55 protein-coding genes and 2 pseudogenes (1 of these 57 running past the window's edge) are annotated in these 55760 nt (G+C 56.9%); 25 read left to right on the forward strand and 32 right to left on the reverse strand.

Annotated features, from left to right (window positions below; genetic code table 11):
• The 3 genes and pseudogenes from CHR62_RS06410 to bcsQ form a co-directional block, all read right to left on the reverse strand.
• Positions 1-134, reverse strand: a pseudogene (locus CHR62_RS06410) (IS5/IS1182 family transposase); the annotation flags it as partial.
• 72 nt (positions 135-206) lie between these two features.
• Positions 207-1688 (reverse strand): annotated as a pseudogene (gene bcsA, locus CHR62_RS06415) (UDP-forming cellulose synthase catalytic subunit); the annotation flags it as partial.
• Complete coding sequence (gene bcsQ, locus CHR62_RS06420) at positions 1685-2503, reverse strand: cellulose biosynthesis protein BcsQ (protein ID WP_123660400.1); 819 nt, start codon at positions 2501-2503, stop codon at positions 1685-1687. The gene bcsQ and the pseudogene bcsA, both read right to left, overlap by 4 nt.
• A 300-nt stretch (positions 2504-2803) precedes the next feature.
• Between bcsQ and CHR62_RS06425 the strand changes: the two genes are divergently transcribed.
• The 3 genes from CHR62_RS06425 to CHR62_RS06435 all read left to right on the forward strand — a co-directional run bounded on the left by CHR62_RS06425 (position 2804) and on the right by CHR62_RS06435 (position 5845).
• Positions 2804-3424, forward strand: coding sequence for a tRNA-uridine aminocarboxypropyltransferase (locus CHR62_RS06425; protein ID WP_233574898.1), 621 nt, complete (start codon positions 2804-2806; stop codon positions 3422-3424).
• A 107-nt stretch (positions 3425-3531) separates the two neighbouring features.
• The gene (locus tag CHR62_RS06430; protein ID WP_093969378.1) at positions 3532-5097 is read left to right on the forward strand and encodes an inorganic phosphate transporter; all 1566 of its coding nucleotides are present in this window, start codon (positions 3532-3534) and stop codon (positions 5095-5097) included.
• Positions 5098-5212: 115 nt separating this feature from the next.
• Entirely contained in the window at positions 5213-5845 is a 633-nt protein-coding gene (locus tag CHR62_RS06435) for a flavin reductase family protein (protein WP_123660402.1), read from the forward strand.
• Positions 5846-5962: 117 nt separating this feature from the next.
• Here the strand turns inward: CHR62_RS06435 and CHR62_RS06440 are convergent, their stop codons facing one another.
• Together CHR62_RS06440 and CHR62_RS06445 are read right to left on the reverse strand one after the other, a co-directional pair.
• The gene (locus CHR62_RS06440; RefSeq protein ID WP_123660403.1) at positions 5963-7138 is read right to left on the reverse strand and encodes an ABC transporter substrate-binding protein; all 1176 of its coding nucleotides are present in this window, start codon (positions 7136-7138) and stop codon (positions 5963-5965) included.
• A gap of 44 nt (positions 7139-7182) precedes the next feature.
• Positions 7183-8448, reverse strand: a complete 1266-nt coding sequence (locus tag CHR62_RS06445) for a flavin-dependent oxidoreductase (RefSeq protein ID WP_093969375.1) — start codon at positions 8446-8448, stop codon at positions 7183-7185.
• A gap of 182 nt (positions 8449-8630) precedes the next feature.
• Between CHR62_RS06445 and CHR62_RS06450 the strand changes: the two genes are divergently transcribed.
• Positions 8631-9677, forward strand: a complete 1047-nt coding sequence (locus tag CHR62_RS06450) for an efflux RND transporter periplasmic adaptor subunit (protein WP_123660404.1) — start codon at positions 8631-8633, stop codon at positions 9675-9677.
• Complete coding sequence (locus CHR62_RS06455; protein WP_123660405.1) at positions 9674-12733, forward strand: efflux RND transporter permease subunit; 3060 nt, start codon at positions 9674-9676, stop codon at positions 12731-12733. The genes CHR62_RS06450 and CHR62_RS06455 overlap by 4 nt, the downstream gene beginning before the upstream one ends.
• Here CHR62_RS06455 and CHR62_RS06460 read toward each other — a convergent pair.
• The 5 genes from CHR62_RS06460 to CHR62_RS06480 form a co-directional block, all read right to left on the reverse strand.
• The gene (locus tag CHR62_RS06460) at positions 12714-13709 is read right to left on the reverse strand and encodes an AraC family transcriptional regulator (RefSeq protein WP_158213995.1); all 996 of its coding nucleotides are present in this window, start codon (positions 13707-13709) and stop codon (positions 12714-12716) included. The genes CHR62_RS06455 and CHR62_RS06460 overlap by 20 nt on opposite strands.
• A 153-nt stretch (positions 13710-13862) precedes the next feature.
• Positions 13863-14360, reverse strand: a complete 498-nt coding sequence (locus CHR62_RS06465) for a flavin reductase family protein (RefSeq protein ID WP_123660406.1) — start codon at positions 14358-14360, stop codon at positions 13863-13865.
• Positions 14357-15457, reverse strand: coding sequence for an LLM class flavin-dependent oxidoreductase (locus CHR62_RS06470; protein WP_123660407.1), 1101 nt, complete (start codon positions 15455-15457; stop codon positions 14357-14359). Before CHR62_RS06470 ends, CHR62_RS06465 begins: the two co-directional genes overlap by 4 nt.
• Before the next feature lie 148 nt (positions 15458-15605).
• Positions 15606-16277: a cysteine hydrolase family protein gene (locus CHR62_RS06475; protein ID WP_123660408.1), complete on the reverse strand. Its 672-nt coding sequence runs from the start codon at positions 16275-16277 to the stop codon at positions 15606-15608.
• 27 nt (positions 16278-16304) lie between these two features.
• Positions 16305-17288 (reverse strand): TerC family protein, encoded by a 984-nt coding sequence (locus CHR62_RS06480; RefSeq protein ID WP_093969368.1) that lies wholly within the window; start codon positions 17286-17288, stop codon positions 16305-16307.
• A gap of 113 nt (positions 17289-17401) precedes the next feature.
• On the opposite strand from CHR62_RS06480, the gene CHR62_RS06485 reads away from it, so the two are divergent.
• Positions 17402-18280 carry a LysR family transcriptional regulator gene (locus CHR62_RS06485; RefSeq protein WP_123660409.1) on the forward strand — a complete coding sequence of 293 codons (879 nt, stop codon included), beginning with the start codon at positions 17402-17404 and terminating at the stop codon, positions 18278-18280.
• On the opposite strand, the gene CHR62_RS06490 is transcribed toward CHR62_RS06485, so the two are convergent.
• Positions 18277-19323: a metal-dependent hydrolase gene (locus CHR62_RS06490; RefSeq protein WP_123660410.1), complete on the reverse strand. Its 1047-nt coding sequence runs from the start codon at positions 19321-19323 to the stop codon at positions 18277-18279. The two genes, CHR62_RS06485 and CHR62_RS06490, sit on opposite strands and share 4 nt — an antisense overlap.
• A gap of 184 nt (positions 19324-19507) precedes the next feature.
• Here CHR62_RS06490 and CHR62_RS06495 point away from each other — a divergent pair, with 184 nt between their 5' ends.
• The 4 genes from CHR62_RS06495 to CHR62_RS06505 all read left to right on the forward strand — a co-directional run bounded on the left by CHR62_RS06495 (position 19508) and on the right by CHR62_RS06505 (position 22875).
• Entirely contained in the window at positions 19508-20698 is a 1191-nt protein-coding gene (locus CHR62_RS06495; RefSeq protein ID WP_123660411.1) for an amino acid aminotransferase, read from the forward strand.
• A gap of 161 nt (positions 20699-20859) precedes the next feature.
• On the forward strand, positions 20860-21018 hold the full coding sequence (locus CHR62_RS15590) for a hypothetical protein (protein ID WP_158213994.1): 159 nt from the start codon (positions 20860-20862) through the stop codon (positions 21016-21018).
• 166 nt (positions 21019-21184) lie between these two features.
• On the forward strand, positions 21185-22186 hold the full coding sequence (locus tag CHR62_RS06500) for a rhodanese-related sulfurtransferase (protein ID WP_123660412.1): 1002 nt from the start codon (positions 21185-21187) through the stop codon (positions 22184-22186).
• A gap of 92 nt (positions 22187-22278) precedes the next feature.
• Positions 22279-22875, forward strand: a complete 597-nt coding sequence (locus tag CHR62_RS06505) for a glutathione S-transferase (RefSeq protein ID WP_199722907.1) — start codon at positions 22279-22281, stop codon at positions 22873-22875.
• 19 nt (positions 22876-22894) lie between these two features.
• Here the strand turns inward: CHR62_RS06505 and fabI are convergent, their stop codons facing one another.
• Genes fabI through gloB form a run of 3 tightly spaced genes read right to left on the reverse strand, consistent with a single transcriptional unit; the run spans position 22895 to position 25771 of the window.
• Entirely contained in the window at positions 22895-23677 is a 783-nt protein-coding gene (gene fabI / locus CHR62_RS06510; RefSeq protein ID WP_123660413.1) for an enoyl-ACP reductase FabI, read from the reverse strand.
• 35 nt (positions 23678-23712) lie between these two features.
• Positions 23713-24954, reverse strand: coding sequence for a transglycosylase SLT domain-containing protein (locus CHR62_RS06515; RefSeq protein WP_123660414.1), 1242 nt, complete (start codon positions 24952-24954; stop codon positions 23713-23715).
• Between the two features lie 10 nt (positions 24955-24964).
• On the reverse strand, positions 24965-25771 hold the full coding sequence (gene gloB / locus CHR62_RS06520) for a hydroxyacylglutathione hydrolase (protein WP_093969361.1): 807 nt from the start codon (positions 25769-25771) through the stop codon (positions 24965-24967).
• A 16-nt stretch (positions 25772-25787) separates the two neighbouring features.
• Here gloB and CHR62_RS06525 point away from each other — a divergent pair, with 16 nt between their 5' ends.
• The 5 genes from CHR62_RS06525 to dnaQ all read left to right on the forward strand — a co-directional run bounded on the left by CHR62_RS06525 (position 25788) and on the right by dnaQ (position 32236).
• Complete coding sequence (locus CHR62_RS06525; RefSeq protein ID WP_233574899.1) at positions 25788-26555, forward strand: methyltransferase domain-containing protein; 768 nt, start codon at positions 25788-25790, stop codon at positions 26553-26555.
• Positions 26556-26577: 22 nt separating this feature from the next.
• A complete protein-coding gene (gene rnhA, locus CHR62_RS06530) occupies positions 26578-27039 on the forward strand; it encodes a ribonuclease HI (protein WP_093969359.1) in 462 nt (153 codons plus the stop codon).
• Positions 27040-27159: 120 nt separating this feature from the next.
• Positions 27160-28323: an efflux RND transporter periplasmic adaptor subunit gene (locus CHR62_RS06535; RefSeq protein ID WP_093969358.1), complete on the forward strand. Its 1164-nt coding sequence runs from the start codon at positions 27160-27162 to the stop codon at positions 28321-28323.
• A gap of 15 nt (positions 28324-28338) precedes the next feature.
• Positions 28339-31377, forward strand: coding sequence for an efflux RND transporter permease subunit (locus tag CHR62_RS06540; RefSeq protein ID WP_123660416.1), 3039 nt, complete (start codon positions 28339-28341; stop codon positions 31375-31377).
• Positions 31378-31495: 118 nt separating this feature from the next.
• Positions 31496-32236 (forward strand): DNA polymerase III subunit epsilon, encoded by a 741-nt coding sequence (gene dnaQ, locus CHR62_RS06545; RefSeq protein ID WP_093969356.1) that lies wholly within the window; start codon positions 31496-31498, stop codon positions 32234-32236.
• Positions 32237-32238: 2 nt separating this feature from the next.
• Here the strand turns inward: dnaQ and CHR62_RS06550 are convergent, their stop codons facing one another.
• Complete coding sequence (locus CHR62_RS06550) at positions 32239-32436, reverse strand: hypothetical protein (RefSeq protein WP_123660417.1); 198 nt, start codon at positions 32434-32436, stop codon at positions 32239-32241.
• A 226-nt stretch (positions 32437-32662) separates the two neighbouring features.
• Here CHR62_RS06550 and serA point away from each other — a divergent pair, with 226 nt between their 5' ends.
• Complete coding sequence (gene serA / locus CHR62_RS06555) at positions 32663-33862, forward strand: phosphoglycerate dehydrogenase (protein WP_123660418.1); 1200 nt, start codon at positions 32663-32665, stop codon at positions 33860-33862.
• On the opposite strand, the gene CHR62_RS06560 is transcribed toward serA, so the two are convergent.
• Genes CHR62_RS06560 through CHR62_RS06570 form a run of 3 tightly spaced genes read right to left on the reverse strand, consistent with a single transcriptional unit; the run spans position 33837 to position 35971 of the window.
• Positions 33837-34295, reverse strand: a complete 459-nt coding sequence (locus CHR62_RS06560; RefSeq protein ID WP_093969353.1) for an Rrf2 family transcriptional regulator — start codon at positions 34293-34295, stop codon at positions 33837-33839. The two genes, serA and CHR62_RS06560, sit on opposite strands and share 26 nt — an antisense overlap.
• A gap of 13 nt (positions 34296-34308) precedes the next feature.
• Entirely contained in the window at positions 34309-35571 is a 1263-nt protein-coding gene (locus CHR62_RS06565) for an NnrS family protein (RefSeq protein WP_199722906.1), read from the reverse strand.
• Positions 35564-35971: a group III truncated hemoglobin gene (locus CHR62_RS06570; protein ID WP_093969352.1), complete on the reverse strand. Its 408-nt coding sequence runs from the start codon at positions 35969-35971 to the stop codon at positions 35564-35566. The genes CHR62_RS06565 and CHR62_RS06570 overlap by 8 nt, the downstream gene beginning before the upstream one ends.
• Positions 35972-36105: 134 nt before the next feature.
• Between CHR62_RS06570 and CHR62_RS06575 the strand changes: the two genes are divergently transcribed.
• A complete protein-coding gene (locus CHR62_RS06575) occupies positions 36106-37101 on the forward strand; it encodes a glycosyltransferase family 2 protein (RefSeq protein ID WP_093969351.1) in 996 nt (331 codons plus the stop codon).
• A gap of 28 nt (positions 37102-37129) precedes the next feature.
• Here CHR62_RS06575 and CHR62_RS06580 read toward each other — a convergent pair whose 3' ends face one another.
• Complete coding sequence (locus tag CHR62_RS06580; protein WP_123660419.1) at positions 37130-37537, reverse strand: GtrA family protein; 408 nt, start codon at positions 37535-37537, stop codon at positions 37130-37132.
• Between CHR62_RS06580 and CHR62_RS06585 the strand changes: the two genes are divergently transcribed.
• The 3 genes from CHR62_RS06585 (at position 37536) to CHR62_RS06595 (ending at position 39332) form a co-directional block, all read left to right on the forward strand.
• Complete coding sequence (locus CHR62_RS06585; RefSeq protein WP_123660420.1) at positions 37536-38369, forward strand: ChbG/HpnK family deacetylase; 834 nt, start codon at positions 37536-37538, stop codon at positions 38367-38369. The two genes, CHR62_RS06580 and CHR62_RS06585, sit on opposite strands and share 2 nt — an antisense overlap.
• A 67-nt stretch (positions 38370-38436) precedes the next feature.
• Positions 38437-38775, forward strand: coding sequence for a TIGR01244 family sulfur transferase (locus CHR62_RS06590; protein WP_093969348.1), 339 nt, complete (start codon positions 38437-38439; stop codon positions 38773-38775).
• 95 nt (positions 38776-38870) lie between these two features.
• Entirely contained in the window at positions 38871-39332 is a 462-nt protein-coding gene (locus tag CHR62_RS06595) for a universal stress protein (RefSeq protein ID WP_123660421.1), read from the forward strand.
• A 116-nt stretch (positions 39333-39448) separates the two neighbouring features.
• On the opposite strand, the gene CHR62_RS06600 is transcribed toward CHR62_RS06595, so the two are convergent.
• The 5 genes from CHR62_RS06600 to CHR62_RS06620 are packed head-to-tail and all read right to left on the reverse strand — an operon-like array spanning position 39449 to position 45522.
• Positions 39449-39712, reverse strand: coding sequence for a formate dehydrogenase subunit delta (locus CHR62_RS06600; protein WP_123660422.1), 264 nt, complete (start codon positions 39710-39712; stop codon positions 39449-39451).
• Positions 39709-40584 carry a formate dehydrogenase accessory sulfurtransferase FdhD gene (gene fdhD, locus CHR62_RS06605; protein WP_123660423.1) on the reverse strand — a complete coding sequence of 292 codons (876 nt, stop codon included), beginning with the start codon at positions 40582-40584 and terminating at the stop codon, positions 39709-39711. The genes CHR62_RS06600 and fdhD overlap by 4 nt, the downstream gene beginning before the upstream one ends.
• A gap of 11 nt (positions 40585-40595) precedes the next feature.
• Complete coding sequence (fdhF, locus tag CHR62_RS06610; RefSeq protein WP_123660424.1) at positions 40596-43466, reverse strand: formate dehydrogenase subunit alpha; 2871 nt, start codon at positions 43464-43466, stop codon at positions 40596-40598.
• A 14-nt stretch (positions 43467-43480) separates the two neighbouring features.
• Positions 43481-45046, reverse strand: a complete 1566-nt coding sequence (locus tag CHR62_RS06615) for an NADH-quinone oxidoreductase subunit NuoF (RefSeq protein WP_123660425.1) — start codon at positions 45044-45046, stop codon at positions 43481-43483.
• Between the two features lie 2 nt (positions 45047-45048).
• A complete protein-coding gene (locus CHR62_RS06620) occupies positions 45049-45522 on the reverse strand; it encodes a formate dehydrogenase subunit gamma (protein WP_123660426.1) in 474 nt (157 codons plus the stop codon).
• A gap of 113 nt (positions 45523-45635) precedes the next feature.
• Here CHR62_RS06620 and CHR62_RS06625 point away from each other — a divergent pair, with 113 nt between their 5' ends.
• The 3 genes from CHR62_RS06625 to mobA are packed head-to-tail and all read left to right on the forward strand — an operon-like array spanning position 45636 to position 48478.
• On the forward strand, positions 45636-46736 hold the full coding sequence (locus tag CHR62_RS06625) for a substrate-binding domain-containing protein (RefSeq protein WP_093969341.1): 1101 nt from the start codon (positions 45636-45638) through the stop codon (positions 46734-46736).
• Positions 46737-46767: 31 nt separating this feature from the next.
• Positions 46768-47865, forward strand: coding sequence for a GTP 3',8-cyclase MoaA (gene moaA / locus CHR62_RS06630; RefSeq protein WP_123660427.1), 1098 nt, complete (start codon positions 46768-46770; stop codon positions 47863-47865).
• Positions 47858-48478, forward strand: a complete 621-nt coding sequence (gene mobA, locus CHR62_RS06635) for a molybdenum cofactor guanylyltransferase MobA (RefSeq protein ID WP_158609099.1) — start codon at positions 47858-47860, stop codon at positions 48476-48478. Before moaA ends, mobA begins: the two co-directional genes overlap by 8 nt.
• Before the next feature lie 5 nt (positions 48479-48483).
• On the opposite strand, the gene glp is transcribed toward mobA, so the two are convergent.
• From glp to CHR62_RS06665, 6 genes are all read right to left on the reverse strand, one after another.
• Positions 48484-49689, reverse strand: coding sequence for a gephyrin-like molybdotransferase Glp (gene glp, locus CHR62_RS06640; RefSeq protein WP_093969573.1), 1206 nt, complete (start codon positions 49687-49689; stop codon positions 48484-48486).
• An 8-nt stretch (positions 49690-49697) separates the two neighbouring features.
• Positions 49698-50231, reverse strand: a complete 534-nt coding sequence (gene moaB, locus CHR62_RS06645; RefSeq protein WP_233574900.1) for a molybdenum cofactor biosynthesis protein B — start codon at positions 50229-50231, stop codon at positions 49698-49700.
• Positions 50228-50713, reverse strand: coding sequence for a molybdenum cofactor biosynthesis protein MoaE (locus CHR62_RS06650; protein WP_123660430.1), 486 nt, complete (start codon positions 50711-50713; stop codon positions 50228-50230). The genes moaB and CHR62_RS06650 overlap by 4 nt, the downstream gene beginning before the upstream one ends.
• 1 nt (position 50714) lies before the next feature.
• Positions 50715-50966 (reverse strand): MoaD/ThiS family protein, encoded by a 252-nt coding sequence (locus tag CHR62_RS06655; protein ID WP_123660431.1) that lies wholly within the window; start codon positions 50964-50966, stop codon positions 50715-50717.
• Positions 50947-51438, reverse strand: a complete 492-nt coding sequence (gene moaC, locus CHR62_RS06660) for a cyclic pyranopterin monophosphate synthase MoaC (RefSeq protein ID WP_093969336.1) — start codon at positions 51436-51438, stop codon at positions 50947-50949. The genes CHR62_RS06655 and moaC overlap by 20 nt, the downstream gene beginning before the upstream one ends.
• A 100-nt stretch (positions 51439-51538) precedes the next feature.
• Entirely contained in the window at positions 51539-51934 is a 396-nt protein-coding gene (locus CHR62_RS06665; RefSeq protein ID WP_093969335.1) for a hypothetical protein, read from the reverse strand.
• 132 nt (positions 51935-52066) lie between these two features.
• On the opposite strand from CHR62_RS06665, the gene CHR62_RS06670 reads away from it, so the two are divergent.
• Entirely contained in the window at positions 52067-52570 is a 504-nt protein-coding gene (locus CHR62_RS06670) for a peroxiredoxin (RefSeq protein ID WP_093969334.1), read from the forward strand.
• 50 nt (positions 52571-52620) lie between these two features.
• Positions 52621-53946, forward strand: a complete 1326-nt coding sequence (locus tag CHR62_RS06675; protein ID WP_093969333.1) for an MFS transporter — start codon at positions 52621-52623, stop codon at positions 53944-53946.
• Here CHR62_RS06675 and CHR62_RS06680 read toward each other — a convergent pair.
• Together CHR62_RS06680 and bioB are read right to left on the reverse strand one after the other, a co-directional pair.
• The gene (locus tag CHR62_RS06680) at positions 53896-54738 is read right to left on the reverse strand and encodes an EamA family transporter (RefSeq protein WP_123660432.1); all 843 of its coding nucleotides are present in this window, start codon (positions 54736-54738) and stop codon (positions 53896-53898) included. The two genes, CHR62_RS06675 and CHR62_RS06680, sit on opposite strands and share 51 nt — an antisense overlap.
• Before the next feature lie 102 nt (positions 54739-54840).
• Positions 54841-55760: the 3' portion of a biotin synthase BioB gene (gene bioB / locus CHR62_RS06685; protein ID WP_093969331.1), read on the reverse strand. The gene runs 88 nt beyond the window's last position; 920 of the gene's 1008 nt are visible here — the last part of the coding sequence; its start codon lies beyond the right edge, outside the window; it ends in the stop codon at positions 54841-54843.

Genomic DNA, 55760 nt, shown 5'->3' on the forward strand with positions numbered 1-55760 from the left:
GGGTAATGCGGATCGACCAGATCGGCAAAGACCTTCCACGGCACCGCACGCTCCATCTTGGCCAGAAACTTCTCACGGCGCGTTTTCTTGCGTTTGCCGACGTACTCGGCTTCGGAAAAACTCAACTGGCTCATCGGGTTCACTCGGATCGGGCTGTTTTCAATAACTTATATTCTGACAGGTTCGTTGGACTTGTTCAGAGGTTCCTTAGGGTTGATGAATGTAGCGATGACCGGTCGCACGATATACCAGGCAAGCACCGATTCGTAGACTTCGTTCCAGAACGAATGCCTGAATTTGCCTTGTAGTTTGGAGTTGGTCAGATTGCTCTGGATGATGTGAGGCAGCGCGTATGCGGCGATCATGAGTGCGGATGCCTGGAAAACCTGTGCCCCGAAAAACAAAAATGCCAATGGAGCGGTCAGGAACACTAAGCGAGGGAGCCCGAAAAAAAAGTGAAGCATTGCATTCAGATAGCAAAGCCTTTGCCCTAGGGTAAGGCCTTTTCCAAGTAGCGGATTGTCGACGCGTGCAATCTGTGCCATGCCGCGAGCCCAACGTATGCGCTGGCCCACATGTGCTGAAAGGCTTTCGGTCGCTAAACCTGCAGCCTGCGGTATCCCCAGATAGGCTGTGTTGTAGCCTTTTCGGTTTAGTTTGAGTGCGGTGTGAGCGTCTTCGGTTACCGTTTCAATGGCAACCCCGCCAATTTCATTCAGCATGCTGCGCCTGAGAATGGCGCAGGAGCCGCAGAAAAACGAGGCATTCCAAAGGTCGTTGCCTTCTTGCACCACGCCATAAAACAGGTTCCCCTCGTTGGGTACCGACTGAAAAGTATTTAGGTTCCGCTCGAAAGGGTCGGGCGAGAAAAAGTGATGAGGGGTCTGAACCATGGAGAGTTTTGAGTCGCGCAGAAACCACCCCATGGTTAATTGGAGGAACGAGCGCGTAGGTATATGGTCGCAATCAAAGATAGCTACGAATTCTCCGTTGGTTTGGGCCAGGGCTGCGTTCAGGTTTCCCGCCTTGGCGTGTCGGTTGTTGTCGCGGGTCATATACCCACATCCTACGTCTTCACAGAGTTCTCGGAAGGTTTCGCGCCTGCCGTCATCTAGCAAGTAGACGTTCAGTTTTTCAGCAGGCCAGTCCATGGCGAGTGCTGCGTAGACGGTTTGCCGCACGACACCTATGGGTTCGTTATATGTTGGGATGAACACATCGACGCTGGGCCAGGCGTCGATGTCGTCGGGCAGCGGCACAGGCTTTCGGTGCAGCGGCCAGGCGGTTTGGAGGTAACCCAGCAATAGCACCAATAGGGCGTATATCTCGGCTAGTAAAAGGCCATAGCCGAATGTGGCATCAAGAAGCGTCTCAAAACCCAGTGTCTCGGTAACGCGCCAATACATGTAACGTAGCGACGCCAATGAAGAAAAAATGATCAATATGTGGGAAGCGATTTTGCTTTCCAGTCTTCTGATGACCATGGCTACTGCCAATATGCAGACCGAAAAGAGGACCTGCGACCAGAAGTCGAGCGGCACTACGATCAGCAGGCCAAAGGTAAATAAAGTAATGGCAAGGGTTATGGCAATGACCCACGGGTTGCGCCAGCGTTTCTCTTCAGAGGCCTGTTGCAGCAGTTTGTTGATGCCGACAACATACTTGTTTGGCAATTTTTTGGTGGTCATGGCCGTTTCGTCGTGTTGGCTTGCAATAGTTGCAAAACCCTGTCTGTACAAATTTTGATGTCGTAAGAAGCTTGCGAGTAGGGCGCAAAGCTGGTGACGTCTTGTCGATTCGCCAACGCTTCACACATAAATTGATCAGCATGTATGCGTCCTATCAATGCAGAGCCCAGCTCGTGGCGGATAACTTCAGCCATGTCGCGTGACAAGGGGTGTGCGCTGTTGACTTGGTTAATGATGTACTTGGCTCCGTCGAACGCTGCGCGTGGCCTGCTGTATTGATTCAGTAAGCGCTCCATGACAGGTATGGCCGCGAATGAAGCCGCATCGGGCAAAGTGAGCACCAGGGCTAGATTTGCGATTTCGAGAACGCGCTGAATGTAAATAGATGGGCCCGGCGGCGTGTCAAAAATGATGATGGTGCCGGGTGTTATCGATAGTTCGCTTAAACGCTCTGAAAGCCAGTGCGGGTTTTGTTCCAGGATGTCTTCGTAGGCGGTTCGTTCGGCCTCTGAGGGAATGCCGTATGGGATCAGGCGTAAGTCGGGAGCAAGCTCTACCACTGTGGTCGACCATTTGTGGTTGTTAAGGCTTGCCAGCGCAGAGCCTTCTCGTGCGTTTGGCGGGATGCCAACATGGTGACAAAGCGAATTTTGAGGATCCAAGTCGAGCATGATGACCGGTCGGTCGGCGCGTGCCATGCAGACGCCAAGGCTGGCCGCGAACGATGTTTTGCCGACGCCCCCTTTCGCTGAAATTATTGCGATGGCGTACGTAGGGCTCAAGGGATGATCAGTCGTAATGTCTTCGTTTTCCATAACCCTTCGAGTTTAGAATGTTTCCGGTACTGCTGTTGCTCAAAAAACGGAAAACGTGAGTTTGGGTGATCATTTTGTTGGTGCGCAACAAGTCTTCTATGCACTACTATTTTTACTTTGGATAATGTTTCTTAAAATTGCATTATAACCAATTGTTTTATTTGTAATTTTCCAGATTTCTCCTGATTTTTTGGGCGTTAAGCTATTTCTCGTTACAGTCGCGACCCTCACGAGGATTGTTCGGTGCAATGGGTGGGCTTGAGTGCTACCGCTTGTTATTGTTTAGATTGAATGTCCAGGGTGAATACAAAGAATCTCGAAAAGAATGGGCGTTCCAGTTGCCCACGATGTCTTCGCCCAGCAACGCATTGCCTGTGCGCTTACGTTTCCGCCGTACCCAGCCGTACGCGTGTACTCATTCTGCAGCATCCTGATGAGTCCCGTCATGCCTTGAATACGGCGCGGCTGGCTGCGTTGGGGTTAACCAACAGCACCCTGTGGGTGGGCGAGCATTTTCCCGATCTGGCGTCATCTATTCGTCAGGCCTCGGCCGCGTTTCTGCTTTTTCCGGGCCCCGAGGCTCAGGCACCTCTGCCGCTTGAGGCACTTGCGGCCGGCGACGCACCGTTGCTGATTGTGCCTGATGGCACGTGGCGTAAGGCGCGCAAACTTGTTCAGCTGAATCCGGTGCTGGCCGACTTGCCCAGGCTGATGCTGGCCGATGGTGTGCCATCGCGTTATCGCGTGCGTAAAGCCGCTGAACCGAATGCCGTTTCAACGATTGAGGCGATTGTCCGGACGTTGACGTGGCTTGAGCCCGGGCAAGATTTTGAGCCGTTGTTACGACCGTTCGACGCCCTGATTGAACAGCAAATTGCCGCGATGGGGGCGGAGGTTTACGCGCGGCATCACGGGGGATAGGTGTTGCGCCATCGCTTCATTGTGATGTAACCGTTCGCATGACAATTCATTGAAATGTCATAATTACGCAATTTTTCGCAAACGGGCTTTTTCTCCCGACTATCTTCATGCAATTCCAGGAACTCTCCGACATCCAGCACGCGACTAAACGCAGTCAGCGTGAATTCTTCCGCTTTGGCATGGGTCTGCTGTTTGTTGTCAGCATCATGATCTATTCGTCTTTAGGTCTGGGGACTTCGGGCACGCAGGGCATTATGTTGGTAGTCGCTTCCATGATTGGCGGCTACATGGCCATGAATATCGGCGCCAACGACGTGGCTAACAATGTTGGACCGGCGGTGGGGTCAAAGTCAATTTCAATGGCAGGGGCCATAGTCATTGCCGCGATCTTCGAAGTTATGGGTGCGCTTATCGCAGGCGGTGATGTGGTTTCGACAGTGCGGGGCGACATTATTGATATGGCGGCTATTCCCAGCCCCGATCACTTCCTGGCCCTGATGACGGCGGCCTTGCTGGCCGGTGCGCTTTGGCTGAACCTGGCGACGGCGCTGGGTGCGCCTGTGTCGACGACTCATTCTATTGTGGGTGCAGTGCTTGGCGCCGGAGTAACGGCGGGTGGTTTTGCTGCGGCCAACTGGGGCGTCATGGTCAAAATTGTGGCCAGTTGGGTGGTTTCGCCGCTTCTGGGCGGGCTGATTGCAGCCGGCTTTTTGCTGTGGATTAAATGGGCCATTACCTACAAAAGCGACATGGTGGCTGCAGCACGCAAGACGGTGCCCATTCTTATCGGCGTCATGGCGTTCTCCTTTTCCACCTATCTTATTCTTAAGGGGTTGAACAAGATCTGGGATGTTGAATTCCTTACAGCGGTTATTGTCGGTGGGCTTATTGGTGCGTTGGTTTGGTTGCTTACGCGTGCGGTCATGGCACGTCGTGTGGCGACATTGTCCAATACCAAAAAGTCCATTAACTCCTTGTTCACCATTCCGCTGATTTTTGCGGCAGCTTTGCTTAGTTTTGCGCATGGCGCCAATGATGTCGCCAATGCGATTGGGCCGCTGGCTGCTATTGCCGACACAGTCCTTCATGGTGGTGTTTCCGACAAGGCGGGTATCCCGTTGTGGGTCATGTTGATCGGTGCGTTGGGCATAGCCATTGGCTTGGCCTTGTATGGTCCCAAGCTGATTCGTACGGTAGGCGGCGAAATTACCGACCTTGACCAGATGCGGGCATTTTCTATTGCCATGGCTGCGGCGGTAACCGTGATTGTTGCGTCGCAATTGGGTTTGCCGGTCAGCTCAACACATATTGCTATTGGCGGGATTTTTGGTGTCGGCTTTTTGCGCGAGCACCTGAAGTCAAACTATTCGCAAATGCTCGAGTGGATCAAACACCGGCATACCGGGGCCGATAAGGCGCAGGTCGAGGCGTTTCTTGATAAGTTTGCCGCTGCCGATGTGCAAGCCAAGCAAGCCATGCTGCAGCAGCTTAAAGATCACACGGTAGACGTCGAGTTGACCAAAAAAGAATACAAAAAAATGCGTCGTGTTTATCGTGGTGAGCTGGTCAAGCGTACTGCAGTGACCAAAATTGTGGCGGCCTGGATCATCACGGTGCCGGCTTCGGCGCTGATGGCAGCAGGTATTTACTGGCTGATCGCGTCGTTGCTGTAGGCCCATCCCAAGGCCGGTCAGTCCAAGCCCCGGCTGACGACGTTCGCATTGTCTAAAGGCGTCCGAAGCTGTTAAATTCGGACGCTTCTCTTTGGCTATTCAAGTGTTTATTTAAATGAAAGTTTTTCAGAACGATGACATGACGACGCTGCTGGCGTCGGAAATCGACCCTAGCATGGGGTACAAGATGGTATCTGGGCTGGTGGTGCCACGGCCAGTGGCTTGGGTCAGTTCGCAAAGTGCCGAGGGTGTCGTCAATGTGGCGCCGTTCAGTTCCTTTAATTATGTGGCGCATAGCCCACCCATGCTGGCGGTAAACATTGCGCTGCAAGACGATGGCACGCTCAAGGATTCGGCGCGTAATATTCGCGATACCGGCGAGTTCGTCGTCAATATCACCCCCACCGCAGCGCTCGACATGATGAACCAAAGCAGTGCCGAGTACCCGGCCAACGTTAGCGAAGCCGAGGTGCTTGAGATTCCGTTGCTTCCCAGCCAGTTGGTCAAGCCGCCACGTGTAGCGGTGTCGCCTGCGCAAATGGAGTGCCGTTTGTCGCAAGTGGTGCCCTTGGGTACCGGCATTAATACGTTGTATATCGCCGAAATTGTGGCCTTCCACGTCGACAAAAACGTATTCGACGGTCGTCACATTGATAGTGTCGCGATGGATCCTGTGGCCCGTCTGGGCGGTCCGTTCTATGCGTCGCTGGGCCAAATTCACAAGCGGCCGCGTCCCAAGGCGGTGTAGAAACCCTCGCGCGTAAGCGTGATGAGTATTGCGGCAGCGCGTTGGGTGGCTTGCCGTGGACCACAAAAAAGCCTGCAACGTTGCCGTATGCAGGCTTTTTTATATTTGAACGCGTAATCAGGGTTGTTTGCCTGGATCTTTGAAATTCGGGATAACGTCGAACTCTACGTTCTGTAGCAGACCGTCGACCTTCTTGACTTCGCGAATGTAAACATTCTGGATGATGTCGCGCGTTTCAGGGTCGATGGAGATCGGGCCGCGAGGGCTTTCCCAAGCCATGCCCTTGGCGCTGGCCAGGAAGGTATCGCCGTCTGATTTGCCACCGGTTTTCTTCAGTGTTTCGTAGATCAGGTGCATGCCGTCGTAGCCGCCAACCGTCAGGAATGTGGGGCGCTGGTTCGGATACATGGCTTTGTACTTCTGTTTGAATTCTCGGTTGACGTCGGAGTCGTGTGCCTCGGAGTAGGTGAAGGACGTTTTTAACCCAATCGCGGCGTCGCCGGTCGCGGCAATCAGGTCTTCGGTGGTGATGTCGCCGGTTGATAGCAGTTCGATGCCTTCTTTATCTAGACCGCGTTCGCGGTAGCCCTTGATAAATGCAACGCCTTGTTCACCCGCAGGCACAAACAGAAAGACGGCGTCCGGCTTGGCATCTTTGACACGCTGAAGGAAGGGGGAAAAGTCGGGGCTTTGCACGGGCATGCGAATTTGCGCCGCAATATTGCCGCCGTTTTCGGTAAAGGTTTTGACAAACTGCTTTTCAGCGTCGTGCCCTGGGCCGTAGTCGGAGACCAGGGTAATGACATTCTTCATACCGTTCTTGGCGGCCCACATGGCATTGGGCGCTGTAAATTGGCCCATGGTGGATGAGGTGCGCAAAATGTAGGGCGACTTGGTTGTGATGGACGACGTTGCCGCGTTCATGACCACCATGGGCGTTTTTGTGCTTTCTGACAGCGGAGCCACAGCAAACGCTGCAGGCGTAAAGCCAAAGCCAGCCAAAATATTGACTTTTTCGTTAACCAACAGCTCTTGTGCTGCCCGCTGGCTGACAGCTGGCGCAATGCCGGTGTCGTCGCGCAATAGAAGCTCGACTTTGCGGCCGGCGACGGTGTCGCCGTGTACGTTCATATACAGTTTGACGCCGTCGAGAATTTGCTTGCCTATCGTTGAAAATGGACCCGATAAAGGTAGGATCAGGCCGATTTTCAGGTTTTCGGCATGTACTTGCCCCGCGCCGATGAGGCCGCAGGCCAGGGCCAGGGTGCTCAGTGCTTTCTTGAAAGGTTTCATGGTTTGTCTCCTTGGTTTATTTTGATTTGGTAATGCTTGCGGGCTTATGCTGCTGAACTGGTTGCAGGTTTCTTTTGCAGGTCTTCGACTTTGAAGCCAGCGACGCTTTTGTAGCGGTTCGAGATGGCCTGCAGCTCTTCACGGCTGATTACGTCGTTGATGTCGTTAAAGGGTTTGCCACCGGTGCGTTCATGAACTTCTTTAAGAATAGTGTCGGGCGGCGCGCTGCGATTGAACAAGACCACATCGGTGGTGGCCTTGTTGCGAATGCGGTCGTAGACCGTTAGTGCGCCTTCGTTAATGCCGTATTTTCTGAACTGTTCGATCAGGCACGGGGCGTCAAGAATGGCTTGCCCGGCGCCGTTCGACCCCCGAGGCAGCATGGGGTGTGCGGCATCGCCCAGCAGCGTAATACGCCCAAAACTCCAACGCGGCAGCGGGTCTTGGTCGACCATGGGGTATTCAAGAATGGTCTCGGTTTTGGCAATCATGCCCGATATATCCAACCAGTCGTGGTGGCGGTTTTCGAAGTACGAGAAGAAGTCTTCGAGGCGTCCGGCACGCGTCCAGTCTCGCACGACCGGGCGGTCGGACAAGGTTTCCGCCACCCAGTTGATCAGTTGGTTGCCTTCGGCGTCGATATTGTTGCGAATGGGGTAGATCACCATCTTGCCTACGTCGAGCCAGCCGGCGCGCACCATGCTGGCTTCGCTTAAAAAGGGCTTCATGGGCGTGACGCCGCGCCACATATTAATTCCGGAAAACCGGGGCTCGCGTTCATTGGGATACAACTGTTTGCGGATGACGGAGTGAATGCCGTCGCAGCCGACAAGAATGGACGCCCTGACCTCTGAAGGTTTACCGTCGCTGTCGACAAAAGTAGCGGTAACGCCGTTGTCGTCCTGGGTCACTCCTGTGCAGCGCCGATCGAGCACAATCGCGTCATCGCCCAGGCGTTGTTTTACGGCATTGATCAAGACAAATTGCAGGTCGCCGCGATGAATCGAAAACTGTGGCCAGGCATAGCCGGCATCCAGACCCGCCGGTTCGCTGTATACAAATGAACCGTGGTGATCAAAGAAAATAGATTCTTTGGTCTTGACGCCTACTTTTTCCAGTTCGGGTACCAGGCCCAGGCGGTCGAGCACACTGACGGCGTGAGGCAGGACATTGATACCCGCACCCAGCGGCTTGATGTCAGGAACCGCCTCGTACAGGCGGCATGAAATACCGGCCGCGTGTAAATTGAGGGCAAGATTCAGGCCACCAATACCGGCGCCGACAATCAGGATTTCACATTCTTTGGACATGGTTTTGCAAGGTTCCTTTGGGGCTGAAGCAGATATGCGTCTATTTAAAGTCAAGCCGAGTCATTATGGAAATTTGAATATCTAATGAATTAATTAATATTGTTTATCTATTCAAAAATCTGCCCTGCATCGGGTGGCATACATACGGTACGATGCGATTCAGTTCAAATTTGGGGTAGTTCATGCGTTTTCTGGCTGTTGGCTTGGCGGTGGCGGCGTTGTTCTTGTCTGGTTGTGGCGAGGGTCGTGATACGGTCGCGGCAACGCCTGCACCGTATGTAAAGACCTGGATATTGCAGGCTGCCGAGGGGTCTGCGTTCAGCCTGTCGGGTGTGGTGCGTGCGCGTGTCGAATCGCCCCTGGCGTTTCAAGTGCCGGGCCGAATACTGGCACGTGCCGTTGACGCCGGGCAGGTTGTCAAGAAAGGGGCGTCACTGTTCCAGCTGGACACTCGCGACCTGGATGAGCAATTTCGCGAAGCTCAGGCGGGCGTGGTCGCTGCGCGCGCGGCTCAACGCATTGCACAAGACGACCTGACGCGCCATCGGCAATTGCTGGCCGGCAACGCCGTCAGCCGTCAGGCAGCCGATCAGGCCGAACTTGTGCTGCAAGAAGCACAGGCCAGACTGCAAGGGGCGCTGGCGCGCCAGACGCAGGCGAAAAATGCACTTGAATATGCGCGCTTGCTGGCGCCGGCCGACGGCGTATTGATTGATGTGACTGGCGATGTGGGGCAAGTTGTTGCGGCCGGCCAAACGGTCGCTTTGCTGGCTCATGCGGGTGAGCGCGAGATCGAGGTTTACTTTCCGCAAGGTGATCAGCCGCCCGCCAAGGGGCAATTGAAGTCCGACGGGGAAGCTATTGTGTTGCAGTTGCGCGAAGCGGCCGGTGCCGTCGATGCGCAAAGCCGTACGCTGCGCGCCCGTTATGCATTGCCCGAACAAGCGCCGGCGCTGCAATTGGGGAGCGTGCAGCGGTTAGTGTTTTCGTTGGAAGAGACAGATGGCAAACTTTTCAGGGTACCTGTTGGGGCGCTGAACGAACGGGGTGAGGGCCCTAATGTCTGGCTACTTAAAGATGGCACAGTCAGGCCTGTTCCGGTGACCTTGTTAAGGCTGGACACAGAAACAGCCTTGATACATGCAGATCTTCAGGCCGGCGAAACGGTCGTCGCGCTGGGTACCCATTTGTTGGCCGATGGCATGGCCGTGCAGGAACTCAGCAAATGAGCTTTCCCAATCTGTCGGCGCTGGCGGTCAAAGAGCGCGCCATTACTCTGTTTTTTTTGATTCTGGCGGTTATTGCGGGCATTTACGCTTTCATGGCCCTTGGGCGCGCCGAAGATCCGCCGTTTACGGTGCGCGCGCTGGTGGTGTCAGCCTACTGGCCCGGGGCCACGCCCGAAGAAATGCAGCAGCAGGTGGCCGACCGGCTTGAAAAACGGCTGCAAGAAGTCCCCAGTCTGTACAAAATCGAGACCTCGGTACGCCCGGGGCAAGTAAGCTTGCAGGTCGAGTTTTTTGATCACACGCCCAAAGCGCAGGTGCCCGATCTGTTCTACGAAGTACGAAAGCGCATGCAGGAAGAGGCAATCAGTTTGCCGGCCGGCGTTATGGGGCCTGTGGTCAATGATGATTTTGCCGATGTTTACTTCAGTCTTGTGGCGCTGACGGCGCCAGGCCTGCCCATGCGCGAACTGACGCGCGATGCCGAAGCGCTGCGTGACCGGATCCGTCTGGTGCCGGGTGTACGTAAGGCGCTTGTGCTGGGCGAGCGGTCCGAGCGCGTGTTTGTCGAGTTCGATACTGCGCGTCTGAATAACTTGGGCATTTCGCCGCAGGCGGTGTTTCAAGCCATCGATGCGCACAACCGCTTGGTGCCCGCTGGCCACCTTGAAACCGAAGGACCGCGGGTTTATTTACGGCTGGACACTGACTTGTCTGATCTGGACGAACTGTCAGCCGTGCCGTTGCGCATAGGCGACCGTCTCATTCGCCTGTCTGATATTGCAACCGTGACGCCGGGATATGAAGACCCGCCAGGCTATTTGGTTCGGTCGCGCGGCAAAGACGCCATGCTGGTGGGCGTGGTCATGGAAAGTGGGGTGAATGGCCTTGAACTGGGTGAGCGGTTGGCTCAGTTCGTCGTTAAAGAGCGTGAGACGCTGCCTTTGGGGATGACTCTCGAGGTTCTGACCAATCAGGCCGAGGCTATTGCCGGTGCGGTGAGCTTGTTTCAGGTCAAATTTTTTGTCGCGATTGCGGTAGTGGTGGCCGTCAGTATGTTGGCTATCGGCGTTAAGGCGGGGCTGATTGTCGGTGTTGCCGTGCCGCTGACGTTGGGCATTACGTTTCTGGTCATGCTGCTAATGAACATCAATCTTGATCGGGTGACGTTGGGCGCGCTGATATTGGCTTTGGGGCTACTGGTCGATGACGCGATTATTGCGGTCGAGATGATGTTGGTAAAAATGGAGGCGGGTTGGGACCGCGTGCGTGCGGCGGCACATGCCTGGAATGTGACCGCAGCCCCTATGCTGTTTGGCACGCTGGTCACCGTAGCCGGCTTTATTCCTGTGGGTTTTGCACAGTCGGCCGTAGGAGAGTACACCGGCAATATCTTCTGGGTATTGGGTATTGCGTTGATCGTATCGTGGCTGGTGGCGGTGGTATTTGTGCCGTATCTGGGCGTAAAGCTGTTGCCCGACATGCCGGCGCATCATGGCGGCACTGCGGCGTATCAAACGCCGGGCTATCGTCGTTTGCGCACCTGGGTCACCTGGTGCGTAGTCCACAGAAAGACGGTGGTTTTTACGACGGTGGGGCTACTGGTAGTGGCTATTGTGGGCATGGCTACGGTCGTGCAAAAGCAGTTTTTTCCGGCTTCCGATCGGCCCGAAGTGCTGGTCAGTGTCTATTTGCCGCAAGGCTCCAGTATTGCCGCAACCGATGCAACGGTTCGCAAAATCGAAAGTTTGTTGGCCCCCGACGAGGATATTCGCAGCTTGTCAGCGTATATCGGCGCTGGAGCACCGCGGTTTTTTATTTCTGCCAGCCCTGAAATGCCCAACCCGGCTTTTGCCAAACTGATCGCCGTTACGCACGACGCCAAAGCTCGTGACCGGGTGATCGCCCGTTTGCAACAGGCGATTGCCGATGGGGCGTTCCCCGAGGCGCGCGTGCGAGTGATCGGTTTGTTGTACGGCCCGCCTGTGGTGTGGCCGGTGGCGTTCCGGCTTGTGGGGCCCGACCCGCATGTGTTGCGTGATGTCGGCCATGAGGTGCGTCAACGCATGCAGGCCAATCCGCACATTCTCGATGCCCATCTTGAGTGGGACGAGCGCGCGCCGCAATTGCATTTGTCGATGGACAATGCGCGCTTGCGGCTGTTGGGGCTGACGCCGCTTGAGGTGTCGCAACAGCTGCAGTTTCAGCTCGATGGCTTGGTCATTAGTCAGTTACGCCAGAATATCCGCACCGTTGATGTGGTGGCCCGCATGCAGCGCCCCTGGTTAGACGACGAGACCTCGCATGCTGATCTACTGGGGCAAATTGAAATTCTGACCCCCGAGGGACGTAAAGTACCCTTTGCTCATTTGGGTCAGGTCGAAACCCGTTTCGAAGAGCCTTTAATCAAGCGTTATAACCGGCAACGTTCGTTGATGGTGCAGGCCGACGTGCAGGGTGCACAACCCAATGATGTAAGTGTCGCGATATGGCAGACTCTGGCGTCGGTACGCGAGCAATTGCCGCAGGGCTATGACCTGCAGATGGCCGGAACGATTGAGGAATCAGGTAAGGGCGAGTCGTCGATTCAAAAGTTGCAGCCTGTCATGTTTGCCGCCATGCTGGTCTTCATCATGCTGCAAATGCGTTCGTTTTCGGGCACCTTTATGGTCGTGGCGACGGCCCCGTTAGGGCTTATCGGGGCGGTGCTGGCCCTGTTATTGTTCAATCAGCCGTTTGGCTTTGTTGCCTTGCTGGGCCTGACTGGCCTGGCGGGCATCTTGATGCGCAACACTTTGATCCTGACTCAGCAGGTGGCCGACAATTTTGATGCCGGCATGACGGCTTTGGAGGGTGTGGTTGAAGCGGCAGTGCAGCGCGCGCGGCCGGTGGTGCTGACGGCCCTGGCCGCTGTGCTGGCGTTTGTGCCGTTGACCCTGGACACTTTTTGGGGACCGCTGGCGTTTGTATTGATTGGCGGCGTGGCCGTGGGAACAGCCATTACCCTGTTGTTTGTGCCGGCGCTTTACGGCTTATGGTTCAGGATACGTGCCGCTTGAGCGTGGCCGATGGCAGCTCGCCAAACCGTTGCTGGTAGTCGGCCGAGAACTGCCCCAGGTGTGTAAACCCCCAGCGCAGAGCGACTTGGGTCACGTTGGTATGGGCCGCAGGGCGTTCGAGGTCGGAGCGTACACGCTCGAGCCGAACTTCTTTGAGCAGCTTTATGGGTGATGTATTGCGATATTTTCGGAACCCGGCAAACAGGCTGCGGATACTGACCCCGACATGTTCGGCGATGTCGCCGGCAGTAAGCGGCAGGTGAGCGTGATGCTGAATGTAATCTTCGGCGCGCTTGATAAACCCCGGAGCGACCGTGGTCGGGTCGATGGTATGTTGCTGGTTGTGCGACAAACTACATAGCAACGACACCATCAGAGTTTCTTCGAAGCGCGCAGCAATAAGCGGCTGATTGAAGAGCTCGCCTTCAGAGGCTTCGAGCAATTGCCAGTCGAGCAAACGCTTGAGCGATTGCGTGACCGGGGTATTTAGGGGGATAGCCGGATCAAAATTTAATGCCCCGCGTACCCCTTGCCCATAATATTGGGCACATTGCTGCTCGAAGGCGTTGCGCTCGACCCGAATGAACAGCTTTTCGGCATGGCGTTCGTGCCGCATGCGGAATTCGAGGTCGGGGCTAATGATGGTGGCAATGCTGGGGTTTGAGTGCACCGATTGCCGGTTGCATTCGATGGTTTCTTGCCCGGCAACCGGGATTTGTATCAGGTAAAAATCGTCGAGCTTGCCTGGCTCGATGTCGACAGTGGCGCCATAAAGCATTCGGCCATAGCTGACGCGCTTGCCAGGGCGAAAGTGTATTTGTGTATTAAGCGCCTGCGATTTGCCTACGACTTTCAGGTCGTGATCGCAAAAAATACGGCTGACCTGATGCCTGACTTCTTCGGCATCATGCGATGTGAACTTTGGGAAACGACTAAACAAATGGCTGCGCGGTTGCGCGTTGAGTGCCGCCTGCATGTGCATTTTCCTTCGGCGCCCGGGCCGGCCTGAAGCCGGAGAATGCGGCTGGTGAACCGGGGGAAACGCCCCAATGACATAAAGCTAACAGTTTATACCTAAACTGTTTTTTTGCCTCTGGGGGTTTCCCCGGGGGACCATTTCACATGTGGGCTATTGGCTCGAAAATGACCCGTAATTGCCTTGCCAGTACGCAAGTGGCTTAGGCCCAGGATTAATGTCGATCCGGGTGACTTTGCCAGCGATAAGTGCATGTTGCCGGTGCAGCCAGACTTTTTCGACGTCGCAGGCAAAAGCAGCCAGCGACCGGCGCGACAGCCAGACGCCGTCCGGGGTCTGGTACCAGTCGTCGTCGGCGTATCGGTCGTCACCTTTGCGTCCGCCTTTCCCCGAAAAGTGCTCGGCCACAATTTGTTGGCCATGCTGCAGCACATTGATGCCGAACTTGCCGGCTTTCTCGATGACAGGCCACGACGATGAGCTTTGGTTTACCGAAATGAACAGCTCGGGTGGGTCCATCGAAATGGACACCACCGATGTGGCTGTCAGGCCGGTTCGCTCGTTGCCGTTGGCGGCGGTAATGACCGAGACGCCGCCGGCCAGCTGGCGCATGGCGGCCCGGAATTCCTGGTTGAGTAATGCGTCGTTCATACAAATTTTTTGCGAATGCCACGTGATTCAAGGATGGGCAGCACGTTATCACGGAAATAGGGGAATTCTTCCGCGTAGTCAAAGAATGATAGCGTGGTACCGCCGAAACCGGCTTCGTGCAGTTGGGTAATGCCGTCTGCAACCTGTTCGGGCGTACCTACCAGCGGGAAGCCACCATGGCCAGCTGCGAAGCGCTCGCGAATCAGGGCCAGAAGGTCGTGCGGGAATGAATGGGCGTGTGCGAACTGAAGACGGATCAGGTTGTCGACGGCGGCCCAGTCGGCGTTGTCTTGCAGCGATTGCCATACCGCTTTGGCTTCGGCTTCGGTGGGGCGGCAAATGACATGCGAGAACGTCAGTACGCCCACTTTACGGCCTTCCTGGTCAAGGGCTTGTTGCTTGAGCTCTGCAACTTCGGTCTTTGAGCGCTCCAGGTCGATGGCGGGGGTAAACAGGAAGTCAGCGTTGCGTGCTGCAAATTCGCGGCCAAGGCCCGAACCGGCGGCGTTATAGATCGGGGGCATGGTTTGCGGCTTGGGATTGCCATAGACGCCCTTGAGTTGGAAGTATTTGCCGTTCCAGTCAAAGCGGCCGTCGTGTTTCCAGACCTTTTTGATGACGTCGAACCATTCCTGCGCATAGCCATAACGGGTTTCGTGGTCATCGGGCAGGCTCAGACCCAGGGCTTCGTATTCAGGTTTGTTCCAGCCGGCCACAATGTTCAGGCCAACGCGCTCGCCACTAATTTGGGCCATAGTCGCAATTTGCTTGGCAATCACGACCGGGTGATTGGCACTGGTGTGAATGGTTGCAAAGACAGTCAGCTGCTTCGTGTTGGCCAGCATGGCGGTGGCCCAGGTCACGGTTTCAAGTACATAACCATGAAAGTCGGTTTCGCCGCCGTAACCAATCCAGCGAGCGATGGGCAGCATGAAGTCCATGCCGGCGTCGTCCAGGAGCTTGCCGATTTTCAGGTTGCTTTCCCAGTCGGCTTTCCAGCGATTGGGCAATTTCGAGACGGTCATGCCGCCCGAGCAATTGGTTGAAAAGGTACCCAGCAGGAAGTGGTCCCTGTTCAGGAAGTTATTGGTTTTCATGAGGTCTCCGATGCACTATAAGTTGTGTTCAACAAGTTTGGCCGCAGCGGGGCAATGCCCGCCGGGCTGTAACCGAACAGTAATGTGCAGCGGAGGGGGGCGACTATCGGATTTGTGCACGCCTTGTCAGTATCGTGCACAAAAATGATTAGTCGGCGCGTAGCCGGGCAATGACCTCTTCAGTGCCCAGAACGTCGCCAAAGAATAGCAGCCAGCCTTCAAGCGAAGCCTGATGTTCTTGCGGGGTGACGGCCGATAGCGTGTCGTGCACCATGACGGTGACGTAGTCGAGCATCATGGCGCTACGGGCGGTCGATTCGCAGCAGACATTGGTGACGGTACCGCCTACAAGTACGTTTTTGACGCCTTTGGCTTGCAAGACATCATGCAGGTTGGACGAACCGGGGCTTAGCGCGCTGTAGTAGCGTTTGATGATGCGCGTGTCAGACGGGGCGACGTCAAGCGCGTCGGGTATTTGAAACCCGTCGTGCGATTCGGATAACTCGGCCAGGCGTCGGGCGCTGTTTTTGGGCGCAAGCATGTTGTGCTGGAAGTGCGACCAGAATTTTTCGGCGCCGTCGGCACTGGTTTGTATCCAGATGACGTGCCCGCCTGCCTGGCGTAATGCAGCGGCCAGGGCGTTGACGGCAGGGAAGGTGGCTCGGGCTGTCTTGCATTCGCCCAGGTAACCAGGTTGCGTAAAGAAGTTTTGCAGGTCGACCACTACAAACGCCGTTTCTGCGGCGTTGAAGTGGTCGTACGGGTGAAGGCAGCCCTGGCGGGCGACGACGCGGTCAATGACGGACTGAGGGAATTCCATGATGTCTCCGGTGGCCGCCCGGCCCCCTTAGTGGGTGTCTTTAGGGGCGGCTGTTTTCTTCAAGCTTACGATAATACCGCCGACAATCAGCGTCATGGTCACACCCAGTGATACCCAGGCCGGGATCTTGCCAATAATGTTGACCAGGAAGATCTTCGAGCCAATAAAGACCAGAATGAGCGATAGCGCGTACTTCAGGTAATGGAAGCGGTGAATCATTGCGGATAGCGCGAAGTACAGGGCGCGTAAACCCAGAATGGCAAAAATATTACTGGTGTAAACAATAAACGGGTCGGTGGTGATGGCGAAAATGGCCGGGATTGAGTCGACGGCGAACACCAGGTCGGTCAGTTCGACCATGACCAGGGCCAGGAACAGCGGGGTACCCATGCGCATCAGTCGACCGGTTTTCGGGTCGGTTTTTTTGACCCAGAATGCGTTGCCGTGCAGCTCGTTCGTTAGCGGCATGTGCTTCTTCACGAAGTTCAGCACGGGGTTCTTGGCCAGGTCGGGCTCGGCGTCGGCCATGATCCACATTTTGACGCCCGTAAACACAAGGAACGCGCCGAAGATGTACAAGACCCAGTCAAACTCGTTGATGAGCGCGGCACCCAGGCCAATCATGATGGCGCGCAGCACAATGACGCCCAAAATACCCCAGAACAGCACGCGGTGCTGATACTTTGGCGGGATGGCGAAGTAGCTGAAAATAAGCGCAATGACAAAAATATTGTCCATTGACAGCGATTTTTCGATCAGGAAGCCGGTGTAGTAATCAAGGCCCTGCTGGGCACCCATATACCACCAGACCCAACCGCCAAAAATCAAGGCCGCCGTAATGTACCCCGCCGATAGCAGCAGGCTTTCGCGGATACCGATTTCGCGCTGTTCTTTATGCAGCACGCCCAGGTCGAGCACCAGAAGGGTGATAACAATTAGAAAGAAGAACAGCCAGGCCCAGAGCGGCATGCTGGCCATGGGGGTCGACAGGAACGAAATGAGTTCAGTCATGATGAGGTTGCCATTTAAATTGGACGAGGTTAGAAAACAGGGCCAATTGTGCCTGTCTGTTTATTTCTAATAAATCATCATAAAATTGAATTTAACTTCGGTTTTTTCGAAATATGATCAATTACCGTCATCTGTACTATTTTTGGGTTGTGGGTAAAGAGGGCGGTTTTTCGCGGGCGGCCGATCGTTTGGGTGTGGCCGTCCAGACCGTATCGGCGCAGGTGCGCGCACTCGAAGAGTCATTGGGTTGTCAGTTGCTCAAGCCCGCAGGGCGCGGCGTGGCGTTAACCGATGCCGGAAAGACCGCATTTACACGTGCAGAAGAAATCTTTCAGTTGGGCCAGCGTTTGCCCCAAGAGGTCTTGCAGACGGCGTCCAGACCAGTGGTGCGTTTGGCGGTGGGCTTGTCTGACGGCATCTCCAAGCTTGCCGCTCATGCGTTGTTAAAGCCTGTCCTGACGACGCCTAATCTGCACTTGGTGTGTCACGAAGGCGAGTTCGATCCGTTGCTGGGCGAATTGACCCTGCACCATATCGACCTGGTGCTGGCGGGCCAAGCGGCTCCAGTAAACGCCAATTTACGGGTCAAGAGTGAACTGCTGGTGTCGTCGCCCATCGACTGGTTCGGGCCTTCGGCATGGGTCAGCAAAAAACAGGTTCAGACGTTTCCTGCGTGCCTGGCTCAAATCCCCGTTCTGTTGCCCACCGGGCATTCTGAATTACGTGCGTCGCTCGATCGTTGGTTTGCCGAAATTCGCGTGCAACCCAACGTGGTGGGTGAGTTTGAAGACAGCGCCCTGATGGCGGTGTTTGCGGCTCAGGGGTTGGGCGTTTTTCCGGTCAGCCGCTTCGGTGCCTTGCAAACCAGGTTGCTCAAGGGCTTGCGACGTTTAGGTGGCGACGACCGGGTTCGCGAAGAGGTTTTTGCGATCAGAAACCGGCGCGGAGAGCAGCACCCCCTAGTGTCGGACGTGTTGGCCCATGCGCTTTAGGGCGTTGCGCGCATACGGGCTTCCCATTGTTGCAGCGGCAATGCTGGGCTGGCACTGATAGTGCGTGCAATCACCGCAGTCAATGCTTCCAGGCCACGGTCTGACGGCCAGCGAGACGGTTCGACAACGGCCCAGCTGCCGTCTGGGTTTTGCTGTGCGACACGGAATCGGAACGAGTAATAGCCCGTAGCCAGACCCATGCGCAGGTCGGTGGCTACCAGCTGCTTGTCGATCACGTCGTAGCGGATCCAGTCCCCCGAAAACCAGCGCAGCCCGTTAAGCATGTCGGCGTTGCTGAGCTGGTCGGCTAGTGCGGTATTAAGCGGCGCCTTGATGTATTCGAGGGGTTGGTCGTCTAGAACGCTGGTAACGTACTCAAAGTAGTGGTCGTCATCGGTGCGTGCCACCACCCGCCACAGCAGAATATTGAACGGAGCCGGCGTTGAGAACACGGCGTCAACACTAACGCCGCTTTGCGCCAGGGTCGTGCGCACACGCGATTCGACCAGATTTTTGGCCAGCAGCGAAGCGCACAGATACACCACACACCAGCCTAACGCCCAGGCATTCATTTTTTGCACGGCTGGACGCGCACCCCAGGCAAAGGCCGCCATTGCGGCCAGCAGCATGGGCAGGGTGAAGAGCGGGTCGATGATGAAAATGCTTGACCAACTGGTCGGTGTTGGCATGAAGGGCCAGAACAGCTGCGTGCCATAACTGGTAAAGGCGTCGGCCAGTACATGTGTGATGAAGATCAGCCACAACGTGGCAAATAGCCGTTTCCAGTCGTACTGCGTGGCCGGGGGCCATTTGCGTATCAGCCAGGTCAGCAAAAGCGACAACCCGGTCAGAACAAACACCGAATGCGAGAACCCGCGATGGTTGATCATGTCGGCAATAGGGTTGCCGTACCGAATGATGACATCGAGATCTGGCAGCGTGCCCAATACGGCGCCTGCAATATAGGCTTTGCGACCGTGGTATCGGCCCAGCATGACGCCAGAGACGCTGGCGCCCAGTACGGCTTGAGTGACGGAATCCATAGTTGATGATCACCAATATAGGCGTTTGATCATACCACCCGGGCCATGTCGTGCAGCCCGGCACAATGTGGCGCAACGGGTCGCGACATGACACGGCTGTTGCATTTTGTAGGTATAAAATGGCCTTCCTTTTAACTGCTTTCAGCGGCGATGCTTTTGAGTATCGCAGCAACAGGACGACACCGTGTTCAACGTGCTTTCTGCCTATGCAGGCGACCCTATCTTGTCTCTTCAGTTGGCCTATCGCGACGATGCTCGCGCCGACAAAACTAATTTAAGTATTGGTTTGTATTACGACGACCAGGGTAATGTGCCCCGTCTGAAGTCCGTCATCGAGGCACAGGCCCGGGTGGCACAGTCGACTCAGCCCAGCATGTACCTGCCCATGAGCGGTGACCCGACCTATTGCAAGGCCAGTCAGGCGCTGTTGTTTGGTCAAGATGCCGATGTCATCAAGCAGGGGCGCGTGGCCACCATTCAAACAGTTGGGGGTTCGGGTGCGCTTAAGGTGGGCAGCGATGTCATCCGCCGGTTTTTTCCGGCCATCGAAGCTCGTATCAGCAACCCGACCTGGGACAACCACCGCGCCATTCTCGAGGGCGCCGGGTTCAAGGTAGACACGTACCCTTATTTCAATCGCGATACCCAACGCCTCGATTTTGATGCCATGGCGGCTGCGCTGCGTCAGTTGCCGGCGCAAACATTGGTGCTGTTGCACCCTTGCTGCCATAACCCCACCGGGGCCGACCTGAGTCCGGCGCAATGGGATGAAGTCGTCGAAATCATCGCGTCGCGCGAGCTCATAGCGTTTCTTGATACGGCGTATCAAGGGTTGGGCGAAGGGCTTGAACAGGATGCCTATTTGATCCGTGCGTTGGTCAAGGCTAACCAGTCTTTCCTGGTCGCCAATTCGTACTCGAAGATTTTTTCTTTGTATGGCGAACGCTGCGGGAGCCTGAGCATGGTCTGCGCCAATGCTGACGAAGCCGGCCGTGCGCTGGGACAAATGCAGCAGGCCGTGCGTCGCAATTACTCCAGTCCGCCTGCTTATGGCGCCAGCCTTGTGCAAACGGTGCTGAACGATGCCGAGCTGAACGCGCTTTGGCGTAGCGAAGTAGACGAGATGCGTGTGCGTATTCAGTCGATGCGTGAGCGGCTGCATCAGGGGCTGTGCACAGCCCAACCCAATGTCGATTGGGACTTTTTATTGGCGCAGCGCGGCATGTTTGGCTATGCACCAGTACTGGCGGCGCAAATGAACCGTCTGCGCGACGAGTTCGGTGTTTACATCATCGAGTCTGGCCGCATTTGCGTGGCGGGTTTAAATACCGGCAACGTCGATCGTGTCGCTCGGGCGTTTGCTGCTGTGCTATAGACCGGCCAGTTCAGGCGCTGTTGTTTTTAAAAGCCGTTATTTTCCTAGGAATAACCCTGAAAATGACGGCTTTGTCATCAAATTGTCTATAAACAGGGGTAACCTAGGGGTCGCAGTTCTAAACCATTCCGAATAATCGTAATATTTTCGAGAGGTTCCTGATGTTGGTTAAACCGCGCACTCCCACCCCGTTCCGCCCGTTCAAGTCCAGCGTTAAATTGTCGGCCAACCACGAACGCGCCAAACAGGCTTCCGCCCCACGCATCATCAGCATGGGCAGTATTGGTAACGATCGTTACGGGCGCAAGCGAGACAGCTAACATCTGCGTGCCCGCAAGAATTGCACCCCAAGCGCCGGACAACTGTCGGACTTTTGGGGTGCTTTTCATTTGTACTGTCAGTTTTGGCGAGCAAAGCCGGGGGTAATAACCCTGGGGTGAACAGGGTAAAATGGCGTTTTTGACGTTACGCTAATGTGTTACCCCTATGGCTCAATTTCTGGTCGCTGCCCTATATAAATTCGTTCGCCTCGATAACTACCGCGATATGCAGGCGCCGTTGCTTGAGGTTTGCCAAAACAACGACGTTACCGGCACATTGTTGTTGGCACAAGAAGGCATTAACGGCACCATCGCCGGCCCCGAGGCGGGAATTCGTGCTGTGCTCGCTTATTTGCATGCCGACCCGCGCCTGGCAACGCTCACGCATAAAGAGTCGTGGGCCGACAAGCAGCCGTTCTACCGCATGAAGGTCAAGCTCAAGCGCGAAATCGTGACCATGGGCATTCCTAATGTCGAAGCCGAGACCCGCGCTGGAAAATATGTAAAGCCCGAAGACTGGAATCAATTGATTACCGACCCCGATGTGGTCGTTGTTGATACGCGCAACGACTACGAAGTCGCCATTGGCACTTTCAAAGGTGCGGTCAACCCTGAAACCGTCAGCTTTACGCAGTTCCCCGACTGGGTTAAGCAAGAGTCAACCGACGGTGGGGTGCTGCGGCAAAAGAAAAAAGTGGCCATGTTCTGCACTGGCGGCATTCGCTGCGAGAAATCAACGGCTTATCTTAGGTCGCAAGGCTTTGACGAGGTCTACCACCTGGAAGGCGGGATTCTGAAGTACCTTGAAACTGTGCCCGCAGAGCAGAGCTTGTGGGATGGCGAGTGCTTTGTGTTCGACGAACGTGTTTCGGTGGTGCATGGCCTTGATCAAGGCAGCTACGAACTCTGTCGTGCTTGTCGTTATCCATTATCCGACGCCGACAAGCAGTCACCTCAATTTGAGTCAGGTGTTAGTTGCCCGCATTGTCACGATAAACACACCGAGGCCCAAAAGCAGCGGTTTCGCGAGCGTCAAAAGCAAACTGAACTGGCGGCCCAACGCCGCGAACGTCATATCGGCGCCCGTCTGGAAGCGCAAAAAGCTGCCAAGGCTGCCGCTAAAGAAAAGGCCCGACTGGCGGCGCTGGCGGGCCAGAAGGGCAAGTAGCCGTGACCGAGGCCATTCTTGGCGGGCAAGGTGCGGGGCCGATCGAAGGGCGGCTCCCTATTTTGTATTCGTTTCGTCGGTGCCCTTACGCCATGCGCGCCCGCCTGGCCATTGCCGCGAGCGTTACACGTTGCGAGCTGCGTGAAATCGTCTTGCGAGACAAGCCGGCCGCGATGTTGATGGCCTCGCCCAAAGGTACCGTACCTGTCCTGGTCGATACCGACGGTACGGTGATCGACCAAAGTCTTGACATCATGCTGTGGGCCTTGAGCCAGCGCGATCCACAAGGGTGGTTGAACCCGCAGCACCGGGTAGCTATGTTGGCCCTGATCGAAGAGTGCGATACGCAATTCAAGTTCCACCTGGATCGCTACAAGTACCCGCAGCGCTACGAAAATACCCAGCCCGAACCGCATCGTGATGCCGGTATGGCCTGGTTGCAGGGGCTGGAAGCTCGCCTGGAACAAACGCCCTACCTTTTTGGGGCGGAACCTATGCTGGCCGATATGGCGATTGCGCCTTTTGTACGGCAGTTTGTCCATACCAACGCCGATTGGTTTGAACGCCAACCTTTGCCCCAAACAAAACGCTGGCTCAAGGTGTTTCTTGAGTCAGCGTTGTTTGCTTCGGTGATGCACAAATACCCGGTATGGCGTACAGGCGAACCGGGGGTTGTGTTCCCCGATTAATACTGTAGGTCGGGGCGGTTTACTCCATGCCCGGTACAACCGTAGAGAACCCGGCGTCGACGTGGGTGATTTCGCCGGTAACGCCTGCGGCCAGTTCAGACAGCAGAAATGCCGCTACATTACCGACGTCTTCGGTGGTGACGTTACGGCGCAGCGGGGCGTGTGCCTCGACGTACTTCAGAATCGAACCAAAATCTTTGATGCCGCTAGCGGCCAATGTTTTGATGGGGCCGGCTGAAATACCGTTGGCGCGAATGCCCATGGGGCCTAACGAATTGGCCAGGTAACGCACGCTGGCTTCGAGCGAGGCTTTGGCCAGGCCCATGGTGTTGTAGTTGGGGACGACTTTTTCAGCGCCCAGGTAGGTCAGCGTCAATACCGAGCTGTTCCGGCCTTTAAGCAGCGGCAGGGCGGCTTTGGCCAGCGCCGGAAAGCTGTAGGCCGAAATGTCGTGAGCAATCCGGAAGCCCTCGCGCGACAGGCCGTCGAGGAAATCGCCGGCGATGGCTTCGCGTGGCGCAAATCCGATAGCGTGAACCAGGCCGTCAAGACCGTCCCAGCGCTTACCAATTTCGGCAATGGTCGATTCGATTTGCGCATCATCACCTACATCGCAGGGCAACACGATGTCGCTGCCAAATTCGGCGGCGTATTCGGTAATGCGGTCTTTGAAGCGATCGCCGACGTAGGTGAAGGCCAGTTCTGCGCCTTGCTGGTGGCAGGCCTTGGCGATGCCATAGGCGATAGAGCGGTTGGAGATAACGCCGGTGATCAGGATGCGTTTGTTTTTAAGAAAACCCATGATTGAGCCTTTTGTATTGGTAATGATTGGTTGTGTCAGCCGCGAACATTGGTGCCAGGTACCCGTAGGCGCGTGCCCAGCCCCAAGTTGTTGCTTTTTAAGTTGTTAAGCCGCCGTAGCTCTTGTACCGACGTGTTGTAGCGTTTGGCCAATGTATAAAGGGTCTCACCCTTTTTGACGGTATGGGTGCGCGCGCTGGGGCCCCGTTTGACAGTCTTGTTAGCCGGCTTGCCCGCCGAGGGTAGGCGGTTGATGGGTGCCGGTATGGGTAGTGCCGCACCACCGGTTGTGTCCAGAGACGCCAGTTGAACACCGCCTTCGGTTGCGGCAGTCAGTTGTTGATTTTTGTAGGCTTCGAGGTTGGCCTTGAAAATGTCTACCCGATGTGTCGGCAGCAAGATTTCGGGTGCGTCGTCTGCCACGATAATCGACCGATGGAATGAGGCATTCAGAGCCTTGAATTCGTCAAGGGGCATTTCGGCCAGCCGGGCCACATCTTCGACCGCCATCGTTTGGGTTTTGCGAACAGCGGTGAAATATGGGGTATTGCCAACAGGCGGCAGTGTCATGCCGTATTTTTTCGGGTCGGCAATGATGTTTTTAATGGCCTGCAATTTGGGTACGTAGTTACGTGTTTCGTCGGGCATTTTCAGCGACAGGTAATCAGTACCGTCGCCCGCCGCCTCGGCCTTTTCAATGGCGCGGCGCACCGAGCCTTCGCCCCAGTTGTAAGACGCTAGCGCCAGATACCAGTCGCCTTGGAATTCGTACAGATAGGTGAGGTATTCGAGGGCAGCGTGGGTGGAGGCCACAGGGTCGCGGCGCTCGTCGCGCCAGTTGTCTTGTTTTAAATTGAAGTGCAAGCCCGTGCTGGGAATAAATTGCCACAGCCCGGATGCTTTGGCCCGCGAGTAGGCCTCGGGGTTGTAGGCGCTTTCGACAAAGGGTAGCAGGGCCAGCTCGGTGGGCAGGCCGCGTCGTTCGAGCTCGTCGACAATAAAGTAAATGTAGCGCTTCGCACGCTCGCTCATGCGGTAAACCGATTGCGGATGCGAGGCGTAGTAGTTTGTCCAGTGGTCGACCAGCGGGTCGTTAAGATTGGGGATGGCGAAACCGCGACGGACGCGGTCCCAGATATCGGCGGGTGGGTTGGTCAGGTCGATGGTGCGCGATGTGTCGACGGCAGCATAGGGCGAGCGGTCGGATTTTTGCGCACCTTGGTGGGCACAGCCCGCCAGAAGCACCACCAGTAATAACGTAAATAGTCGTGAAAGCATGGGTACTGCGTTAAAAATTGTTCTTCCATTCGCGCAGGCATGCAAACACAGCGACCGCAGAATTCAGCGGTTTGCCTGCATGATTCTGGGCGGCTTCGATAACTGCACTTTGCAGCGGCCGCAGGAATGGGTTGGTTTCGAGCTCGAGGCTGATGGTGGATGGCAGTGTAGGCAAACCTTGCGACCTGGTTTGCTGTGCCGATTCCCAGCGCTTTTTTAACACGGGGTTTGCCGGTTCGACGGCAAGTGCCCAGCGCAGGTTAGACAGGGTGTATTCATGGGCACAGCACACAAGCGTGTTTAGCGGTAATGCTTGCAGTTTCCCCAGGGAGTTCACCATGTCGGCAGGGGTGCCCTCGAAAAGGCGCCCGCAACCTGCGGCAAATAGTGTATCACCACAAAAAACGACAGGCTGGTCGTCGTCGAGATAGCCAAAATAAGCAATGTGGCCCGCAGTGTGCCCTGGGATGTCGAGTACCGAAAGGGTAAGCCCCAGGTGGTCGAGCCCGACTTCGTCGGTTTCTTTCAGGCCGTGATCGCATACCGGGAGCTTTTCGCCGATAGGGCCGTACACTGTGGCGCCGGTTTTTTCTTTGAGCTCGAGTACGCCGCCGACATGGTCGGGGTGGTGATGGGTAACAAGAATGGCATCCAGCGTCAGGTTATGTGCGTTTAATTGTTCGAGCACCGGGGCGGCATCGCCCGGATCGACCACGACCGCGTGGTTGCCTTTGCGAATTAACCAGATATAGTTGTCGGAAAATGCCGGAACCGGAACCAGACGGGTTGTTTTCGGGTCTTGAGTAGTATTAACCATGGCGCAAGGAGCTTGTGTGTTTGAGTTGGACCAACCGCTGATCACCGAACTGGCCGGATGGCTGGAAACGCCGGCCGGCCAGTACGTGCGCAACTGGGAACAGAAAAAAACCAATGGTATGGTGACCAACGCGTTTGGCTACCACGCGGTACAGGTGGGGTTGCCGCACTGGGACTTACTGGCTGCAAACCGCATACCGCACAAGATACACACCCATTCGGGTTTCAGTGAAGACAGCCTGATAGGCGCCAGCCCGGCACTGTATGCCCAGCCCGAGCAGCTGCCCTTCGAAAGTCAGTCCGTCGACTTGCTGATATTACCCCATGTTCTCGAGTGTTCCAATCACCCGCATCAGGTGCTGCGCGAAGCCGAGCGTGTACTGGTCCCTGAGGGGCGGTTGGTGATCTCTGGTTTTAACCCCTGGAGTCTTTGGGGGGCGCAAGCGCGTATTCCGGGCGTCGACCCCCTGGTGCCAGTGCCTGCCCATATGCAGGTGTCTTTGCCTCGTCTGAAAGACTGGTTCAAGTTGTTGTCCCTTGAAATTGACCGGGGGCACTTTGGTTGCTACGCTGCGCCCTGCTTTACTCAGCGCTGGCTGCAACGCTGGTCTTTCATGGACGCCGCAGGCGACCGCTGGTGGCCGGTATGTGGCGCGGTTTATGTGGTGGCAGCCGTCAAACGCGTTGCCTCTGTGCGCCTGGTGGGGCCGGCCTGGAAGGGCAAAAAGAAACGCCGTATGCGCCGGGCCGCCGTTGTGGCCAGCCAGCGTCAGGCAGGCAGTTAGGTTAAGTCAATACAAGGAAAGCATGAGTTTGCAACACATTGCACCGGTCAATATCTGGACCGACGGTGCTTGTAAGGGAAACCCCGGATGGGGGGGGTGGGGCGCATATTTGCGCCAGGGGCGTCACGAAAAAAGCCTGTGTGGCGGTGAGCCCGAAACCACCAACAATCGTATGGAACTGATGGCCGTCATTCAGGCGCTGCGGGCCCTGAAGCGCCCGTGCAAGGTTGTGATTCATACCGACTCGCAGTATGTGCAAAAGGGCATGACGGAATGGCTCGAGAACTGGAAGCGTCGGGGTTGGCGCACGGCAGATAAAAAGCCGGTCAAGAACGCCGACCTCTGGCAGATGCTGGATGAACTTACTCACGAGCACGAGTTGACTTGGCGATGGGTGCGCGGACATGCCGGTGACCCGGGAAATGAAAAAGCCGATGCGCTGGCCAACGAAGGGGTGGAGGTCGCGCGACGCGCCGCGGCTTAAGCGGCTAACCCTGGCCCTGTGACGGTTTTGGGGCCGCACGCTACGCCAGCATGCGCTATTATCGACGTCGGTCTTTTCAGGGCCGGTTTCCACAACCCGCTTATAGATGAACACGCTTTCATGAACAAGAACGTTGCAGGATTTCTGGTCGTATTGGGTTTAGGCGCTGCACTGGGTGTGGCCGGATCGCGGTGGTGGGGGCCGGGTGCAGGTCAACCTGCCCAACCTTCCAGTGCCCCTGCTGCGACGCAGGCGGCAAAATCTACGCCTGCGCCGGCTGCCGGACCTCGGCAGGTGGGGGTCGAAGTGACGCCGGTGGTTCAGGTCAGCATGCCCCGGGAGGTCTCCGCGGTGGGCACCTTGCGTTCTGAAAATGCGGTTATTTTGCGCCCGGAAATTGCCGGCCGAATTGCTGAGATCAAGTTTGCCGAGGGGCAGCCGGTCAAGCGCGGCGAGTTGTTGGTGCGACTGGACGATAGCGTCGTTAAGGCTCAGTTGCAGCAGGCCCAGGCCAACCTCAGCCTGGCCAATACCCAGTATCAACGGTCTCAAACCCTGACTCAGCAAGGGTTTATCAGTAAGCAGGCGCGCGATGAAGCGTTCAACCAGCTTAAAGTGCAGCAGGCGGCCGTGGCGCTGGCGCAAGCGCAACTCGATAAAACTGCAATTTTGGCGCCATTCAATGGCGTGATTGGTCTGCGTCAGGTGTCGGTTGGGGACTACGTCAGTGCCGGTACCGATATTGCGCCCATCGAGTCTATCGATCCTTTGCAGGTCGATTTTCGTGTTCCTGAAGGTTATGTGGATCAGATTACGGTCGGGCTTGGGCTTACCGTACGCTTCGACGCGTTGCCCGGCGAGTCGCGCCAAGGTGTTGTGAAGGCCGTGAATCCGCAAGTTGATGTGGGCGGGCGTTCCGTTTTGGTCCGAGCCGATGTACCCAATAAGGACGGTCGATTGCGTCCGGGCATCTTTGCCCGGGTGCAACTGATGTTCGAGAACACGCAGGTGACTGTCGTGCCCGAAACCGCCCTGCAGTCGGCCGGCCCGGAGCGTTTTGTCTTCCGTGTTGAAGACGGCGTCGCGCGACGGGTTGTGGTCGAGATCGGTCAGAGACGATCGGGGCAGGTCGAAATTTTGAGTGGCTTGCAGCAGGGTGACCAGGTTGTGGTGGCCGGCTTGCAGAAAATTGCCGATGGCACGCCCGTACGTATTCTGACCTTGCCGGCAGCGGCGGGTGCTTCAACTCCTGCGCCGGCTGCCGCCGGTACGCCGACTTCCTGATCCGGGGAACGCACCATGGTCTTGTCCGAAGTTTGCATCAAGCGCCCAGTATTTGCCACCGTGCTTTCCTTGCTGGTGGTGCTGGTTGGGCTGATTTCATACGACCGCCTGACGGTGCGTGAGTATCCGGCCATCGATGAACCGGTGGTGTCGGTCATGACCGACTATAAGGGAGCGTCACCCGAGGTGGTTGAGTCGCAGGTGACCAAGCCGCTTGAAGATCAGTTGTCGGGCATGGAAGGCGTTGACGTGATGACGTCGCGCAGTCGCTCCGAGCGCAGCTGGATCAACATCAAGTTCAACATGGATCGCGACCCGGATGCGGCCGCCGCCGACGTACGCGACAAGGTCTCACGCGCGCGCCGTTTCTTGCCCGACGAAATCGACGAACCGGTCATCAGTAAGGTCGAGGCCGATTCAACCCCGATTGTGTACATTGCCGTCGACGCCGGTAGTTTGAATACGATGGAGGCGTCCGACTACCTTAATCGCTATATCAAAACCCGTTTATCGGTTCTGCCCGGGGCAGCCGAGGTTCGTATTTTCGGTGAGCGCCAGCCGGCCATGCGCATTTACATCGATCGGGCCAAACTGGCGGGCTATAACCTGACTGTACAAGATGTCGAGTCGGCGCTGCGTCAACAGAACGTGCTGATTCCGGCCGGTCGCATCGAGTCGGCCATGCGCGAATTTTCTGTGGTGTCGACCACCGACTTGCAAACCGTGCAGCAGTTTAAAGATGTCATTGTGGCCACCGTCAGTGGCTATCCCGTGCGCCTAGGCGATTTGGCCAATGTCGAGATCGGCCCGGCCGAAGAGCGTATTTTGTCGCGTTTTAATGGTAATGACGGCCTTAATATTGGCATTACCAAGCAATCTACGGCCAACCCGCTCGACCTGTCACGGGCGGTGCGCGCCGAGGTCGAGGAAATCAATCAAAATCTGCCCGACGGCATGCGTTTGAACATTGCGTACGACAGTTCGGTGTTCATTCAAGAGTCCATCAACTCGGTGTACATGACCATCCTCGAGGCCGTGGTGCTGGTGGTGCTGGTCATTTTCTTTTTCTTGCGCAGTGTGCGCGCCAGTCTTATTCCCATTGTCACCATTCCGGTGTCGCTCATCGGTGCATTTGGCATCATGTATTTGTTCGGTTTCTCGATCAATACACTGACTTTGCTGGCTATGGTGCTGGCCATTGGTTTGGTGGTCGATGACGCCATTGTGGTGCTCGAAAACGTATATCGACACATCGAAGAAGGGAAGTCGCGGCTTGAAGCGTCTTTCCTGGGGATTAAAGAAATTGCCTTCGCGGTCATTGCCATGACGTTAACGCTGGTGGCTGTTTATGCACCGCTGGCCTTTGCGACCGGTCGTACCGGTCGCCTGTTCATCGAGTTTGCCCTGACCCTGGCCGGTGCGGTATTGGTGTCGGGTTTTGTGGCACTGACTTTAACCCCCATGATGTGCTCCACCTTGCTCAAGCATCAACCTTCTCACGGCAAGGTATACATGTTTATCGAGCGCTTGCTTGAAGGCATGACCCGCGCTTATCGAAACAGTCTGGGTTTTGCGTTGCGCCATCGCATGGCCGTTGTGGTGCTGGGCCTGGTGGTGGCCGCGGCTAGCGGCGTGTTGTTTAAAACCATAAAAAGCGAACTGGCGCCTCTGGAAGACCGTGGTGTGGTGTTTGGCGTGGTGAGCGCCCCAGATGGTTCCACGCTCGATTACACGCTCGATAGTGTGAAACGTATCGAACAAATGTATGCCGGTATTTCCGAGGCATCGGGCAACCAGTCTATTGTCGGGTTCCCGACGGTGACCGAGGCGTTTGCCATTTTGCGGCTCAAGCCTTGGGGTGACCGCGAACGTTCGCAGCAAGAAATTGCCGCCGGTTTGTTGCCGCAGTTTATGGGGCTGCCCGGCGTGCGGGCGTTTCCAAGCAATCCGCCGTCTTTTGGTCAACGGGCCACGTCAAAGCCGATTGAATTTGTCATCATGAGCCAGGCCCCATACGAAGAGATCGGTCGCCTGGTCGATGGTTTCGTCGAGAAGCTTTCTGACTACCCCGGGTTGCAAAATATTGATACTGACCTGCGTCTGAACACCCCAGAGCTGACGGTGGCGGTCAACCGCGAAAAATTGGCCGACGTCGGCGTTGATGTCGGCACGGTAGGCCGTACGCTCGAGTCCATGCTGGGCGGCCGGCAGGTAACGCGCTTTCGCGATAGTGGCGAGCAGTACGACGTGATTGTGCAGGTCAGCAAACAAGACCGTGCCGATCCGCGCGATATTTCGGATATTTACGTGCGTACTGCCCAAGGGGGCATGGTGCAGTTGTCCAACTTCTTGGACGTGACCGAAAGCGTTTCACCGCAGTCGCTCAATCACTTCAATCGTTTGCGCGCCGTTAAGGTACAGGCGTCTGTGGCGCCTGGGTACGCGCTGGGCGAGGTGCTTGACCACATGTTTGCCGTTGCACGCGATACGTTGCCGGCCACGGTGCAAATCGACCTCGACGGTCAGTCGCGCGAGTTCCGCGATTCGTCAGGTAGTATTTACCTGGTGTTTGTTATGGCGTTGGCGTTTATTTATCTGGTGCTGGCCGCCCAATTCGAAAGCTGGCGCAATCCGTTCATTATTATGCTGTCGGTGCCGCTGGCCATGACGGGCGCTTTGTTGGCCCTGTGGCTTACTGGCGGGACATTGTCTATTTATAGTCAGATTGGTCTGATTACGCTGGTGGGGCTAATTACCAAGCACGGTATTCTTATTGTCGAGTTTGCAACCCAATTGCGTCAGGAAGGCCGTGATGTGCTTGATGCGGTAACTGAAGCCAGTGTGTTGCGACTGCGCCCCATTTTGATGACGACAGGGGCGATGGTATTGGGTACGGTGCCGTTGGCACTGGCAACCGGCGCTGGTGCCGAATCGCGCGAGCAGATTGGCTGGGTGCTTGTGGGTGGCCTTTCTTTTGGTACATTGCTGACCCTGTATGTGGTGCCTGTGGCCTATTCGCTTATTGCTGGTCGGCAGGCGGTCAGGGCCGCTTAAAGCCCTATAGGCGTCGCCCAATGTTGTATTCTGCGCGGCGTCCGTTCTGCCTTTGCCTTGCGTCGGCCCGCTTTCAGGGCCCTCGGCATTGTTAATGTTTTTTATTGTTTAAATTGTCATGCGCCAAATTATTCTCGACACCGAAACGACAGGTCTGGACCCAGCTCAAGGGCATCGTGTGGTTGAGCTAGCCTGTGTCGAGATGGTCAATCGCAGCCTGACGGGCCGTCATTTACATTTATATCTGAACCCTGACCGCGACAGCGACCCCGAAGCATTGAACGTGCACGGGTTGACCACCGAATTTCTGTCTGCGCACCCGCGTTTTCACGAGGTGGCTTCCCAGCTAGTCGACTATGTCGCCGGTGCCGAGGTCATCATTCATAATGCGGCGTTCGACGTCAAGTTTCTAGACGCCGAGCTTGAGCGCGCCGGGCTGGGGCCGTTTCGTTCGCTCTGCGATTCGGTGACCGATTCTTTGTTGTATGCCCGTGAATTGCACCCGGGTAAACGTAATTCGCTAGATGCCTTGTGCGAGCGCTACGGCATTTCTAATGCGCATCGTACCTTGCACGGCGCGCTGCTCGACTCCGAGTTGCTGGCTGAAGTCTGGCTGGCCATGACGCGCGGGCAAGACACCTTGCTGATGGATTTCGACGCGCAAGACGGTCAGGGGGGCGGCGGCTCGGGGCTGACGGCTTTCGACGCGTCGGTGCTTAAGGTTTTGCGGGCTTCCGACGCCGAACTGGTCGAGCATCAGAAATATTTGAAGGTGCTTGACGATGCCGTCGGCAAGCCTTGTCTTTGGCGATCTCTCGACCCCTTGTCCGAACCCTCGGGCACTGCAGTCGAATCCTGACTTTAATTCGTGGTTTTCAATTTTTGCCCGGTGCGGCTTAGCCATGCACTAAGTCGTCGTGCCAGCGTTTCTCCGGTACTCGGTGGCATATAGCATTTCATGAGTGATGGCAGCACGTAAGCGGCTTGGGCCGCTTCGCGTCTGTAACGCGCGTTGTCAGCCAGGGTAGGGCTGCGGTGGTTTGCGGGGATGATTTTCATGTTGAACCTCCGTTCGGAACCTTGAACACGTTTCCAGACCGAGATGCGGCCGGATAATCAAGGGTACTCAAGCAAGATTCGTGCCACGAACATTGCCACAGGCTAGTGGTTTGCACTAATACGACACATTAAGCATACTTACCCCTGATTGCGGTAGGGGTGAGCAGGCCATGGTCGCCCGGATGGTCCACAATGAGTTTTGGGTATTTTGTTACTGGAAGGCATCATGACGCGAATTGTTCTATTCGAAAATATTCACCCCAGCGCCCTGGAAGTGTTCAACGAAGCGGGTTTGACCGATGTGTTTACCTATGCTGCGGCCTTGCCGCCAGCCGAACTGCGCAGCGCGCTGCAGGGGGCCGAACTGGTGGGTATCCGGTCGCGCACGCATCTTGATGCCGAGCTTTTTTCTGCGTTGCCCCAGCTGCGCGCGGTGGGTTGTTTTTGCATCGGTACCAACCAGGTCGATTTGAATACTGCCATGCTTAAGGGCATACCGGTGTTCAACGCACCATTTTCGAACACGCGTTCTGTAGCTGAACTGGTTTTGGGCGAAACTATTTTGTTGTTGCGTCGCATCCCCGAGAAGAATGACCGTGTACATCATGGCCACTGGGACAAAACCGCCGATGGCGCCTTTGAAGCGCGTGGTAAAACGCTGGGCATTGTCGGGTACGGCAATATCGGATCGCAAGTGGGCATTTTGGCCGAGGCGGCCGGCATGCGCGTGGTGTTCTACGATGTTGAAGCCAAGCTGCCGTTGGGTAACGCCCGTGCGTGTACCTCGCTGAATCAGTTGCTTGAGCAGGCCGACGTTGTAACGCTGCATGTACCAGGTGGCAGCGGTACCAAAAACCTTATTAATGCCAAAGCATTGCAGGTCATGAAGCCGGGCAGCATTTTAATTAATGCGTCGCGTGGCACAGTGGTTGATATTGATGCCTTGCATCAGGCGTTGCAAAGCGGGCATTTGTCGGGTGCGGCCATCGACGTCTTCCCGGTCGAGCCCAAAGGGCGCGACGAGGCGCTGCAAAGCCCGCTTATTGGTATGCGTAACGTCATTCTTACACCGCATATCGGCGGCAGCACGCAAGAGTCCCAAGAAAATATCGGTCGTGAAGTGGCCGAAAAACTGGTGCGCTTCATTAAAAGTGGCACGACCAAAGGCGCGGTCAATTTTCCCGAGATTCCTTACCAGGATGCCGGGGGGGCGACGCGTATCTTGCACGTTCACAGAAATGTGCCGGGTGCCTTGGGCACGCTCAGCAGCCTGATGGCTTCGCACGGATTGAACATCGTTCGCCAACAATTGCAAACGCTTGGCGAGGTTGGTTATGTGGTGTCCGATGTCGAGGGCGAAGTTAGCGATGCTGTAATGGCCGAACTGCGCGCCAGCGCCATCACGATTCGATGCGATCGAATTTAACCGGGTGTTCGCCGGCCAATGCATGCGCTGCGGCCGGCGGCGGCAATATATCGGCTAGTGTGTAGCCGTCGAGGTGGTGTAAAAATTGTTCGAGCGCGCCGGCAAAAATGCCGGTCAGCCCGCATTGTCCTGTCAGTGTGCAGGCGTTGCCTGCGTTAAAGCACTCGACCAGGGCAAAATCGTTTTCGGTGTCGCGCACTACTTTGCCCAAGTTGATGTCGTTGGGCGGCATGGCCAGGCGCATGCCGCCGTTTTTGCCCCGTATCGTGTCTATCCACCCGTTTTGTGCCAGGCGATGAGTCACCTTCATGAGGTGGGTTTCTGAAATGCCGTAGGCGCTGGCGATTTCGGCAATGGTACAGAGGCGGTTGGGGTGCTGGCCTACATACATGAGCAGGCGTAACGCGTAGTCGGTCAGGGTCGTGAGGCGCATATCAAATTATGTTTTAGCTGGGCCGTCGTGGGCTGGCTGCTGCACGTAAATTTACCGTTGTTGCGGCCATGGGTTCGGCATTAAAGCGTGGCCGGATCAGCCAGGGTACAAACCGCCAAAGGTACAACGCCAACGATACTACCCAGCACGCCGCTGCTAAATGCAACAAGCCAGGGGCAAGCGACGACGGCCATAATGCGGCAAGCCGCAAGCATACCGCAGCCAGCATGAAACCGTAACTGGCCACCATGCTGCGATCGAGCAGCAGTGGCCGTCCGAGGTGCCCTAGGGCAGTACGCGTGACCATGCCGATAATGAGCACCGAAAAGCCGCCCATACCAATGATGTGTGCCGGCACTGCCGCGCGGGTCAATGCGCCGGGGGTTAAGTCGAGCAACCAGGCACCAGCGGTAATCAGTCCCAGTCCCATGAAGGCATACCCGATGTACAGAATCCATAAAATGGGTTTGCTGCGCACTGCGACTGGTTTCCAGGAGAACAATTGGTACAGGCTGATGAGCCCGGTCAGGGCCAGTGCGATGGCCATGATGCGGGGTAGCCCAACCAGCCCGGCGGCAATAGCGAATAAACCCAGGCCCAGTTGTAGTTGGCCCGTGCCAATGTGCATGGGCAGTTCGAGCCCATTAATGGCCCGCATGGCGAAAAAAGGGATCACCCGGCGTGCGACCAGCAGCGCAATAACCGCCATGTCGACGAGCCCGATATTGAATGCGGTCATCAGGGCGTTGTAGTCGCCTAACCAGGCCGCGTGAATGTACAGCAGGTTGGCGATAGCCAGCCCCATTGCCAACCAGGGTACGCCGTAGTTGCGTCGGCTTTGTGTTTTGCCTATAACCCGCCATAGCGCCAGGGCAGCAATGGCAAAGAATAAGGTTTCGGCCACCACGGCAATGGCCAGCCAAATGGTAGTGCTGCCCAAATAAGCCAGCCGCGCCACCAGCCATAGCCCGAACAGTAGAGCCAGGGGTTTGCCCTTTAGCGGGTTGATGCCTGTCCAGGTGGCCGCTGCGGTTAACAGAAAGCCGACCGCGATGGTGGCGATGAAACCCCAAAGCATTTCGTGGGCATGCCAGGCCAATACACCTATGCGAGGCGACAGCAGGCCCGGTGCATATACCCACAACGCCACCGAAACCAGGGCCCAGAGCACACCGGCCGGGTACAAGGGACGAAAGCCCATTTCGAGGAGGGCATCCCATGATGGTCGGCCGCGCCCTTTTTGTGCGGGTTCGGCAATGTTAAAAATTTCAGGCACGCGCAACCTCACGCAAGGGCGCGTTGGGGGTGTTGTGCAGTTGGTAACCGTACCACAGGCTGCGTGCGATACGTTCGGCAAGGGTTTCGGCCTTTTCGGCCATCGCCCGGTTGGGCAGCGTGGCCAGCGTGCTGTGGAACAGGTCGAGCCAGTGGCCAAACAGTTTCCCGGTCAGGTTGGGCAGGGCAATGTGTTTGGGCATAGGCGTGCCCTCGTAGGTGCCCGTGCCTCGTAGCATCGATGACCAAAATTGCACCATGCGTTCAAGGTGGGTGTCCCAGTCGTGGATGTGATGATTGAAAATAGGCCCCAGCTGTTCATCTTGCCGGATTCGGTCATAAAAAAGATGAACCATTTGCCGTATTTCGTCTTCGGTGCAAAGCGTGTCTCGGGTCGACATGATCGGGCCTTTCAATAAGATAACTATTAAATAAATCTTAGCGGCGGGTCGGTTCAAACGTCAATAGTTTTTTCCGGAATCAATAAACTGTAAACTGGCCGTTTGACCAGCGCAGTATTGTCATTTTTCAGATTATGTCGAGCCTCGAGTCCATTAGTTGTGTTGTACCCTGCCTGAATGAACACGCCAACCTTGGGGTGCTGCTTCCCGGCCTGATCACTGTACTTAAAAAGATGGCGCCGCGCTACGAGATTATTGTGGTCGACGATGGCAGCACCGACGCAACGCCTGAGCTGGTCAACCGGCTGGCGGCGGCACACCCCGAAATCGTTTACCTTCAGCTGTCGCGCAACTTTGGTAAAGAAAACGCGCTTAGTGCCGGGCTCGAGGCGGCGCAAGGTCAAGTAGTGGTCAGTATGGATGCCGACCTGCAACATCCGCCGGCACTCATCCCCGAAATGCTGGCGCGCTGGGAGGCCGGTGCCGATATGGTTTATGGTGTGCGTGCCAGCCGCCACGACGAATCGGCCTTTAAACGTATCGGCACCAAATTGTTTTATCAGCTGATGCGCACGCCCGGTGGCGTGCGTGTGCCCGAGAACGCGGGAGACTTTCGGCTGATGGATCGTTCGGTGGTCGATGCCTTGTTGATGCTGCCTGAACGTAATCGTTTCATGAAAGGGCTGTTTGCCTGGGTGGGTTTCAAGGCCGAGCCTTTTTACTATCACCCGCCCGAACGCCTGCACGGCACAAGCACTTTTAAACCTTTCAAGTTGTTCGGGTTCGCCATCGATGGCCTGACGGCATTCACAACCTGGCCGCTACGCGTGTTAAGCGTTGCGGGCTTTGTCATTTCTTTACTGGCGTTTGCCTTTGGCGCTTTCACGGTGATCAAGCATTTGTTGTTTGGAGACCCGGTGCAAGGGTTTACGACGCTGGCGACGGTTATCTTGTTTTTTGCTGGCATTAATTTGGTGTCGGTGGGCGTGCTGGGCGAATATATCGGGCGTATTTTTGGCGAGGTCAAGAATCGCCCTGTGTATATTGTGCGCAAGCGTCATGGTCATGGGCTCGCGTCTTCGGGTGTCGAACCTGTCAACGAAGTTAAGCGTGGGGCTCGCGAGTCTTGACGACGGCAACGACGATTGTCGCGGGGGCTTAAGCTGTATTTTTTTTCTGGGGCGCTTGTCTGAAAGCCCAGAACCGGCCGGCAACAAAGGTCAAGACGGCGATTGCAATCAATATCAGGGCCAGCAGTACGTCGTAACGTATTGGTGTGGTGTGCAGCAGCAGGGCATAAGCTGCTTCGTTAACACCAAAGCCAACCGCCGATACCGCAAAGAAACGGCGCAGTGCCTGGCCAAGCGGTGCCCCCTGGTGCTTGAAAGTCAGGGTATAGTGCCCGGCAAACGATACACAAAATGCAATCAGCCAACCTGCTACGTTGGCTAGCAACGGGGCCAGCCCCAGTAACGATACCGTGGCCACGACGACCAGCCAATGGGTTGCCGCGGCAGTACAGCCCACTAATACAAACCAGGCCACCTGGCCCATTAATTTTTGCATGACAAGTTCGCAAGACAAGCAGGCCGGCAAGTGCGACCTGAAACCGCTCATTGTATGCGCCGACGACTTCGGCATGAACCCCGCGGCCAATCGCGCCATATTGGCTTTGGCTGATGCGGGGCGTTTGAGTGCAACCAGTTGTCTGGTTGATGGCCCTTACTTCGTGCAAGGCGCGGCGGCTTTGCTTGCCCAACGGGTACAAAAAGGGCTGCACCTTAATTTCACCGACGACTTGGGGCAGCCTGGCCTGCATCAACCGCTAAAGGCGCTTATTCGCGATGCGTATCTGTATCGTCTTGATGTGGCTGCTGTGCGGGCGCAAATCGTACGCCAGCTTGATCGCTTTGAAGCGGTGATGGGGCAGGCGCCAGATTACGCTGATGGCCATTTACATGTGCACCAACTACCGCAAATTCGCGACGAACTGGTGTTCGAGTTATCGCGAAGGTACGCAAACATACCTGGGTTTTGGCTGCGCAGCACCCAAATGCGATCGCAACCCGCTATACCGGCTCGCTTGCGTTTTAAGGCACGCGTCATTCAGGCCTTGGGCGCGGGTGCACTGGTCAGGCTGGCTCACGAAAGCGGTTTTGACACCAACGTGCGTTTCCTGGGTGCCTACGACTTTCAGGGCGGGGAGGCCGCTTACGGGCGTTGGCTCGAGGCGTGGGTGTCGGTAGCCCAGTCGGGCGATGTCATGATGTGTCACCCCGAACAGGCCGATGCAGGTGATACGCGCACTGACCCGCAACGCAATGCCGAATTCAAGTTGTTGAGCGGTCCGGTATTTGCCGATGCGTTGACGCGTTACGGCGTGCGTGTGCAGGTGTAAACTGGAAGGCAAATATTCATTTTTTAGCGGCGTGGGTACGCTGCTGCTGTCAGACGGAGCAAACAAAATGGCTGTACCTGTTAACCCCCTTACCAACAATTTTTCGGTCGCTCCGCAGTTGGCGCCCGAAGACATGGCGGCTGTTGCTGCAGCCGGCTACAAAAGCGTCATTATCAATCGTCCCGATTTCGAAGGCGGCCCCGATCAACCCACCTCGGCCGACGTTATCGCTGCGGCAAAAGCGGCGGGTTTGCAGGTAGAGTATCAACCTGTCGTTAGTGGCGCCATTACAGTCGACGATGTTTCCCGCTTCGCCGAACTGCTTAATACATTGCCCGGCCCTGTATTGGCTTATTGTCGTAGTGGTGCCCGCTGCACCAATCTGTTTCGCGCCGCGAACTCTTGATTCAACGCAAATTACGGCAGAATCCCGACTTTATTTTTTTTACGTCCGTTCGTACCATGGTGTACCTACATTAACCCCTGTAAAAGGCTCAACCCATGTTCAAGAAAATTCTTATCCCCACCGACGGCTCTGCACTTTCGGCACAGGCGGCCAACAAGGGTGTATGTTTCGCCAAAGAAATTGGTGCTGAAGTGGTGGCATTGCATGTATCGCAACCTTTCGCGGCGACGGTCGGGTTTGATGGCATGGCTGCAGCCTATGCCATTACCGACGAAGATTACGACAAAACGATAGCTGAACAGGCTGAAAAATACTTGCAGGCGGTCGCCGATCGCGCTGACACTGCTGGTGTAAAAGTCAGTAAAGTGGCTACGACCAATTTCAATGTGGCCGACGGCGTGGTCCAGGCTGCCGAAGAAAATGGTTGCGATCTAATTTTTATTGGCAGTCACGGCCGTAGTGGATTGTCGCGTTTGCTACTGGGTAGCGTGACGGCCAAGGTGCTCAGTCTGGCTAAAACAGCCGTGCTGGTGTATCGCGTCAAAGAAGATAAATAACCCATCGGCTTGCCGGTACCGCTTGTATCAGGGGCCGGCACTTAGGGTGTTGCCGCTTGTGTGTTCCGTGTTGTACGGGCACAAGCGGCATTTTTATATCTGTTGTCGGGTGGGTGTCAGGCCGTTGTGGCTGTCTTGGGCATCAAGCGGTCGCGATGCTGAGTCAGGGCCTCAAGCGCAATGGCGTTCAGTTCGATGTTCGGGGTTTTGCCATCGGGGTGGGCTGCCAGATAGTCGAGCAATGCTCTACGCATGCGCGGTTCCCAGAATTTCTGGATATGGTTGGTTACCCCTTCAATGCCCTCGGCGCGGTCGGGCATGGCATTGAAGAAGTCGCCAATCCGGTTGGCCAGTTTGATCAAGTGGTCGATATTGTTCACGAGGGGCTTCCTTCGCTGGAAAGATATTCGGGGTGGGCGTATACGGTAAAGCTATTTTGCCGGGTAAAGCCCAGGAGTAAAACATTCAGGTTGTGCGCCATTTGAGTGGCGTAGTGTGTGGGCGCCGATACCGCCACAACGGTGCCGATGCCGGCTGCGGCAGCTTTCTGAACCATTTCGAAGCTGGCACGGCTTGAAATGACGGCAAAACCGTCGGTTGTCTCTTGGCCTTGCTTGGCCAGATGACCGATGAGTTTGTCGAACGCATTATGACGGCCAACGTCTTCTCGGACAGATAGCAGTTGCCCTTGCGCGTCGGCCCAGGCGGCGGCGTGTGTGGCGCCGGTTTGAGCGTGGACAGGCTGGCTGTCGCGCAGGCGGCCCGCAGCAGCCAACACAGCCCTGGGGCTGATGCGTGTACTGGGGTTGGGTAGGGCGGGCAGCTTTCTTTCGACATCGCCCAGGCTTTCCAGGCCGCACAGGCCGCAGCCGGTGCGCCCAGCCAGGTTGCGGCGTCTTTGCTTAAGCTCGTTGATGCAAGCCGATGCAATGGTGACCTGAATGACGATGCCGTTGTCTTGTTCGCGTGTTTCGATGTCGTAGATGTCTGCTGGCCGACGGATAATGCCTTCGGTCAGCGAAAACCCATAGGCCAGGTCTTCGAGGTTTAGCGGTGTGGCCAGCACGGTGGCATGGCTGATACCGTTGTATTCCAGCGCAATAGCCATTTCGTTGGCGAGGACATCGGTTTCGGCGTGCAGTTCGGCTGCGCCGGCGCTGTATCGCCATACGGTAGACGACACCCCACCGCCCGTCGCCGGTGCGGGGGCACCGGTGATGGGGGATGCGGGTGTCGAGGCCGGATGGGTCATGCGGGAGACGATCAGTTTGAAGGCGCAGGTTCTTTGATACGCTTTTCAAGCAGGTCGTGCTGCATGTCGGTAAAGCGCGTCCAGTGGGTCTGCCAGTCGGACGGTTGGGTTACCCGGCGCACTTGCACTGCGGTAACCTTGTACTCGGGGCAATCGGTGGCCCAGTCAGAGCTGTCGGTGGTAACAACGTTGGCGCCCGACTCGGGGTGGTGGAAAGTGGTGTAAACCACACCAGGCTGCACCCGGTCGGTGATTTCGGCGCGCAAGGCCGTTTCGCCCGACCGGCTTTGAACGGCAACCCAGTCGCCCACATTAATGCCGCGTTCTTCCGCATCGTGGGGGTGAATTTCGAGCACGTCTTCGTGGTGCCACATGACGTTATCGGTGCGTCGGGTTTGGGCGCCCACGTTGTACTGAGACAAAATACGCCCTGTCGTGAGCAGCAGCGGGAACTTGCGCGTACTACGCTCGTCGCTGGGTACATACTGGGTAATGACGAATTTGCCCTTGCCGCGCACGAACTGGTCGATGTGCATGATGGGGGTGCCCTCGGGGGCGTCTTCGTTGCAGGGCCATTGAACACTGCCGCCCAGCTCGTCGATCCGTTTGAACGAAACGCCCGTAAATGTCGGCGTCAGGCTGGCGATTTCGTCCATGATTTCGCTGGGGTGTTTGTAGTTCATGGGGTAGCCCAGCGCATTGGACAATGCGCAGGTGGCTTCCCAGTCGGCCAGGCCGGCCTGGGGTTCCATGACCTGACGTACCCGTGAAATACGACGCTCGGCATTGGTGAACGTGCCGTCTTTCTCCAGGAATGACGAACCCGGCAGGAACACATGGGCGTACTTGGCAGTTTCATTCAGGAAAATATCCTGGACGATGATGCATTCCATCGCGCTAAGGGCCGCAGTCACGTGCTGGGTGTTGGGGTCTGACTGGACGATGTCTTCACCCTGACAATACAGTGCCTTGAATGACCCGCTGAGGGCGGCATCGAACATGTTGGGAATGCGCAGACCGGGTTCGGGCTGAATGGTAACGCCCCAGGCCTGTTCGAACTGGCGCCGTACTGTGTCGTCGGACACATGGCGGTAGCCCGGCAGCTCGTGAGGGAATGAGCCCATATCACACGAGCCCTGCACGTTGTTTTGTCCGCGCAGCGGGTTGACGCCCACGCCTTCGCGGCCGATATTGCCGGTGGCCATGGCCAGGTTGGCAATGGCCATGACGGTAGTGGAGCCCTGGCTGTGTTCTGTCACGCCCAGACCATAGTAAATGGAACCGTTACCGTGCGTGGCGAACAGGCGGGCCGCGCCGCGCAAGTCGTCGGCATTGACCCCAGTGATCTCGGCCATAGCCTCGGGCGAGTTTTCGGGGCGCGACACAAACTCACGCCATTCGTTGAAGGCCTTGGTCTCGCAACGCTCGGCAACAAAGGCTTCGTCGATGAGGTTTTCGGTGGCAATAACGTGTGCCATTGACGTGAGCAGGGCGGTGTTGGTGCCCGGCCGAACCGGCAGGTGGTAGTCGGCCTTGATGTGCGGCGAGCTGACCAGCTCGATGGTGCGTGGGTCGATGACAATAAGTTTGGCGCCCTGACGCAGACGGCTTTTCAGGCGCGAGGCAAACACTGGGTGCGCCGCGCTGGGGTTGGCGCCCATTACGATGACGACGTCCGTGTGCATGACCGAGTCGAAGGTTTGTGTGCCGGCCGATTCGCCCAGCGTGGTCTTAAGGCCATAACCGGTGGGCGAGTGGCAGACGCGCGCGCACGTGTCGACGTTGTTGGTGCCAAAGGCGGCTCGCACCAGTTTTTGGACCAGGTAGGTTTCTTCGTTGGTGCAGCGCGACGATGTAATGCCGCCGACCGAGTCGCGGCCGTACTGGTTCTGGATGCGGCGAATTTGCGATGCCGCGTAGTCAATGGCCTCTTCCCAGCTGACTTCGCGCCAGGGGTCGGTGATCTTCTCGCGAATCATGGGCTTGAGAACGCGGTCTTTGTGCGTTGCGTAACCCCACGCGAAACGGCCTTTAACGCATGAGTGGCCGCGATTGGCTTTGCCGTCTTTCCAGGGCACCATCCGAACGACTTCCTGACCTTTCATGTCGGCCTTGAAGGCACAGCCTACGCCGCAGTAGGCGCAGGTTGTTACTACCGAGTGCTCGGGTTGCCCCATCATGATCACGGTTTTTTCCATGAGCGAAGACGTTGGGCAGGCTTGTACACAGGCCCCGCAAGACACGCAGTCGGATTCCAAGAAAGTGTCCTTCTGGCCGGCAGTAATGCGTGATTCGAACCCTTTGCTATCGATAGTGAGCGCAAACGTGCCCTGGATGTCTTCGCACGCGCGTACGCAGCGGCTGCAGACAATGCACTTCGAGGGGTCGTAGGCAAAATACGGGTTGGAGGCGTCGGTTGCGTCGTTTAAGTGATTGGCGCCGTCGTAGCCGTAACGGACATTACGCAGGCCCACAACGCCGGCCATGTCTTGCAGTTCGCAGTCGCCGTTGGCGGGGCAGGTCAGGCAGTCGAGCGGGTGATCTGAAATGTACAGCTCCATGACGTTGCGACGCATGTCGTTGAGCTTTTTGTTTTCGGTGATGACCACCATGCCTTCTTCGACGGGCGTGGTACACGACGCGGGGAAGCCGCGTCGGCCTTCGATGTGTACCAGACACAAGCGGCATGAGCCAAAGGCTTCGAGCGAATCAGTGGCGCACAGTTTGGGGATGTTGATGCCCATTTCGGCGGCGGCACGCATGACTGAGGTGCCTTCGGGTACCTGAATGGTCTGGCCGTCGATAGTGAGGTTGACCAGTTGGGTGCTGACCCGGGCGGGTGTGCCGAAGTCACGGTCGCGTTTGGCAATGGTTTCTAGCATGATTGGCTCCGGTATCAGGGGTTGGCAGGCGCAGTTGCGTCGAGGCCAAAGTCTTCCGGGAAATGGTTTAGCGCCGAAAGGACTGGGTAGGGTGTCATGCCGCCCAGGGCACAGAGTGACCCGCCCAGCATGGTGTCGCACAGGTCGCGTAGCAGGTGTACTTGCTGTTCGCGCTGGTGGTTGGCCCGGATTTTTTGTATGACCTCGGTGCCGCGTACGGCGCCAATACGGCACGGGGTGCATTTGCCGCACGATTCGACAGCACAGAATTCCATGGCGTATTCGGCCAGTTGAGACATATTGGCCGTATCGTCGAAGGCGACCAGGCCGCCGTGGCCGACCATGGCCGATATGCCGATGTAGGCTTCGTAATCGAGGGGGACGTCCCATTGCGATTCGGGCAGGTAGGCACCCAGCGGGCCTCCGACCTGAACGGCTTTGAGCGGCCGCCCACTGGCGCTGCCGCCACCGAAGTCGTAAAGCAGTTCGCGCAAAGTAATGCCAAATGCGCGCTCGACCAAGCCGCCTTGCTTGAGGTTGCCTGCCAGCTGGAAGGGCAACGTGCCCATGGAGCGGCCCATGCCGAAGTCGCGATAGTAGTTGGCGCCTTTGGCCAGAATGATGGGTACCGTGGCCAACGAAATAACGTTGTTGATGACGGTGGGTTTGCCGAAAAGGCCCTTGATGGCGGGTAGAGGCGGCTTGGCGCGAACTAGCCCACGCTTGCCTTCAAGGCTTTCAAGCATGGAAGTCTCTTCGCCGCAAATGTAGGCGCCGGCACCGATGCGCACTTCGAGGTCGAAGTGGCGACCGCTGCCGCCAATATCGTGGCCCAGCCAGCCGACGGCGCGCGCGTTGTCGATGGCGCTGTTCAGTGCTGCCGCCGCGTGGGGGTATTCGGAACGCAGGTAGATATAGCCCCGGGTTGCCCCGACCGCCAGGCCGGCAATAGTCATGCCCTCGATAAGGGTATAGGGGTCTCCTTCCATGATCATGCGATCGGAGAACGTGCCCGAATCGCCTTCGTCGGCGTTACAGGCAATGTATTTTTGGTCAGCCGGTGTGTTGAGCACCGTTTTCCATTTGATGCCGGTAGGGAAGGCCGCACCGCCACGGCCGCGAAGACCTGATTGCGTGACTTCTTCGACAATTTCAGCCGGTGTCATGGTTATGGCGCGCTTGAGGCCTTCGAAGCCGCCGTGCGCCTGGTAGTCTGACAAGCTGAGCGGGTCGGTGATGCCCACGCGTGCAAAAGTAAGACGCTGCTGGTTTTTGAGGTAGGGGATGTCTTCTGTCAGGCCATGACAAAGGGCATGATCGCGCTGGCCCAGGTGCCAGCCGGCGTCAAACAGCCCGGCGACATCGTCGGCTTCGACAGGGCCGAATGCAACGCGGCCTTGCGGGGTCTCGACTTCGGCCAGGGTTTCGAGCCAGAGCAGGCCACGCGAGCCGTTGCGCACCAGTTCGATGTTGATGCCACGGCGGTCAGCCTCGGCCTGGATGGTGTTGGCGACGGCGTCGGCGCCAACGGCAAGTGCAGCGGCATCTTTTGGGACGAAAATTTTTACGATAGTTGTCATGATCAGGCCCCCTGTTCGGCCAGCAGGCGATCGAGCTTGGCGGGCGTCATGCGGGCGTGCGGCTTGCCATTAACCATGACGGCCGGCGATTGGGCGCACAGACCAAGACAATATACCGGTTCAAGTGTGACCTTGCCGTTGGCGCTGTTTTCGTGGAAGTCGCAGCCCAGTTGTTCACGGGCGTGGTCGATGAGCGATTGTGCGCCCATGGCCTGACAGGACTCTGCCCGACACATTTCGAGGACGACACCGGCCGGCGCTTGAGTGCGGAAGTGCGGGTAAAAACTGATAACGCCATGGATCTCGGCCCGCGACAATTGCAGTGCCTGAGACAGCACCGGAACGGCTTCGTCGGGAATGCAGCCCAGATCGTGCTGGATGGCGTGAAGAATGGGCAGCAGGTTACCGGGTTGGCCGGCGTGGGCGTCGAGTGCGCGTTGCGTGGCAAGACGGACCGGATCTTCTGGGGATGACATGGGGTGTGTCCTTTGCAAGGGGCAGATGCTTTATTATGTTTATTGGTGCATAATAAAAAACGTTTATTTGCAATAATCTACCGCGTTAGTCCCCCTGATTCAATATGAAATAAATGACATATAAATTTCAAGCGCGTCTGAACTCGGAATGGACGCTCGAGTCGCCCGACGGCGCCCGGTTTCCACTGGGCGACATTTTGCGCTTGCTGGCCGCCATCGAGGCTACCGGCAACATCGCCGGCGCGTGCCGCGAATGCGGTGTGTCGTATCGTCATGCGTGGGGGTTATTGCGGCGTGCCGAAGGGGTCTTCGAGGCCGGGTTGCTGGAAACCAGTCGGCGGCTGGGGACGAAGCTGACCCCGTTTGCACACCATTTGTTATGGGCCAACCGGCGCATGGAGGCCCGGCTGGCGCCAACGTTGCAAAGCATGGCGTCCGAACTGCAAGAGGCGCTGGAAAGTCTGCATCCGGAAATCCGCCCGCGCTTACGTTTGCATGCCAGTCATGGCTTCGCCGTCGAGGGTCTGATTCAGCAGGCCGGTGCACACGAAATGTTGTCTATCGAGTTGCGTTACCGTACCGCAACCGAAGCGTTGGCCTCATTGACGCGTAACGAATGTGATCTGGCCGGGTTTCAGGTACCTGTGGGTGAGTTCGAGCACGCTATTCTGGAGCACTACAGCCCGTGGCTGGACGCCGACCGGCATTGCCTTATTTATCTGGCGCAGCGTGATACCGGCATGTTCGTGCAGCCCGACAACCCTAAAAACATTCATAGCATTGCCGACCTGATCAAACCCGATGTTCGGTTCGTCAATCGCCAGATTGGTTCCAGTACGCGTTTGTTGGTGGGTTTGATGCTGCGTCGGCTTGGCATTGACCCGCGACAGGTCAACGGATACGACAGCAGCGAATTTACCCATATGGCCATTGCAGCGCATATCGCCAGCGGTATGGCCGATGTCGGTATTGGGGTCGAGACGGCAGCCTGGCGATGCGGCCTGTCGTTTATCCCCTTGGCCAAAGAGCGTTACTTTTTTGCCGTCAACCGCGACAGCCTGACGTCGTCTTCCATGCGTCAGTTGCTGGCATTACTGAACGGCGCGGGGTATCGTAAATTCGTGTCGGGTCTGGTGGGTTACGACGCGAGACATATGGGCCAGGTCATGACCTTGAAAGAGGCGTTTCCTGAATTGGCAGGAAAGGCGGCCTAAGATCATGAATAACAACCACAAAGACAAAGCAATGAGTAAAGTCATTTTTATGGCCAAAGGCGTGCCCGACGTGCAGGGCGAACTGCCGTATATCGACTGGCAGCCGGGGCAGGCCCTGGTCGATACCCGGCAACGGCCCCTGCGCGACTTGCGTATTTCGGTTACCGATCGCTGCAACTTCCGGTGCACGTACTGCATGCCGCGCGAGGTGTTCGACACCGACTACCCGTTCATGCCGCATTCGTCGCTGCTCAGCTTCGAGGAAATTACCCGGGTGGCGCGTGTGGCTGTGGGGCTGGGTGTACAAAAAATCCGGCTGACCGGCGGCGAGCCTTTGCTGCGCAAAGACATCGAAAAGCTAGTGGCGATGCTGGCTCAGCTGAAAACGCCCGAGGGCAAGGCCCTGGAGCTGACATTAACGACCAACGGTACGCTGTTGCGCAAGAAGGCCCAGGCGTTGAAAGACGCGGGCTTGCGACGCGTCACTGTCAGTCTCGATGCGCTCGATCCGACATTGTTCGAGCGCATGAGTGATAGTCAGGTGTCCGTCGACACGGTACTCGATGGCATCGAAGCTGCTGCCGAGGCCGGCCTGGCGCCAGTCAAGGTCAATATGGTCGTGCGCAAGGGCCTGAACGATGATCAGATCATGCCGATGGTCCGTCACTTCCGTCATAGCGGACATACCTTGCGGTTTATCGAGTACATGGACGTCGGCTCAACCAACGGTTGGGACTTGTCCGAAGTCTTGACCGGGCGGGAAATGCTCGATCGCATTGGCGCCGAATTTCCATTAGCGCCTGTTCAGGCCGATTACGTTGGCGAAGTCGCCGAACGCTGGCGGTATCTCGACGGTGCGGGCGAAATTGGTGTCATTACCAGCGTGTCTCATCCGTTCTGTGGCGACTGCTCTCGCGCCCGCATGTCGCCCGAAGGCAAGTTGTTCTTGTGTCTGTTTGCCGATCAGGGCTACGACTTGCGTACGCTTGTGCGCAGTGGTGGGTCCGATGCCGAGCTGGCCGGGCATATCGCCGGCATCTGGACGGGGCGGACAGACCGCTATTCAGAGGTGCGCGGCAAAGCCGGTACGACGCGTGCCAAAATCGAGATGAGCTATATCGGTGGCTGACACTGCACCGCCTGTATTGGCCAATATCACCGGCCTGATTCTGGCCGGCGGGCAGGCTTCGCGTTTTCAGCGCCCAGGCGAACCCTGGGTAGACAAGGGTCTGGCTCTGTTGAAGGGGCGGCCGCTGGCGTCTTACGTGTACGACTACCTTGCCCCCAGGGTGTCGCAGGTGTGGGTCAGCGCCAATCGCAATGTCGAGGTTTACGCGGCCTATGGCGATGTGGTGGCCGACGACCCCGTGTATGGCACAGATGCGGGCCCGCTGGCCGGGGTGTCCAGCGCGCTGGCAGCCTTGCAAACGCCCTGGATGCTGGTGCTGCCGGCCGATACGCCGTGTGTGCCCGAACAGTTGGCAGCCGTGTTGGCCGATGCGGCAACCCGGCATGCTGTGCCGTTAGTTAGCGCACGTACGCCTTTGCAATCTTTTCCGTTGTGTATGCTGGTGCATCGGTCGTTGGCTGCGTCGTTGCATGCCTACTTGCTGGGTGGCGATCGCAAGGTGCGGTTATGGCAGCAGCAGGCCGGCGGGCGCGAAGTGTGCTTCGACGCTCAGGCGTACGAATTTTTGAATATCAATACCCCCGAGTCGCTGGCGCAGGCTGACCCGGGGTAAAAGGCTCAAGACAACCAGTGGGCAAAGTCGTAGTAGGCCACGATGTCGTCATCGCCTACAACCGTATTGACCGGGATACGCGCCAACCCCGAAGCCCAGGGCAGGGCGCTGATAATGGCCGAGCCTTGCAGCGCGTAAGGTACCAAGACCGGCATGCCTTTGGCGTTGGGTTTGCATTGCACACGTAAAAATTCTTCGCGGGTTTCGTGAAACTGGCTGTGTGTGCGCAGCCGCCCATAGCCTACAGGCGGCAAGACATTGGCGCGCCCTTGCAGGCGACGAACCAGCGGCGATACCAGTAAGGCAAACACCACAAAAGCCGACACAGGGTTGCCGGGCAGGCAGACCACCGGCTTGTTTCGCGCCGTGGCCAGTGCGACAGGTTTGCCGGGTTTCATGCAGACCTTCCAGAGGTCGAGCTTGCCGCCCAGCAGTTCTAGTGTGGGCTTGACGAGGTCTTTTTCGCCGACCGAGACGCCGCCCACCGTTAATACCAGGTCGCAGTCTTCAAGCAAGGTCTGAAATGCGGCTTCGATGGCCTCGTGGGTGTCGGCCGCATGCAGGGTATGAACGACATCGGCGCCCATTTGCTGCACCAGGCCGGACAGCATGGCGCCGTTCGAGTTGTAGATTTGTGCAGGGCCCAACGGTTTGCCGGGGGCGACGAGTTCGTCGCCCGTGGTGAGAATGCCGACACGCAGGCGTGGCCAGACCTGAACTTCATGGATGCCCTGAGAGGCCAGCATGGCCATTTCGGGAGCGCGCACCACAGTCCCCGCAGACAGTACGACCTGATCTTGCTCGACATCTTCGCCGCGCAGACGGACGTGGGCGCCCTGGGCCGGCGCGGTCGTGATGGTCAGGGTATTGTCTTGTTCCAGCGTGTCTTCTTGCATGACTACGGTGTCGGCCCCTTCGGGCATGACACAGCCGGTAAACAGGCGAATGGTTTGCCCAGGTTTGAGCGCTTGCGGCGATTCGCCGGCAAAGCAGCGCTGTTGTACAGGGAATGCTTTGCCGGGAGCGTAGTCGGCGTAACGAATGGCGTAGCCGTCCATCGCGCTGTTGTCGGCAGGGGGCAAGTCGACGCGGGCAACGATGTCTTGGGCGAGTATGCGGCCAAATGCGGCAGGCAATGGGCAAGTTTCGGCCGATGCAGGCGCACTGCCAGCTTCAGAAAGGCGGCGCTGGGCTTCGTCGAAGTCAAGCATGGCGTTATTCATGACTTGTTTCCGGGCTTAAGGTAATGAGTGGCAAAGTTGCAGGGGCGGTGCGTGCTGTCGAGCTGTTCTTTGATGATGCGCTCCCAGGCGGTGTGGCAGGCGCTGGTCGACCCCGGCATACAAAAGATAAGGGTATTGTTGGCGGCTCCGGCAAAGGCGTCTGACTGCAGCGTAGATGTGCCGATGTCAAGATACGACAAATGGCGGAACAGTTCGCCAAACCCGGCAATGGTCATGTCGAGCAACGGCGTAATGGCCGCACCGGTTGATTTTTGATGAGAAAACCCCGTGCCGCCGTTGGTAAGAATAATGTTGATGTCGGGATCGGCGACCCAGTCGCTGATAATTTTGCGGATATGGTAAATGTTGCCGCTGCTGATGTCGCGGCGCACACAATGGTGGCCAGCTTCAGTCAGGGCATGGTTAAGGTAGTCGCCCGACGTGTCGTTGTCTGGTGTACGCGTGTCGGAAATGGTCAGCACCGCGCAGTTCAGGGCCACCTTCGGGGCTTGGGTATCGGTTTTACTCACGATGACTCCTTGGTGTTGTGTGGTGTGTCGTGCGCCCATTGGGCAGTTTTGTCGGCGTCGGACTCGCGCTGTTGCACCCAGAAACGTTCTCCTGAGGCAAGTGTTTCACGCTTCCAGAATGGCGCGCGGGTTTTCAGGGCGTCGATAATGAATTCGCAAGCCCGAAACGCATCGCCGCGGTGTGCGCTGGCAACGCCCACGTACACAATCTGTTCGCTGTTGTGCAATTCGCCAACGCGATGTACGACAGTGGGTTCGGGAACCTGCCAGCGTTCGACGGCCTGTTGGCATATGTCGGCAATTTCGCGCTCGCACATGCCCGGGTAGTGCTCAAGAAACAGCGCGCGCGTGCCTTGGTCTTCGGCGTAGTCGCGTACATAGCCGGTAAACGTTACCAACGCGCCGGCCTGGCCGGCGTTGCGGGCGCGCAGCGCTGCTGTGAGTTCGGCTGCGTTGAAATCTTCGGTCTGGACAATAACCATATCAGCCCCCTGTAACGGGTTCGAACACCGCGACCTCGTCACCTGGATTGATGATGACCGAATGCTTGACATGAAACTGGTTGACGGCCAGTTTGAGGCGTTGGGTCGGTGCCAATTGAGGGTATCGGGCTTCGAGTTGTTCGAGCCATTGGGTGCCCGAAATCGCTTCTGCCAAGGGCCAGGACTCGAGGCGGGTGCCAGTTAGTTCGGCGACCTGAGCGAAATAAAGAACGTTAATTGCTGTGCCACTCACCGCTTTTTCCTCCGGATTTATGAATCAGTCTGATGGTTTCCAGAATGATGCCTTTGTCGGCGGCTTTGCACATATCGTACACCGTTAGTGCCGCAATGCTGCAGGCCGTCATGGCCTCCATTTCGACGCCGGTTTTAGCGTCGGTACGGCAGGTGGCCGAAATGGTAATAGTGTGCGTTGCATCGTCTAGCGAGAAGTCGACACCGGCAAAACTGAGGGGCAGGCTGTGGCAAAGCGGGATAAGCTCGGCGCAGCGTTTTGCCGCCAGGATACCTGCAACCCGCGCCGTGTTCAGGACTTCGCCCTTGGCGTTGTCTTTGGCGGTGAGCAGGGCATACGCCTGTGCGCTCATTTTGACGCGGCCCTGCGCGGTGGCGCTGCGTTGGGTGGCGGCTTTGTTGCCGACATCGACCATTTTGATCTGGCCGGATTCGTCGAGGTGGCTCAGGGTGAGCGCTTCGTCTTTGTTCATTGTCTCGGGATTGCTGTCTTTATAAAAGACTAATGATATACGCAATGCCGATACCCTTCGACGGCTCGGGTGCTGCTTTGAACGCAGGGTGCGTTCTGTGTTAGTTTGGGCTTAGCGCGTCGCAGATTTTGGCGTAGTCAATGACTTTGTCATGATGAAAGCCACGAAGCAGATGGTCGTGACGCGGCACGATGATCGCAGCGCGCCGCTTGACGAGCGTCTGGCCTTCAATAACCCCCCGTTCGAACAGTGGGTCAAACTCTTCCAGCGTCAAATCGTGCTCTTCGGCAAATCGCGTAAAGTTTTGTCGGGCGGTCATCCGATGCAGATTGGCGTCGGGCAGGTCGGCGCCAAACACGCAGGCCGCGCCGTTGGTGGCGCCGGCCATAACGACCCATTGTTCGAACGAAATGCACAACTGGCGATCGGCGGCGGCATAGGCCGACCCGTAGGTGGCCATCGATAAAATGGCTGCAGAAATCTTGGGCAGAATCATGAGTGTCGTCCGGTTGCAATAACGGGCGTGTATGCTTTTCAAGACCACGATTCTGGCAGGGTTGCGTTACAAGGCCATGACGTGCTGGTATTAGAATGTTTATTTTCTCAATGATTTATCTCGGAGACCGCTATGACTATCAAAACCGGTGACACCCTTCCTGAAGGCACACTTACCGAATTCATCGAAATCGAAACGCAGGGTTGCAGCCTGGGGCCTAACGCCTTCAAGGTTTCCGAACTGGTTAAGGGCAAGAAAATTGCCGTGTTTGCGGTGCCTGGCGCGTTTACCCCGACATGTTCCGCCCAGCATGTGCCCAGCTACCTCGAACACCACGATGCATTAAAAGCAAAAGGCATCGATGAAATCTGGTGCGTTGCCGTTAACGATGCTTTCGTCATGGGCGCATGGGGCCGTGATCAAAAAGTCGACGGCCGTATCCGCATGATGGCCGACGGCAGTGGCCTCTGGACGCGCGCTCTGGGCTTGGAACTTGACCTGGTCGAGCGGGGCCTTGGCGTGCGCTCGCAGCGCTATTCCATGGTGGTCGACAATGGCGTTGTTACGCAGCTGAATCTTGAAAATGGCGGTGGCTATGCGGTAAGTGATGCCGCCACCATGCTCAAGCAACTTTAATCGCTTTTTTTTAAGGTAGGCATGATCAACACGCAAGGAATCATCACGGCATGATGGGTGCCGTTGTCTCGTTTTTTTCGTTGTATCTTGCAACGCTGTTGCTGTTGCTGGGTACAGGTTTGTTCAACACCTACCTGGGCATCCGTCTGGCCGAAGCTCAGGTGTCCGAAGTGTGGGTGGGTGCCCTGATTGCGGTGTACTACCTGGGCTTGGTACTGGGGGCCCGAAACGGCCACCGACTCATTGGCCGGGTAGGGCATATCCGGGCATATGCGTCGTCGGCTGCCGTGGTCACGGTGGCCGTGTTGGCGCAGGCACTCGTCGACAACCTTTGGGTTTGGGTAGGTCTGCGCTTTCTGGCGGGGCTGGCGATGGTGACGCAGTTCATGGTCATCGAGAACTGGCTGAACGAACAAACCGACAATGCTTTGCGTGGTCGTGTCTTTGCTTTTTATATGGTGTTTTCGGGGTTGGGTACTGTGTTGGGGCAGTTCTCGCTCACGCTGTTCCCCAATCTCGACTATCAGCCGCTTATCTTTGCGGCGATGTGTTCGGCCTTGTGTTTGTTGCCGGTGGCCCTTACGCGGCGGCTGCACCCAGCTATTCTCGAGCCCGCGCCCATCATGCCGCGCTATTACTTGTCGCGCGTGCCCATGTGCCTGGTCGTGGTGTTTCTTACCGGTGCGCTAACCGGCGCGTTTTATGGGCTGGGGCCGGTATTTGCCTACAAACAAAACTTGTCCGGCGATCAGGTCGCCATGTTTGTAGCTGCTGCGGTAGCCGCAGGCCTGGTGTCGCAGTGGCCCCTGGGGTGGTTGGCCGACCGAATGAACCGGGCTTCGTTGTTGCGTTTCAACGCCATGGTTCTGTTGGTCGTTAGCGTGCCGTTGTGGGGTTGGTTTGTGCTGCCTTATTGGGCGTTGCTGGTTATCTCGGCAGTGTTCGGCATTTTTCAGTTCACCCTGTATCCCATCGCATCGGCATTTGCCAACGACAACGTCGAACCCGAACGTCGTGTAGGGCTGAGTGCCATGCTGCTTATGGTGTACGGTATGGGTGCGTGCCTGGGGCCGCTGGTTGTGGGCGGCATCATGCGCGAAATCAATCCCAACATGTTCTTTGTGTTCGTGGCGGTATGTTCGGCCATTCTGGTGTTGTATGTTCGGCCGCAGTCGGTGACCGGGCAAAACCTCAGTCAAGATGCGCCAACACAGTTTGTGCCCATGACCGATCTGGAAACAGCGCCGGTCGTCGCGGCGCTCGACCCGCGCGTCGATCTTGAAACGGATATTTCGCACACCAGCATTGACGTGACTGAGCCCGGGTCAGGCCCGGAACAGAACCCAGACAGCACCGATAGCAAGCCCAATCCCTAGTTTGTTTGGCGTCGTTAACCGTTCGCCGAATAGCAGAGCGCCGGTTAACGTTCCCAAAACGATAACGCCGATATTCATCGATGCAAACACCAGACTGGGGTTCTCGGGAAACGTCTGGTGGGCGCGAATATAAAAATAAATATTGCCGAAATTAAGCAGGCCCAGTGCCGCGCCGCCGCCTATGCCGGCCAGCGTCCAGCGGCTGCGGCGCAGTGCCAGCCCAGCAAACATGATGACACCGGCCAGCACGAACGCACCCAGAAGGGTTGTAGAGAACGCCTGGCCTTGCTTGGCCAAGGCTTTGAACAGGATGTCGATGGCCCCGTAGCCTACCCAAACACCCAGCAGGCAGACAATGGTGGGCAGGCCGCGCGTAAATTGCCCTGCAGGTCGCAGTAATAGCCCCGCCAGTGCGGCCAGGGCCAGCATCACCCCAATCAGTTTTGTTGTGCTTAAAGGCTCGCCAAACCAGACAAATGCCGCCAGCAGCGGCACAATCAATGACAGCCGTTGCGCGGCGTCGCTTAGCACAATGCCGGCATGCCGAACGGCTGACGCCATGATTAAAAATACCGCGGGCAGCACAACCCCAAGTGCGACGAGCAGCAGCCAATGGCTCGAAGGCACGAGCAGTGCGGACACAGAGGGCTTGAGCAGTGCCAGGCACAGCACCGAAGCCACCACATAGTTGACGGCGATGGCTTGCCCGATATGGATCCCGCGGCTGCGGGCCATTTTCAGCAGCACAGAGACGGCCACACTGCAGCAAATGCTCAGGGCAAGGGTGTACATGGTGTTTTATTGCAGTGCGAAGCCTGGCGCCGGACCAGTGCATCTTGCGCCGCCAGGTGTTTGAGATGACACGCCGCGCGGTGCAACATACGAGGGTTGTGTTTAGTTGTGCTGGTGCGTGTGGTGAGTGTCGGCGTGCAAGCCCAAACGTTCGAAGAGCTTCTGGTCTTCGACGAATTGAGGGTTGCCTGTGGTCAGCAATTTTTCGCCGTAAAAAATGGAATTGGCGCCGGCCATGAAACACAGGGTTTGCATGGTGTCGCTCATTTCTTCGCGCCCTGCCGAGAGGCGCACGTAGGTTTTGGGCATGGTGATGCGAGCAATGGCGATGGTGCGTACGAATTCGAGCGGGTCGATATCGGGAGTGTTGTACAGGGGCGTGCCCTCAACCTTGACCAGGTTATTGATGGGGACGGAGTCGGGGTAGGGCGACATATTGGCCAGCTGCACAATAAGTCCGGCGCGTTCGCGACGCGATTCTCCTAAGCCGACAATACCACCGCAGCAGACGTTGATGCCCGCGTCGCGTACACGCTCCAGGGTATCGAGACGGTCTTGGTAGGTACGTGTGGAGATGATCTCGCCGTAGAACTCGGGTGATGTGTCGAGGTTGTGGTTGTAGTAGTCGAGGCCGGCTGCTTTGAGCTGTTCGGCCTGGCCGTCTTTGAGCATACCCAGCGTTACACAGGTTTCCAGGCCAAGCGCCTTGACCTGCCGCACCATGTCGGCGACGGCATCAATGTGATGGGCTTTGGGCGATCGCCATGCGGCGCCCATGCAGAACCGTTGTGCGCCGCTGGCTTTGGCTTCGCGCGCCGCTTGCAATACTTCTTCGATTGGAAGCAGGTCGTCTTTTTCGACGGGGGTGTCGTAACGCGAAGACTGCGGACAGTAGGAGCAGTCTTCGGGGCAGCCACCGGTTTTGATGGACAGCAGACTGGACAGTTGCACGGCACTGGGGTCGTGGTGCTGTCGGTGCACGGTTTGCGCCTGATACATCAGTTCGGGAAACGGCAGCTCGT

The organism is Pusillimonas sp. NJUB218, from assembly GCF_003788685.1.
Classification (GTDB): Bacteria; Pseudomonadota; Gammaproteobacteria; order Burkholderiales; family Burkholderiaceae_B; genus Neopusillimonas.

What these genes read in the sequence shown, in the direction of transcription:
- bcsQ (WP_123660400.1), bottom strand. Translation starts at nt 2,503, where the DNA reads ATGGAAAACGAAGACATTACGACTGATCATCCCTTGAGCCCTACGTAC.
- CHR62_RS06430 (WP_093969378.1), top strand. Translation starts at nt 3,532, where the DNA reads ATGCAATTCCAGGAACTCTCCGACATCCAGCACGCGACTAAACGCAGT.
- CHR62_RS06435 (WP_123660402.1), top strand. Translation starts at nt 5,213, where the DNA reads ATGAAAGTTTTTCAGAACGATGACATGACGACGCTGCTGGCGTCGGAA.
- CHR62_RS06440 (WP_123660403.1), bottom strand. Translation starts at nt 7,138, where the DNA reads ATGAAACCTTTCAAGAAAGCACTGAGCACCCTGGCCCTGGCCTGCGGC.
- CHR62_RS06445 (WP_093969375.1), bottom strand. Translation starts at nt 8,448, where the DNA reads ATGTCCAAAGAATGTGAAATCCTGATTGTCGGCGCCGGTATTGGTGGC.
- CHR62_RS06450 (WP_123660404.1), top strand. Translation starts at nt 8,631, where the DNA reads ATGCGTTTTCTGGCTGTTGGCTTGGCGGTGGCGGCGTTGTTCTTGTCT.
- CHR62_RS06455 (WP_123660405.1), top strand. Translation starts at nt 9,674, where the DNA reads ATGAGCTTTCCCAATCTGTCGGCGCTGGCGGTCAAAGAGCGCGCCATT.
- CHR62_RS06460 (WP_158213995.1), bottom strand. Translation starts at nt 13,709, where the DNA reads ATGCAGGCGGCACTCAACGCGCAACCGCGCAGCCATTTGTTTAGTCGT.
- CHR62_RS06465 (WP_123660406.1), bottom strand. Translation starts at nt 14,360, where the DNA reads ATGAACGACGCATTACTCAACCAGGAATTCCGGGCCGCCATGCGCCAG.
- CHR62_RS06470 (WP_123660407.1), bottom strand. Translation starts at nt 15,457, where the DNA reads ATGAAAACCAATAACTTCCTGAACAGGGACCACTTCCTGCTGGGTACC.
- CHR62_RS06475 (WP_123660408.1), bottom strand. Translation starts at nt 16,277, where the DNA reads ATGGAATTCCCTCAGTCCGTCATTGACCGCGTCGTCGCCCGCCAGGGC.
- CHR62_RS06480 (WP_093969368.1), bottom strand. Translation starts at nt 17,288, where the DNA reads ATGACTGAACTCATTTCGTTCCTGTCGACCCCCATGGCCAGCATGCCG.
- CHR62_RS06485 (WP_123660409.1), top strand. Translation starts at nt 17,402, where the DNA reads ATGATCAATTACCGTCATCTGTACTATTTTTGGGTTGTGGGTAAAGAG.
- CHR62_RS06490 (WP_123660410.1), bottom strand. Translation starts at nt 19,323, where the DNA reads ATGGATTCCGTCACTCAAGCCGTACTGGGCGCCAGCGTCTCTGGCGTC.
- CHR62_RS15590 (WP_158213994.1), top strand. Translation starts at nt 20,860, where the DNA reads ATGTTGGTTAAACCGCGCACTCCCACCCCGTTCCGCCCGTTCAAGTCC.
- CHR62_RS06500 (WP_123660412.1), top strand. Translation starts at nt 21,185, where the DNA reads ATGGCTCAATTTCTGGTCGCTGCCCTATATAAATTCGTTCGCCTCGAT.
- CHR62_RS06505 (WP_199722907.1), top strand. Translation starts at nt 22,279, where the DNA reads ATGCGCGCCCGCCTGGCCATTGCCGCGAGCGTTACACGTTGCGAGCTG.
- fabI (WP_123660413.1), bottom strand. Translation starts at nt 23,677, where the DNA reads ATGGGTTTTCTTAAAAACAAACGCATCCTGATCACCGGCGTTATCTCC.
- CHR62_RS06515 (WP_123660414.1), bottom strand. Translation starts at nt 24,954, where the DNA reads ATGCTTTCACGACTATTTACGTTATTACTGGTGGTGCTTCTGGCGGGC.
- gloB (WP_093969361.1), bottom strand. Translation starts at nt 25,771, where the DNA reads ATGGTTAATACTACTCAAGACCCGAAAACAACCCGTCTGGTTCCGGTT.
- rnhA (WP_093969359.1), top strand. Translation starts at nt 26,578, where the DNA reads ATGAGTTTGCAACACATTGCACCGGTCAATATCTGGACCGACGGTGCT.
- CHR62_RS06535 (WP_093969358.1), top strand. Translation starts at nt 27,160, where the DNA reads ATGAACAAGAACGTTGCAGGATTTCTGGTCGTATTGGGTTTAGGCGCT.
- CHR62_RS06540 (WP_123660416.1), top strand. Translation starts at nt 28,339, where the DNA reads ATGGTCTTGTCCGAAGTTTGCATCAAGCGCCCAGTATTTGCCACCGTG.
- dnaQ (WP_093969356.1), top strand. Translation starts at nt 31,496, where the DNA reads ATGCGCCAAATTATTCTCGACACCGAAACGACAGGTCTGGACCCAGCT.
- CHR62_RS06550 (WP_123660417.1), bottom strand. Translation starts at nt 32,436, where the DNA reads ATGAAAATCATCCCCGCAAACCACCGCAGCCCTACCCTGGCTGACAAC.
- serA (WP_123660418.1), top strand. Translation starts at nt 32,663, where the DNA reads ATGACGCGAATTGTTCTATTCGAAAATATTCACCCCAGCGCCCTGGAA.
- CHR62_RS06560 (WP_093969353.1), bottom strand. Translation starts at nt 34,295, where the DNA reads ATGCGCCTCACGACCCTGACCGACTACGCGTTACGCCTGCTCATGTAT.
- CHR62_RS06570 (WP_093969352.1), bottom strand. Translation starts at nt 35,971, where the DNA reads ATGTCGACCCGAGACACGCTTTGCACCGAAGACGAAATACGGCAAATG.
- CHR62_RS06575 (WP_093969351.1), top strand. Translation starts at nt 36,106, where the DNA reads ATGTCGAGCCTCGAGTCCATTAGTTGTGTTGTACCCTGCCTGAATGAA.
- CHR62_RS06585 (WP_123660420.1), top strand. Translation starts at nt 37,536, where the DNA reads ATGACAAGTTCGCAAGACAAGCAGGCCGGCAAGTGCGACCTGAAACCG.
- CHR62_RS06580 (WP_123660419.1), bottom strand. Translation starts at nt 37,537, where the DNA reads ATGCAAAAATTAATGGGCCAGGTGGCCTGGTTTGTATTAGTGGGCTGT.
- CHR62_RS06590 (WP_093969348.1), top strand. Translation starts at nt 38,437, where the DNA reads ATGGCTGTACCTGTTAACCCCCTTACCAACAATTTTTCGGTCGCTCCG.
- CHR62_RS06595 (WP_123660421.1), top strand. Translation starts at nt 38,871, where the DNA reads ATGTTCAAGAAAATTCTTATCCCCACCGACGGCTCTGCACTTTCGGCA.
- fdhD (WP_123660423.1), bottom strand. Translation starts at nt 40,584, where the DNA reads ATGACCCATCCGGCCTCGACACCCGCATCCCCCATCACCGGTGCCCCC.
- fdhF (WP_123660424.1), bottom strand. Translation starts at nt 43,466, where the DNA reads ATGCTAGAAACCATTGCCAAACGCGACCGTGACTTCGGCACACCCGCC.
- CHR62_RS06615 (WP_123660425.1), bottom strand. Translation starts at nt 45,046, where the DNA reads ATGACAACTATCGTAAAAATTTTCGTCCCAAAAGATGCCGCTGCACTT.
- CHR62_RS06620 (WP_123660426.1), bottom strand. Translation starts at nt 45,522, where the DNA reads ATGTCATCCCCAGAAGATCCGGTCCGTCTTGCCACGCAACGCGCACTC.
- CHR62_RS06625 (WP_093969341.1), top strand. Translation starts at nt 45,636, where the DNA reads ATGACATATAAATTTCAAGCGCGTCTGAACTCGGAATGGACGCTCGAG.
- moaA (WP_123660427.1), top strand. Translation starts at nt 46,768, where the DNA reads ATGAGTAAAGTCATTTTTATGGCCAAAGGCGTGCCCGACGTGCAGGGC.
- glp (WP_093969573.1), bottom strand. Translation starts at nt 49,689, where the DNA reads ATGCTTGACTTCGACGAAGCCCAGCGCCGCCTTTCTGAAGCTGGCAGT.
- CHR62_RS06650 (WP_123660430.1), bottom strand. Translation starts at nt 50,713, where the DNA reads ATGGTTATTGTCCAGACCGAAGATTTCAACGCAGCCGAACTCACAGCA.
- moaC (WP_093969336.1), bottom strand. Translation starts at nt 51,438, where the DNA reads ATGAACAAAGACGAAGCGCTCACCCTGAGCCACCTCGACGAATCCGGC.
- CHR62_RS06665 (WP_093969335.1), bottom strand. Translation starts at nt 51,934, where the DNA reads ATGATTCTGCCCAAGATTTCTGCAGCCATTTTATCGATGGCCACCTAC.
- CHR62_RS06670 (WP_093969334.1), top strand. Translation starts at nt 52,067, where the DNA reads ATGACTATCAAAACCGGTGACACCCTTCCTGAAGGCACACTTACCGAA.
- CHR62_RS06675 (WP_093969333.1), top strand. Translation starts at nt 52,621, where the DNA reads ATGATGGGTGCCGTTGTCTCGTTTTTTTCGTTGTATCTTGCAACGCTG.
- CHR62_RS06680 (WP_123660432.1), bottom strand. Translation starts at nt 54,738, where the DNA reads ATGTACACCCTTGCCCTGAGCATTTGCTGCAGTGTGGCCGTCTCTGTG.